This is a genomic window from Isoptericola halotolerans, from assembly GCF_045689585.1.
GTDB lineage: Bacteria > Actinomycetota > Actinomycetes > Actinomycetales > Cellulomonadaceae > Isoptericola > Isoptericola halotolerans_B.
Genome location: NZ_CP140108.1, coordinates 1,641,749 through 1,699,419, shown reverse-complemented (window position 1 = coordinate 1,699,419; position 57,671 = coordinate 1,641,749). Strand labels below are relative to the sequence as shown.

At 71.3% G+C, this 57,671-nt stretch carries 51 protein-coding genes, 1 tRNA gene and 2 pseudogenes (1 of these 54 cut by a window edge); 32 read left to right on the top strand and 22 right to left on the bottom strand.

Annotation, left to right across the window (positions count from 1 at the left end):
• The 6 genes from UQW22_RS07915 to UQW22_RS07890 form a co-directional block, all read left to right on the top strand.
• On the top strand, positions 1–988 hold the 3' portion of the coding sequence (locus UQW22_RS07915) for a glycosyltransferase (RefSeq protein WP_407320361.1). The gene continues 308 nt to the left of window position 1, outside the view; the window shows 988 of its 1,296 coding nt (coding positions 309–1,296); the start codon falls outside the window, past its left edge; it ends in the stop codon at positions 986–988.
• The gene (locus tag UQW22_RS07910; protein WP_407320360.1) at positions 985–1,800 is read left to right on the top strand and encodes an SGNH/GDSL hydrolase family protein; all 816 of its coding nucleotides are present in this window, start codon (positions 985–987) and stop codon (positions 1,798–1,800) included. The genes UQW22_RS07915 and UQW22_RS07910 overlap by 4 nt, the downstream gene beginning before the upstream one ends.
• Before the next feature lie 61 nt (positions 1,801–1,861).
• Positions 1,862–2,317 carry a hypothetical protein gene (locus tag UQW22_RS07905; RefSeq protein ID WP_407320359.1) on the top strand — a complete coding sequence of 152 codons (456 nt, stop codon included), beginning with the start codon at positions 1,862–1,864 and terminating at the stop codon, positions 2,315–2,317.
• On the top strand, positions 2,275–3,597 hold the full coding sequence (locus UQW22_RS07900) for an ABC transporter substrate-binding protein (RefSeq protein ID WP_407320358.1): 1,323 nt from the start codon (positions 2,275–2,277) through the stop codon (positions 3,595–3,597). Before UQW22_RS07905 ends, UQW22_RS07900 begins: the two co-directional genes overlap by 43 nt.
• 77 nt (positions 3,598–3,674) lie before the next feature.
• Positions 3,675–4,571, top strand: a complete 897-nt coding sequence (locus UQW22_RS07895) for a carbohydrate ABC transporter permease (protein WP_407320357.1) — start codon at positions 3,675–3,677, stop codon at positions 4,569–4,571.
• Entirely contained in the window at positions 4,565–5,428 is an 864-nt protein-coding gene (locus UQW22_RS07890) for a carbohydrate ABC transporter permease (RefSeq protein ID WP_407320356.1), read from the top strand. The genes UQW22_RS07895 and UQW22_RS07890 overlap by 7 nt, the downstream gene beginning before the upstream one ends.
• 4 nt (positions 5,429–5,432) lie before the next feature.
• On the opposite strand, the gene UQW22_RS07885 is transcribed toward UQW22_RS07890, so the two are convergent.
• Positions 5,433–6,296, bottom strand: a complete 864-nt coding sequence (locus UQW22_RS07885) for a helix-turn-helix domain-containing protein (protein WP_407320355.1) — start codon at positions 6,294–6,296, stop codon at positions 5,433–5,435.
• Positions 6,297–6,390: 94 nt separating this feature from the next.
• Between UQW22_RS07885 and UQW22_RS07880 the strand changes: the two genes are divergently transcribed.
• From UQW22_RS07880 to UQW22_RS07860, 5 genes and pseudogenes are all read left to right on the top strand, one after another.
• A complete protein-coding gene (locus tag UQW22_RS07880; protein WP_407320354.1) occupies positions 6,391–9,633 on the top strand; it encodes a DUF5107 domain-containing protein in 3,243 nt (1,080 codons plus the stop codon).
• Positions 9,630–10,943, top strand: coding sequence for a cellulase-like family protein (locus UQW22_RS07875; protein WP_407320353.1), 1,314 nt, complete (start codon positions 9,630–9,632; stop codon positions 10,941–10,943). Before UQW22_RS07880 ends, UQW22_RS07875 begins: the two co-directional genes overlap by 4 nt.
• 124 nt (positions 10,944–11,067) lie before the next feature.
• A pseudogene (locus UQW22_RS07870) lies at positions 11,068–12,123 on the top strand (DUF2332 domain-containing protein).
• Between the two features lie 88 nt (positions 12,124–12,211).
• Positions 12,212–12,838, top strand: coding sequence for a DUF305 domain-containing protein (locus UQW22_RS07865; protein ID WP_407320352.1), 627 nt, complete (start codon positions 12,212–12,214; stop codon positions 12,836–12,838).
• Positions 12,839–12,931: 93 nt separating this feature from the next.
• Positions 12,932–13,213, top strand: a complete 282-nt coding sequence (locus UQW22_RS07860; RefSeq protein ID WP_407320351.1) for a DUF1905 domain-containing protein — start codon at positions 12,932–12,934, stop codon at positions 13,211–13,213.
• A 15-nt stretch (positions 13,214–13,228) separates the two neighbouring features.
• On the opposite strand, the gene mgtE is transcribed toward UQW22_RS07860, so the two are convergent.
• Entirely contained in the window at positions 13,229–14,566 is a 1,338-nt protein-coding gene (mgtE, locus tag UQW22_RS07855) for a magnesium transporter (RefSeq protein WP_407320350.1), read from the bottom strand.
• A gap of 105 nt (positions 14,567–14,671) precedes the next feature.
• Here mgtE and UQW22_RS07850 point away from each other — a divergent pair, with 105 nt between their 5' ends.
• The 5 genes from UQW22_RS07850 (at position 14,672) to UQW22_RS07830 (ending at position 18,633) form a co-directional block, all read left to right on the top strand.
• Positions 14,672–15,490, top strand: a complete 819-nt coding sequence (locus UQW22_RS07850) for an SDR family oxidoreductase (protein ID WP_407320349.1) — start codon at positions 14,672–14,674, stop codon at positions 15,488–15,490.
• A 53-nt stretch (positions 15,491–15,543) separates the two neighbouring features.
• Positions 15,544–16,320 (top strand): CPBP family intramembrane glutamic endopeptidase, encoded by a 777-nt coding sequence (locus UQW22_RS07845; protein WP_407320348.1) that lies wholly within the window; start codon positions 15,544–15,546, stop codon positions 16,318–16,320.
• Between the two features lie 159 nt (positions 16,321–16,479).
• Positions 16,480–16,971, top strand: coding sequence for a GyrI-like domain-containing protein (locus tag UQW22_RS07840; RefSeq protein ID WP_407320347.1), 492 nt, complete (start codon positions 16,480–16,482; stop codon positions 16,969–16,971).
• Positions 16,968–17,768 carry a MerR family transcriptional regulator gene (locus UQW22_RS07835; protein WP_407320346.1) on the top strand — a complete coding sequence of 267 codons (801 nt, stop codon included), beginning with the start codon at positions 16,968–16,970 and terminating at the stop codon, positions 17,766–17,768. The genes UQW22_RS07840 and UQW22_RS07835 overlap by 4 nt, the downstream gene beginning before the upstream one ends.
• A gap of 292 nt (positions 17,769–18,060) precedes the next feature.
• A complete protein-coding gene (locus UQW22_RS07830) occupies positions 18,061–18,633 on the top strand; it encodes a hypothetical protein (protein WP_407320345.1) in 573 nt (190 codons plus the stop codon).
• A gap of 411 nt (positions 18,634–19,044) precedes the next feature.
• On the opposite strand, the gene UQW22_RS07825 is transcribed toward UQW22_RS07830, so the two are convergent.
• Positions 19,045–19,488, bottom strand: a complete 444-nt coding sequence (locus UQW22_RS07825; RefSeq protein ID WP_407320344.1) for a hypothetical protein — start codon at positions 19,486–19,488, stop codon at positions 19,045–19,047.
• Between the two features lie 332 nt (positions 19,489–19,820).
• On the opposite strand from UQW22_RS07825, the gene UQW22_RS07820 reads away from it, so the two are divergent.
• Entirely contained in the window at positions 19,821–20,333 is a 513-nt protein-coding gene (locus UQW22_RS07820) for a GNAT family N-acetyltransferase (protein WP_407320343.1), read from the top strand.
• A 55-nt stretch (positions 20,334–20,388) separates the two neighbouring features.
• Complete coding sequence (locus UQW22_RS07815; protein ID WP_407320342.1) at positions 20,389–20,697, top strand: DUF1778 domain-containing protein; 309 nt, start codon at positions 20,389–20,391, stop codon at positions 20,695–20,697.
• Between the two features lie 205 nt (positions 20,698–20,902).
• On the opposite strand, the gene UQW22_RS07810 is transcribed toward UQW22_RS07815, so the two are convergent.
• The 5 genes from UQW22_RS07810 to UQW22_RS07790 all read right to left on the bottom strand — a co-directional run bounded on the left by UQW22_RS07810 (position 20,903) and on the right by UQW22_RS07790 (position 25,313).
• Positions 20,903–22,573 (bottom strand): DUF2326 domain-containing protein, encoded by a 1,671-nt coding sequence (locus UQW22_RS07810; protein ID WP_407320341.1) that lies wholly within the window; start codon positions 22,571–22,573, stop codon positions 20,903–20,905.
• A 65-nt stretch (positions 22,574–22,638) separates the two neighbouring features.
• Positions 22,639–22,872, bottom strand: coding sequence for an ABC-three component system middle component 6 (locus UQW22_RS07805; RefSeq protein ID WP_407320340.1), 234 nt, complete (start codon positions 22,870–22,872; stop codon positions 22,639–22,641).
• Positions 22,869–23,642, bottom strand: a complete 774-nt coding sequence (locus UQW22_RS07800; RefSeq protein ID WP_407320339.1) for a hypothetical protein — start codon at positions 23,640–23,642, stop codon at positions 22,869–22,871. Before UQW22_RS07800 ends, UQW22_RS07805 begins: the two co-directional genes overlap by 4 nt.
• Positions 23,643–23,652: 10 nt before the next feature.
• Complete coding sequence (locus UQW22_RS07795; protein ID WP_407320338.1) at positions 23,653–24,483, bottom strand: hypothetical protein; 831 nt, start codon at positions 24,481–24,483, stop codon at positions 23,653–23,655.
• Positions 24,484–24,485: 2 nt separating this feature from the next.
• The gene (locus UQW22_RS07790) at positions 24,486–25,313 is read right to left on the bottom strand and encodes a hypothetical protein (protein WP_407320337.1); all 828 of its coding nucleotides are present in this window, start codon (positions 25,311–25,313) and stop codon (positions 24,486–24,488) included.
• A gap of 147 nt (positions 25,314–25,460) precedes the next feature.
• On the opposite strand from UQW22_RS07790, the gene UQW22_RS07785 reads away from it, so the two are divergent.
• The 3 genes from UQW22_RS07785 to UQW22_RS07775 are packed head-to-tail and all read left to right on the top strand — an operon-like array spanning position 25,461 to position 28,976.
• The gene (locus UQW22_RS07785; RefSeq protein WP_407320336.1) at positions 25,461–25,892 is read left to right on the top strand and encodes a plasmid replication, integration and excision activator; all 432 of its coding nucleotides are present in this window, start codon (positions 25,461–25,463) and stop codon (positions 25,890–25,892) included.
• Complete coding sequence (locus UQW22_RS07780) at positions 25,889–27,433, top strand: FtsK/SpoIIIE domain-containing protein (protein WP_407320335.1); 1,545 nt, start codon at positions 25,889–25,891, stop codon at positions 27,431–27,433. Before UQW22_RS07785 ends, UQW22_RS07780 begins: the two co-directional genes overlap by 4 nt.
• On the top strand, positions 27,426–28,976 hold the full coding sequence (locus tag UQW22_RS07775) for a replication initiator (protein WP_407320334.1): 1,551 nt from the start codon (positions 27,426–27,428) through the stop codon (positions 28,974–28,976). The genes UQW22_RS07780 and UQW22_RS07775 overlap by 8 nt, the downstream gene beginning before the upstream one ends.
• Here the strand turns inward: UQW22_RS07775 and UQW22_RS07770 are convergent.
• Entirely contained in the window at positions 28,973–29,317 is a 345-nt protein-coding gene (locus UQW22_RS07770; RefSeq protein WP_407320333.1) for a hypothetical protein, read from the bottom strand. The two genes, UQW22_RS07775 and UQW22_RS07770, sit on opposite strands and share 4 nt — an antisense overlap.
• 105 nt (positions 29,318–29,422) lie before the next feature.
• Between UQW22_RS07770 and UQW22_RS07765 the strand changes: the two genes are divergently transcribed.
• The gene (locus tag UQW22_RS07765; protein ID WP_407320332.1) at positions 29,423–29,644 is read left to right on the top strand and encodes a helix-turn-helix domain-containing protein; all 222 of its coding nucleotides are present in this window, start codon (positions 29,423–29,425) and stop codon (positions 29,642–29,644) included.
• Positions 29,645–29,881: 237 nt separating this feature from the next.
• A complete protein-coding gene (locus tag UQW22_RS07760; protein ID WP_407320331.1) occupies positions 29,882–30,865 on the top strand; it encodes a tyrosine-type recombinase/integrase in 984 nt (327 codons plus the stop codon).
• Between the two features lie 68 nt (positions 30,866–30,933).
• Here the strand turns inward: UQW22_RS07760 and UQW22_RS07755 are convergent.
• Both UQW22_RS07755 and UQW22_RS07750 read right to left on the bottom strand, forming a co-directional pair.
• Positions 30,934–31,022 (bottom strand) — tRNA-Ser (locus UQW22_RS07755).
• A gap of 101 nt (positions 31,023–31,123) precedes the next feature.
• A pseudogene (locus UQW22_RS07750) lies at positions 31,124–31,967 on the bottom strand (SDR family oxidoreductase).
• Between the two features lie 234 nt (positions 31,968–32,201).
• On the opposite strand from UQW22_RS07750, the gene UQW22_RS07745 reads away from it, so the two are divergent.
• From UQW22_RS07745 to UQW22_RS07720, 6 genes are all read left to right on the top strand, one after another.
• Positions 32,202–32,804, top strand: coding sequence for a DUF4956 domain-containing protein (locus UQW22_RS07745; protein ID WP_407320330.1), 603 nt, complete (start codon positions 32,202–32,204; stop codon positions 32,802–32,804).
• Positions 32,801–33,613 (top strand): polyphosphate polymerase domain-containing protein, encoded by an 813-nt coding sequence (locus UQW22_RS07740; RefSeq protein WP_407320329.1) that lies wholly within the window; start codon positions 32,801–32,803, stop codon positions 33,611–33,613. Before UQW22_RS07745 ends, UQW22_RS07740 begins: the two co-directional genes overlap by 4 nt.
• 23 nt (positions 33,614–33,636) lie before the next feature.
• Positions 33,637–35,439, top strand: coding sequence for a carbohydrate-binding domain-containing protein (locus UQW22_RS07735; protein ID WP_407320328.1), 1,803 nt, complete (start codon positions 33,637–33,639; stop codon positions 35,437–35,439).
• Between the two features lie 92 nt (positions 35,440–35,531).
• On the top strand, positions 35,532–36,440 hold the full coding sequence (locus UQW22_RS07730) for an NAD-dependent protein deacetylase (protein ID WP_407320327.1): 909 nt from the start codon (positions 35,532–35,534) through the stop codon (positions 36,438–36,440).
• 3 nt (positions 36,441–36,443) lie between these two features.
• Positions 36,444–38,555: an acyltransferase family protein gene (locus UQW22_RS07725; RefSeq protein WP_407320326.1), complete on the top strand. Its 2,112-nt coding sequence runs from the start codon at positions 36,444–36,446 to the stop codon at positions 38,553–38,555.
• A 9-nt stretch (positions 38,556–38,564) separates the two neighbouring features.
• A complete protein-coding gene (locus tag UQW22_RS07720) occupies positions 38,565–40,079 on the top strand; it encodes a phytoene desaturase family protein (RefSeq protein WP_407320325.1) in 1,515 nt (504 codons plus the stop codon).
• A 75-nt stretch (positions 40,080–40,154) separates the two neighbouring features.
• On the opposite strand, the gene UQW22_RS07715 is transcribed toward UQW22_RS07720, so the two are convergent.
• From UQW22_RS07715 to UQW22_RS07700, 4 genes are all read right to left on the bottom strand, one after another.
• Positions 40,155–41,171 (bottom strand): DUF4097 family beta strand repeat-containing protein, encoded by a 1,017-nt coding sequence (locus UQW22_RS07715; RefSeq protein WP_407320324.1) that lies wholly within the window; start codon positions 41,169–41,171, stop codon positions 40,155–40,157.
• Entirely contained in the window at positions 41,168–41,827 is a 660-nt protein-coding gene (locus UQW22_RS07710) for a LuxR C-terminal-related transcriptional regulator (protein ID WP_407320323.1), read from the bottom strand. The genes UQW22_RS07715 and UQW22_RS07710 overlap by 4 nt, the downstream gene beginning before the upstream one ends.
• The gene (locus UQW22_RS07705) at positions 41,815–43,209 is read right to left on the bottom strand and encodes a histidine kinase (RefSeq protein WP_407320322.1); all 1,395 of its coding nucleotides are present in this window, start codon (positions 43,207–43,209) and stop codon (positions 41,815–41,817) included. Before UQW22_RS07705 ends, UQW22_RS07710 begins: the two co-directional genes overlap by 13 nt.
• Before the next feature lie 91 nt (positions 43,210–43,300).
• On the bottom strand, positions 43,301–43,732 hold the full coding sequence (locus UQW22_RS07700; RefSeq protein ID WP_407320748.1) for a nucleoside deaminase: 432 nt from the start codon (positions 43,730–43,732) through the stop codon (positions 43,301–43,303).
• A gap of 274 nt (positions 43,733–44,006) precedes the next feature.
• On the opposite strand from UQW22_RS07700, the gene UQW22_RS07695 reads away from it, so the two are divergent.
• Together UQW22_RS07695 and upp are read left to right on the top strand one after the other, a co-directional pair.
• Entirely contained in the window at positions 44,007–45,860 is a 1,854-nt protein-coding gene (locus UQW22_RS07695) for a hypothetical protein (protein WP_407320321.1), read from the top strand.
• 111 nt (positions 45,861–45,971) lie between these two features.
• A complete protein-coding gene (gene upp / locus UQW22_RS07690; RefSeq protein ID WP_407320320.1) occupies positions 45,972–46,607 on the top strand; it encodes a uracil phosphoribosyltransferase in 636 nt (211 codons plus the stop codon).
• Positions 46,608–46,674: 67 nt separating this feature from the next.
• Here the strand turns inward: upp and UQW22_RS07685 are convergent, their stop codons facing one another.
• Complete coding sequence (locus tag UQW22_RS07685) at positions 46,675–50,577, bottom strand: sigma-70 family RNA polymerase sigma factor (protein ID WP_407320319.1); 3,903 nt, start codon at positions 50,575–50,577, stop codon at positions 46,675–46,677.
• A gap of 188 nt (positions 50,578–50,765) precedes the next feature.
• On the opposite strand from UQW22_RS07685, the gene UQW22_RS07680 reads away from it, so the two are divergent.
• Positions 50,766–51,527 (top strand): hypothetical protein, encoded by a 762-nt coding sequence (locus tag UQW22_RS07680; protein ID WP_407320318.1) that lies wholly within the window; start codon positions 50,766–50,768, stop codon positions 51,525–51,527.
• Positions 51,528–51,632: 105 nt separating this feature from the next.
• Here the strand turns inward: UQW22_RS07680 and UQW22_RS07675 are convergent, their stop codons facing one another.
• From UQW22_RS07675 to UQW22_RS07650, 6 genes are all read right to left on the bottom strand, one after another.
• Positions 51,633–51,941 (bottom strand): DUF1540 domain-containing protein, encoded by a 309-nt coding sequence (locus UQW22_RS07675; protein ID WP_407320317.1) that lies wholly within the window; start codon positions 51,939–51,941, stop codon positions 51,633–51,635.
• A 181-nt stretch (positions 51,942–52,122) separates the two neighbouring features.
• A complete protein-coding gene (locus tag UQW22_RS07670; protein WP_407320316.1) occupies positions 52,123–52,575 on the bottom strand; it encodes a heat shock protein transcriptional repressor HspR in 453 nt (150 codons plus the stop codon).
• A gap of 43 nt (positions 52,576–52,618) precedes the next feature.
• Positions 52,619–53,617 carry a DnaJ C-terminal domain-containing protein gene (locus UQW22_RS07665; RefSeq protein ID WP_407320315.1) on the bottom strand — a complete coding sequence of 333 codons (999 nt, stop codon included), beginning with the start codon at positions 53,615–53,617 and terminating at the stop codon, positions 52,619–52,621.
• Between the two features lie 73 nt (positions 53,618–53,690).
• Complete coding sequence (gene grpE / locus UQW22_RS07660) at positions 53,691–54,344, bottom strand: nucleotide exchange factor GrpE (protein ID WP_407320314.1); 654 nt, start codon at positions 54,342–54,344, stop codon at positions 53,691–53,693.
• Positions 54,341–56,221 (bottom strand): molecular chaperone DnaK, encoded by a 1,881-nt coding sequence (gene dnaK / locus UQW22_RS07655; protein WP_407320313.1) that lies wholly within the window; start codon positions 56,219–56,221, stop codon positions 54,341–54,343. The genes grpE and dnaK overlap by 4 nt, the downstream gene beginning before the upstream one ends.
• A 429-nt stretch (positions 56,222–56,650) precedes the next feature.
• Positions 56,651–57,586: a cold-shock protein gene (locus UQW22_RS07650; RefSeq protein WP_407320312.1), complete on the bottom strand. Its 936-nt coding sequence runs from the start codon at positions 57,584–57,586 to the stop codon at positions 56,651–56,653.
• Positions 57,587–57,671: the final 85 nt, after the last annotated feature.

Sequence of the window (57,671 nt, the reverse complement as noted above, 5' to 3'; positions counted from 1 at the left end):
GGCGCGCGAGGCCGAGGTGCCCTCGCTGCTCATGCTGCACGAGCGTCTCGACGGCGTGCTGTCGGCGTTCTGGCCCGGGGCGGGCAGCGGGGCGCGCCCGGGCGGCGTCGGGCACCGGCTGGCACCGGTGGTGGCGGACCGGTGGAACCTCACGACGCTCGGCCGGTTCGACCGGCTGGTCGCCACGACGCAGTTCGCCGCCGGGGAGGTGGAGCGCCTCGCCGGGCGACGCGCCGGACGCTCCGCGGCGGCCGACGGCGGCACGCGGCCCGGGCGGGCGGGCACGGCGACGCTGCCCCCGCTGCACCGGGTACCGCTGGGCGTCGACCTCGACCGGTTCAGCCCGGACCGGTTCGACGCCGCGCTGCGGCGACAGGTGGCTCCGCACGGCGAGGCGGTCGTGCTGGTGATGAGCCGGCTGTCCCGGGAGAAGCGTGTCGACCTCGCCGTCGAGGCCGTGGGGCGCCTGGCCGCCGACGGTGTGCCGGTGCGGCTGGTGGTGGCCGGCAGCGGGCCGCGGCTCGCCGGCCTGCGGGAACGTGCCGAGCGGCTCGGCGTGCCGCACCGGTTCCTCGGGTTCGTGCCCGACCGCGACCAGGTGGCCGCACTGCTGGCGAGCGCCGACGTCGTCGTCGCCCCCGGGCCGATCGAGACGTTCGGGCTGGCGGCGCTGGAGGCGCTCGCCTCCGGGACGCCGGTGGTGTGCTCGGCGACGAGCGCGCTGCCCGAGGTGGTCGCGACGGCCGGCGCGAGCGCTGCCCCCGAGCCGGCCGCCCTCGCCGTGGCGATCCGCGACGTGCTCACCCGGCCGGCGGGGCACCGGCGGACAGTGGCTCGCGCGCGGGCCGAGCTGTTCCCCTGGTCGGCCACGGGTTCGGCGATGCTGGCCCTCCACGCCACCCCGCCGTCCGTTGTGGGTATGAAATCTCCAGCTCTGGACCGGCCCCGACCGGTAGATTTCATGCCCACAGCGGGGGGTGCGTGGTGAGCGGGCCCGCCGTCGTCGCGCTCGGCGACTCGATCACCGCGGGTGTCGGCGACGCCGTCGGACCCGACGCCGAACACGGCCCCGGCTGGGCGGCGCACCTCGCGCTGCTGGCGAGGACGGACCGGTTCGAGAACCTGGCGCGCAACGGGGCTCGCACCCGGACCGTCGTCGAGGAGCAGCTCGACCTCGCCCTGACGGCACGGGCCGACCTCGCGACGCTCGTGATCGGCGGCAACGACGCGCTGCGCAGCGACTTCGCCCCCGCGGACGTCGCCCGGCGGCTCACCACCTGCGTCGGCGCCCTGCGAGGCCAGGGCGCCGCCGTCGTCCTCGCGACCCTGCCGCCCATCGGCCTGTTCGAGCTGTGCGGAGGCCGGGTCCGCCGGGTCATGCGGGCACGGATCGATGCCGTCAACGCCGTCGTCCGCACCGTGGCGGCGAGCCACGGGCCCGGCGTCGTGGTGTTCGACGTCGCCGCGGCCGTGCAGCCCCTCGGGCACGGTGCCTGGTACGTCGACCGGGTGCATCCCTCTCCCCTGGGCCACCGACACCTCGCGGTGACCGCCGGCCGTGCGCTGCACGTGGCCCTGCCCGAGCTCTCGCGGCTGCCCGCTCCGCCGCCCCCGCCACCGGCGTGGGAGCGGGCCGCGTGGCTCGCCGTCGCCGGCGTCCCGTGGGCGCTGCGCCGAGGCCGCGACTTCCTGCCCGGGCTGGTGCGCGCGGTCGTCGACGACCTGCGGGGCTCCGGCGTCGGGCGGCTCGACCTGGAGCTGTCGCAGGTCGACGCCGAGCCGCTGGCGCGGGCCACGTAGCCCGAGAGGCCGCCGCGAGCCGCACCCCGACCCCCACCGGACGCTCCTCGAGGAGCGCGACGTGACGGCCGCCTGGCACGCGGCGGAGGCCAGCTGTTCCGCGCAGGTGCTCGGCCCGCACTTCGAGCACCTCGCCCGCGTCTGGGCCGCACGGTTCTCCGGCGACCGGTGGGGAACACCCGTCGGCGAGGTCGGCCCGGCCGTCGTCAACGACAGCAAGGGTCGCTCCCAGCACGAGCTGGACGTCGTCGCGCTCCCGCGCGGGCGACGGCGCCACGACGGCAAGGCGCCGATCGTCGTGATCGGCGAGGCGAAGGCGACGACCAAGCGGCGAGAGCCTGGGGGCGATGCAGAGCGTCCGATCATCCAGGTGACGCGTCGCATCACCCATGTACCGGCGCGCCGGGACATACATATCGTCGGGCCTGCACCACCTCTGACGAAGGTGTCCCGCCTGCACGCAAAGGAGCTTGTATGTCCATCTATGCCGCGCGCCGCGCGAGGTTCACCACGCTGATCGCCGGTGGGGCCGCAGCCGCCGTGACGCTGGTCGGGTGCTCCGCCGGGTCCGACGGCGGGAGTGCCGACGAGCCCGTCGACCTCACCTTCCAGTCCTGGGTACCGAACATCGACCAGGCCGTCGACGCTTTCAACGCCTCGCACGACGACATCCAGGTGACCCTCGAGACCATCACCGCCGGACCCGACGGCGGGTACGCGAAGATGCTCTCCGCCGTGCAGGCCGGCGACCCCGCCGACGTCGTCCAGCTCGGCTACGACGCGATCCCCGACTTCCTGGTCAACGACGCGCTCGAGGACATCACCGACCACGTCGCGCACGCCGAGGACACGTTCGTGCCCTGGCAGTGGCAGTCCGGCGTCTTCGGCGACCGCGTCTACGCCGTGCCCCAGGCCTCCGGTCCGCTCGGGCAGTTCTACCGGCAGGACATCTTCGAGGACCTCGGGATCGAGTACCCCGAGACGTGGGAGGAGTACTACGAGGCGGCCAAGGTCATCCGCGAGTCGGACCCCGACCGCTACATCACGGCCTTCGCGTTCAACCAGGCGCCGTGGCTCATCGGTCTGTCGCAGCAGGGCGGTGCCGAGTGGTTCACCGCGGAGGACGACGCCTGGACGGTGTCGATCGACGACGAGACGACGCTGACCGTCGCCGAGTTCTGGCAGAAGCTCATCGACGAGGACCTGGTCAAGGTCGAGGCGGACTTCTCCAACGAGTGGAACGCGGACCTCCAGAACGGCAACATCGTCACGTGGATCTCCGGGTCGTGGGCCGACGCGATCCTGCGCGGGACGGCACCTGACACGGCGGGGAACTGGGCCGTCGGTGCGGTGCCGCAGTGGTCCGCCGGCGAGGACGTCTCGGCGACGTGGGCGGGCGGATCGGCCAGCGCCGTGCTGAAGGGGTCGGAGCACCCGGAGGCCGCCGCGGAGTTCGCCCTCTGGCTGAACTCCGACCCGGAGAGCGTCGACATCCTCACCAACGTCGGCGCCGGCTGGCCGGCCGTCGCCGACACCAGCGAGATCGCGTCCCTCCAGGACGACCCGGAGGTGTTCGCGTTCTACGGCGGCCAGGACATCTGGGACGTCTTCGCGGAGTCCGACGCCGCGGTGGACACGTCGTGGACGTGGCCGCCGCTCTCGTCGACGCTCTTCGCCTCGCTCACGGACAACGTCAAGAACGCCGTGGACACGGGCACGCCGCTCGTCGACGCCTACCGACAGACGCAGACCGACATGGTGGCAGCGCTCGAGGAGCGCGGCATCTCGGTCAACTGACGCCACGCGGCGGGGACCGGGGCCGGACGCTCCGGTCCCCGCCGTCGGGAAGGGCCCTCGTGACTACCACCTCGCCTGTGCGACGTCGACCGCAGCGCCGGCCCGCCCTCTGGGTGCTCCTGCTGCCGTTCGTCGTCATGTTCCTGCTGTTCTTCGTCGCGCCGATCGTCTACGCGATCGTCCAGAGCCTGCTGTCGACGCGCAGCTCCGGGCTCGGGCTCGGCGCCCCCGAGACCACGTTCGTCCTTCTCGACAACTACGGGCGTGCACTGACCGACCCGGACTTCGTCGCCAGCCTCGGGCGCCTCCTCGCGTTCGCGGCGATCGAGGTGCCGCTCATGGTCGTCACCGCCCTCGGGCTCGCGCTGCTCCTGGACAGCGGACGCGCCCGAGCACCGCGCTTCTTCCGCGTGCTGGCGTTCGCGCCGTACGGCGTGCCCGGCGTGATCGCCACGCTGCTGTGGGGGTTCCTCTACATCCCGGCGACCAGCCCGGTCCTGCAGGTGCTCGCGAGCGTCGGCCTCGACGTCCAGCCGCTCGCCAGCGGCAACGTCCTGTTCGCGATAGCCAACATCGCGCTCTGGGGCTTCGCGGGATACAACATGGTCATCCTCATGGCCGCGCTCGACGCCATCCCCGCGGAGCTCGGCGAGGCGGCCCGCATGGACGGGGCCTCGATGTGGGCCATCACCTGGCACATCAAGCTGCCGCTCGTGCGCCCCTCTGTGATCCTCGTGACCGTCTTCACGATCATCGGCACGCTCCAGCTCTTCGTCGAGCCGCTCGTGCTGCAACCGCTGACGACGGCGATCAGCTCGACCTACACGCCGAACCTCGCGGCGTACAACCAGGCGTTCTCGCAGGGCAACCCCAACCTCGCCGCCGCGATGGCCGTGATCGTCGCGGTGCTCGGGTTCATGTTCTCCTTCGGTTTTCTTCGCCTCGTCAACAGGAAGGGGAACCGCGCATGGTGACCGCCCCGCGCCGATCGACCCCCACGGTCAGCACCCTGGCGGTCAACGGCGCCCTCGTCGTGGCCGCCGTCTACTTCCTCCTGCCGCTCGTATGGGTCCTGGTGGCCGCCACGAAGTCCCCCGGCGACCTGTTCTCCACGTTCGGGCTGTGGTTCTCCGACGGCCCCCAGGCGTGGTCGAACCTGGTCGGGCTCTTCACGGAGAGCGACGGCATCTTCTCCCGGTGGGTCGTCAACAGCATCGTCTACTCCGGGTTCGGCGCACTGGTGGCGACGATCATCTCGGCGGCGTGCGGCTACGCGATCGCGAAGTTCCTCTTCCCCGCCCGCGAGATGCTCTTCTCCCTGATCCTGGGAGGCGTCCTCGTCCCCGCCACCGTGATCGCGCTGCCGCTGTACTTCCTGCTCAACAGCGTCGGGCTCACCGGCACCTACTGGGCCGTCCTGCTGCCGAGCATGGTGAGCCCGTTCGGCGTCTACCTGGCCCGCATCCACGCGAACGCCAGCGTGCCCGACGAGGTGGTCGAGGCCGCACGGCTCGACGGCGCCGGCGACCTGCGCATCTTCGCCGCGATCGCCACCCGCATGATGAGCCCGGCGCTGGTCACCATCTTCCTGTTCCAGTTCGTCACGATCTGGAACAACTACCTCCTGCCCCTCGTGATGCTCAACGACACCCAGACCTTCCCCGTGACCCTGGGGCTGACCCTGTGGAACTCGCAGACCCAGCGAGACCCGATGTTCTACCAGCTCGTGGTCACGGGGTCGGCGGTGTCGGCGGTCCTCCTGGTGGTCCTGATGATCGCCCTGCAGCGGTTCTGGCGAGCCGATCTGACGTCGGGCGCGTCGAAGGGCTGACGCCTCACCCCTTGCGCGTCTCGCGATATCCCCGCGGGCTCACGCCGTGCATCCTGCGGAACTGGCGCGAGAAGTAGAACGGGTCGTCCATGCCGACCTGCCGGCCGACATCGGCGACCGGCAGGTCGGTGGTGTCCAGGAGGACCCGTGCCCGCGCCATCTTCAGCGCGGTGTGGTGCGCGAGCACCCCTCCCCCGGTCGCCTCCCGGAACAACGAGGCCAGGTGCGAGGGGGAGATCCCCACCATCGCGGCGAGCTCGGGAACCTGGATGCGCCCGTCGATCCGCTCCTCCAGGTACCGCATCGCCCGCTGCAGGGGCGTGCCCTGCTCGGCCAGCGTCCGGTCGACGGCCAGCTGCGTGAGCAGGCGCCAGGCGATGCCCGCGGTCGTGAGCAGGCGTGCCGGCGTCGTGTCGCGTGCGAGGGTGACGGCGATCTCGTCCAGGAGCGCGGTGACGGTCTCGACCGCGCGCAACGAGACCACGGGGGCATCGGGGCGCGCACCGATGGCCCCGACCAGCTCCGGCACATCGGTGCCGCGCACATGACACCACCAGATCGTCCAGGGATCGTCGGGCGACGCACCGTAGGCATGCGGCGAGCCGCCGGGCAGGACGATCGCCGTCGACGTCCCGACCCGGGTCCGCACGCCGCCCGACTCGACCCAGCCGGACCCGGCCACGCACACGATGACGATCGTCTCCGGCGCCCCCTGGGGGCGATGCCGGCCGTGGTCCCGGGCCCGCGGGAAGTACCCGGCGTCCGTCACCAGCATGCGGCGCGTCCCGGGGCGCGCCAGTGCGGCGTCGACCAGTGGCCTCGGCACGACGCTCAGGCGTTGGTGCTCGAACCCGTCCGCTTTCTCCATGCCGGCATGATGCCACGGGTCCATCAGCGAAACGTCCAGGCCTCCTGGTTGATCCACCATGGTTCCCGCTGCCCGGGCACCGTAGGTTCGTCGGGTGCCGACCTACGACGACGCCACCAGCCGTCTCCAGCTCCCGGACCCCCCTGCCGACCAGGCCGCTCTCCTCGCCGACGGCGGAGTCGCCTGCTGGAGCGAGCCGGTCGAGATCGACACCTACCGCCCGGGCGAGCCGGACGGCTACCCGCTCTTCCTGGACCGGCGGGTGTACCAGGGATCGAGCGGCAAGGTCTACCCGCTGCCGCTGATCGACAGCGTCGCCGCGACCAAGGCGTCGCGACGCTGGCAGGCCGTCCACCTCGAGAACGCCTCCGTCCGCCTGATGCTGCTGCCCGAGATCGGTGGTCGGATCCACGTCGGCTACGACAAGGTCGCCGACTACGACTTCTTCTACCGCAACAACGTCATCAAGCCGGCCCTCGTCGGGCTCGCCGGGCCGTGGATCTCCGGCGGGGTCGAGTTCAACTGGCCGCAGCACCACCGGCCCGCGACCTTCCTGCCCGTGGAGACCCGCATCGAGCGCGAGGCCGACGGCGCCGTCGTCGTCTGGCACAGCGAACTCGACCCGTTGCAGCGCATGCGCGGCACGCACGGCGTCCGGCTGCGTCCGGACAGCTCAGTCATCGAGGCGGAGGTGGTGCTGCACAACCGCACCGACCTGCCGCAGACGTTCCTGTGGTGGGCGAACGTGGCCGCCCGGGCGCACGAGGGGTACCAGTCGTTCTTCCCCGACGACGTGGCGATGGTCGCCGACCACGCGCGGCGGGCGATCACCACGTTCCCGCGCGCGGACCGCCCCTACTACGGGGTCGACTACCCTTCGCTGACCGCCGGGCGGCCCGACGCGGACCGCATCGACCTCTACTCCAACATCCCCGTGCCGACGTCGTACATGGTCACGGACACCGAGCAGGAGTTCTTCGGCGGCTACGACCACCGCGCCGAGGCCGGGTTCGTCCACTGGGCCGACCGGTCGATCTCTCCCGGCAAGAAGCAGTGGACCTGGGGGAACGGTCCCCTCGGTCAGGCGTGGGACGACCAGCTCACCGACACCGACGGCCCGTACGTCGAGATGATGGCCGGCGTCTACACCGACAACCAGCCCGACTTCGCCTGGCTGCTGCCCGGCGAGACCAAGACCTTCAGCCAGTACTGGTACCCCATCCATCGCATCGGGCCGGCCCGGCAGGCGAGCACGGAGGCGGCCCTGTCGGTCGCGGCCCGCGACGGTGCGGTGCAGGTCGGGGTGCTGGCGACCCGTGCGCACGAGGGCGCGACGGTACGGGCCCACGGAACCGACGGCGTCGTCGGCGAGTGGACCGTCGACCTGGGCCCCGACCTCCCCGTCGTGCGGACGGTGGATGCCGACGACGTCGAGCGGGTCGAGGTCCTCGCCGCCGGCCGCGCCCTGGTCACCTGGACCGCCGTCGCGGCACCCGACGACGAGCCGTGGGTCGCGACCGCGCCCGACGCTCCCGCGGAGATCGCGTCGAACGACGAGCTGTACCTCACGGCCGTGCACCTGCACCAGTACCGCCACCCCACCCGCTCGCCGCTTCCCTACCTGCGCGAGGCGCTGCGCCGCGACCCCGCGGACTCCCGTGCCGCGACCGCGCTCGGGTCGTGGCACCTCGTCCGCGGCGAGTACGCGGCGGCCCGCACCGTGCTCGAGACCGCACGGGCACGCCTCACCCGCCGCAACCTCAACCCGCGCGACGGCGAGACGGCCTACCTGCTGGGTCTGGCGTGCGAGCGTCTCGGGGACGTCGTCGCCGCCGACCGCGCCTTCGGCCGGGCGGCCTGGAACGCCGCCTGGGCCGCTCCCGCACGGCTCGCGCGCGCCCGCCTGGCCCTGCGTCGCGGCGACGCCGAGGGCGCCCGCCGGCTGGCGGACGCGGCCGGCACGATCCCGGAGGCGCGTCGCGTCGCGGCCCTCGCGCGGCGGGCGCTCGGCGACGCCGAGGGGGCCCGCGGGCTGCTGGAGCGCGAGCACGCCGTCGACCCCCTCGACCTGGCCACGGCCGCCCTGCTCGGCCAGCGCGCGTTCGGGGACGCCCGGACCCCGCTCGACGTCGGCGCCGAGCTGGCTCGTGCCGGGGCGTACGACGCCGCGCTCGACGCCACCGCCGACGACGTCACCGCGGTCCCGGCGCGCGGCCTCGCCGGGCCGATCCGGCACTACCTGCGCGCCCACTGGCTCGGCCGTGCGGGACGCGCCGCACGGGCCGCGGACGAGCGACGGCAGGCCCGGACGGCGGCGGTCGCGCTCGCCTTCCCGGCCGGCCTCGACCAGCGGGACGCACTCGAGGCAGCCCTCGTCGCCGACCCGGACGACGACGTCGCGGCGGGCCTGCTGGGCATGTGGCTGCTCGACGCCGGACGCGCCACCGACGCGCTGCACCACCTGCTGCACGCGACGGCCTGCGGGTCGACCGACCCCGTCGTGTGGCGCAACCTCGCGATCGCGGCCGTCACGGTCGACGACGACGAGGACCTCGCCGACCGCGCCCTGCAGCAGGCGCTCGCCCTGCGCGCGGACGCACGCCTCGTGCTGGAGCGTGACGTGCTCGCGCAACGCCGCGGGCTCGACCCGGCCGCCCGCCTCGACCTGCTACGTGCCCACGGCGAGGTCCTCGACGAGCGGGACGACCTCGCGCTGCGGCACGTCGAGCTGCTGCTCGACGTCGGCGACGTGGACGCGGCCTGGACGATCCTCACGAGCCGCACGTTCCGTCCCTTCGAAGGTGGTGAGGGGCGGGCGATCGCCGCCTTCGACCGCGCGTCCTGCGCACGGGCCCGGCGTACGGCCGAGGCGGACCCGGCCGAGGCGGCGGCGTTCCTGGAGGCCGGGCTCACGCCTCCCGGCACCCTGGGCGAGGGACGCCACCCCGCGCAGCGCCCGGCGGAGCGGTGGGTGCTGCTCGGCGACTGCCGCGCCGCGGCCGGGGACGACGACGGTGCTCGCGCGGCGTGGGAGCAGGCGCGCGCCACGACCCCGCTCGCCGTCGACCCTCGCCCCGCGGACGAGCAGACGTACTGGACCGGTGTGGCGCACGCACGCCTGGGCGACCGGGGGGCCGCCGTCGCCGTGTGGCGCGAGCTCGAGGAACGGGCCGCCGCCCTCGTCGAGGCCGCGGACGACGTCGACTACTTCGCGACGTCGCTGCCCGAGCTGGACCTGTTCGACACCGGGACCGGCGCCTCCCGGGCACGCACGGCCGCCACCCTCCGGCGGCTCGCGGCCACCGGACGCACGCTCACCGAAGGGACCCGACCATGACCGAGCGCTACCTGGGCTCCGGCCACCTCACCGCCGACGAGAGCAGCCTCACCGGCCCCGTGCCCGCGCACCTGCCGCAGCGGCTCACCATCACCCTGTGGGACTTCTCCTGGTACACCCAGGCCGGGCCCGGCGACCCCTACGAGGACCTGGACGCCGCCGTCGCCGACGCCGCCGCCCTCGGGTACAACGCGATCCGGATCTGCGCCGCGCCGCTGCTGCTCTGCGGCGACCTCGGCCTGGACGACCAGGCCGGCGCCCTCGAGGTCCAGGGGCTCGGCCCCTCCCCCGACGGCGGGTACTTCGGGCGCCGCACCCGCTGGTACGACGCACCGGGCGGCTATACGACCGACCTGCGCGAGCGCCTGCTCGCCCTGTTCGAGGCGGCCCGGCGGCACGGCATCGTCGTGGTGCTGGCGAGCTGGGAGTACCAGCAGTCGCCGGCGTTCGCGGCGTCGTCGGCCTGGTACGAAGCGATCGACGCGGTGCCGCTCGACCAGCGGTACGCGGCGCTCGCCGGCGCGTGGGACCGCATGATCGGATGGCTCACCGCGCACGGGTTCCGCGAGCAGATCGCCCTCGTCGAGCTCCACAACGAGGTCGACTTCTCGATCCTGCCGGCGCTCGACCAGGGCGTCCCGGCACTGCGGTGGCTCCGCGAGCGCCACCCGGACCTGGTGATCACCGCGAGCTACGGCAAGCCGCCGCACCTGGCGATGCACCAGGTGCCGGACTGGCTCGGTGCGGCCCAGTTCCACGTGTACAGCTACGGGGTGCTGGATGCGTTGCAGCAGAGGCTCGACATCCGGTCCGAGGGCAGCGCGGACTTCCCCGACGCGGAGCTGGCCCGGATGCTGCGCGACGACGCCCCCGACGTCGCCGACTACGGGCGCGCCGCGGACTGGAAGTACCGCGCCACCGTCGTCACCGACCAGATGATCTACGGGTACGACTGGATCGACCCGGAGGCCTGGGACGCCTGGCTGACCGAGCACTACCCGCCGTACGAGGCGGTCATGCTGCGCGAGATCGAGTCCCGCACGATCGCGATCGCCCGGTGGGCGCGCTGGCAGGGTGTCCCCGCCGTCGTCGGCGAGGGTTGGGTGGGGTACACGCCGCTGCACGGCACCTTCGAGGAGAGCGCGACAGGCCGGGCGCTCGCCGAGCACGGCATCGACACGGCGCTGGAGCACGGCATGTGGGGCGTGGTGCTGTGCTCGAACGCCGCACCGCACCATCCGATGTGGGAGCAGCGCGACTGGCAGGCGCGGGTGAACGCCCGCATCCTCGACCACGGGACGGTCTACTGAACCCGCTGTCGTCGTGGCCCGGGTCCAGGGACCAACCGGCGGTACCGTTGCACATCGTGGAAGGTCGGTCCGGGCAGATGGCCGTGGTGAGATCTCCGGGGAAGCTGGTGTCAGGCTCGACGTGATGTCGCCACCTCCAGCGGAAGAGACGTACCGACGCTTCGCGACGGCCGAGTGCACCGGTGGCTCGCCCCTGTCCGCGCGGATCGCGGTCACGCTGAGCGAGTCGCCCGGTGCCCTGCGCGCTCTGGAGACGGCACCGCCCCGGACGCGCCGACCCGCACTCGTCCTCGCCGCCCTGCACGATCTCGCGCTGTCCGGCCGGGCGCCGGCGATCGCCGCGGCCTTCGCCGCAGGGGACGACGACGCGGCAGCGCACGCGGCGGTGGCCGTGCTGCGCGACTCGCCCGAGGCGGTCGTCGAGGTGGCGTCGAGCCGGCGCCTCCCGCCCGACCAGAGCGGACGGGGCACCGTGCTGTACCCGGCCGTCGCCGAGGCCGCGTCGAGGGCGGGTGCGCAGTCCGTCGGCCTGGTCGACGTGGGGCGTCCGGCCGGGTTCAACCTTCAGGTCGACCGCGTCGGCATCACGTAGGACGACGGGCGGTCGCTGGGCGACCTGCGATCCCCGGTGCAGCTCGCGGCATCGGTCGTGGGAGACCGAGCGGTTCCGACGACGGCGATCCCCGCCGTCGTCGGACGCGTCGTCGTCGACAGCTCCCCCGTCGACGTCACCGACGCCGACGACGCCCGGTGGCTGCGCGCCTGCGTCCCGCCGGACGACGCCGAGCGTGCCGCGCGGCTCGACGCGCAGATCGAGCTGGCGGCGTCGGCACCGCCGCGCCTCCTGCAGGGCGAACCGGTCGAGGTGCTCGCCGACGCGATCGGGGACTTCCCTGCCGACGCCCTGCCGGTCGTCACCACCACGTGGACGCTGTCCCGGTTCTCCCCCGCGAGACGGTTGCGCCTTCTCGAACGACTCGCCGAGGCGGCCTCGGGCCGACCGGTGGCGTGGGTGTCGGTGGAAGGCGTGGGCGTCGCGCCGCAGGTGCCGACGCTCGGCGACCGGCCCGCCTCCGGGCACAGCATCGTCGGGCTGACCCTGCTCGACGGACGGTCGGTGCTGTCCGACGCCGTGGCCCGGTGCTGGTCGCGGGGCCGGATGCTCGCATGGCTGGCGTGACCGGCGTGGGCTCCGGTGCGAGCTCCCGGGCCCGCTTGTAGCGTCCCGGACAGGGCCGGGATCCTGTGCCGACAGAAGGGACGAAGCCATGCCGGCGGAGAATCAGCACGACGGCGGCGCTCAGCGCGCCGAGACCCAGCACTCGGACGACCAGCACCGGCACGGCTCCGACGGGCACCAGACCGGCATGTACCTGCGCTTCGCCGCGATGATCCTCACGGCCATGGTCGTCATGTACTGGGTGATGTTCGTCGGTTCCTGGGAGTGGAGCCACGTGCGCTTCAGCCAGAGCCGCGTCTTCATGGCGATCACCATGGGCGGCACCATGGGCCTGATCATGCTCGCCTGGATGCTGAACATGTACAAGAGCACCAAGGCGAACGCGGTGATCGTCGTCGCGAGCCTGGTCCTCCTCGCCGGTGGTACCGCCCTGGACCGGAGCCAGGCGACGGTCGACGACACGGCGTTCATGAGCGCGACGATCCCGCACCACTCCCTGGCCATCACGCGGTCCGAGCGCGCACAGATCTCCGACGTGCGGGTGTGCGAGCTCGCGGTCGAGATCATCGAGGCGCAGAACCGCGAGATCGCCGAGATGGACTGGCTCATCGAGGACATCCAGCGCAACGGGCTCGCCCTGACGCCCGAGGAGGCGGACGCCCGACCCGTCCCGGCGGTCCCCGGTACCGCGATCCGCGACTGCCCGGCCGGCTGAGGGCACGACGGCGGCACTCTCCGCGACCGATGAGTTCGGCGGGTCCACCCGGTCCACACGACGAACACCCGCTCCAGCCACCGGAGGACACCCGTGCCCCACGCTCTCGACCACACGTTCACCGCGCCGATCGGCGTCGACGTCAAGGGGGAGGTCTGGCCGTGCGTCGAGCTCTCCGGGGCGGCCGAGCTCCTCGGGACGGGGCGCTCGGTCCGGGTCGACGCCACCGTCGACGACGTCCCCCTCGAGAACGTCGGCCTCATGCCGACGGGACGCGGTGAGCTGATGCTGTCCCTCAACGCCAAGCTGCGCAAGCGGCTGGCCAAGGACGTCGGGGACACCGTCGTCGTGCACCTGGGACGTCGCCTGAGCTGAGGTCGCCGTCCGGGCTCAGATGCCGAGCACGACCTTGGCGATGGAGAAGTACAGGACGAGCCCCGTCGTGTCGACGAACGTCGAGATGAACGGCGCGGAGACGATCGCCGGGTCGATGCCGATCTTGCGGGCCAGCAGCGGGACACCCGACCCGACGGTAGTGGCGAGCGTACAGACGCACACCACCGTCAACGCGAGGACGAGTCCGATCTGCGGCCCGGCGACCAGGATCGCCGGGCCGACGCCGACGAGCGCGAGCGCCACACCGAGCAGCGCCCCGGTCAGCACCTCACGGCCGACGACGCGCAGGACGTCGGCAGGGCGGACGTCACCCACGGCCATGGCACGCACCACCGTCGTCGCCGCCTGGGACCCGGCGTTTCCTCCGGTGCCGATCAGCAGCGGGATGAAGAGGGCGAGGGCGACCACCGCGTCCAGCTCGGCCTCGAAGTAGGACTGCACGCCGACCGTGAGGGTCGCTGCCACGATGAGGGCGAACAGCCACACGATCCGTGAGCGCACGATCGCCAGGACGGACGTCGACAGGTAGGGCCGGCGCAACGGCTCGGCGCCACCGGTGCGGGCGGAGTCCTCGTCGTCCGAGGCCTCGAGGACCCGCATCGCGTCGTCGACGGTGAGGATCCCGAGCAGCCGGTCCTCGGCGTCGACGACCGGGACGGCGACGTACCCTCCGTCGCGGACGACGTTCGCGGCGTGGACCGAGTCGTCCGTCGCGCGGACCGTCGTCGGGCGGGACATGACGACGTCGACGAGCGCCTCGGACGGGCTCACGAGCAGCCGTCGCAGGGACACGACGCCCTCGACACGGCGTCCCTGACCGAGCACGGGGACCGTGTAGATGGTCTCGACCTGGTCGGCGACGTCACGGAGCCGCGACAGGGCGTCGGACACGGTCGTGCCCGACGGCAGGCTCGCCGCCTCCGGCGACATGCGCCGCCCGGCACTGTCCTCCGGGTAGCCCAGCAGTGCGATCGTCTTGAGACGCTCGTGCGGCGACAACCCGTGGAGCAGCTGCGACGCGACCCCCGCCGGCAGCTCGTCGAGGAGCGGCGCACGGTCGTCCGGGTCGAGGGCTCCGAAGAGCTCCTGGGTGGCGTCCTCGCGCAGCCCCTCGACGATCTCGCGCTGCAGCGAGGGGTCGAGGTCTTCGAGGACGTCGACGGCGCGCCCCTTCGACAGCAGGCGGAACGCCACGGCTCGGTCGGACCTGTCGAGCCGTCCCAGCTCTGCCACCACGTCGGCGACGCTCGAGACGGCGAGGCGGTCGCGCAGCTCGCGCAGGCGTGGCGTGCCGTCCTCACCCGCGCCAGGCGGCGGTCCCGCGTTGCTCACTCGTCGGCCTCGTCTCGAAGCGGTCGATGGGGCAGTCACAGACTCTCACGCGGCTCGTGCCCCGTCGCCGCGAGGGCCGCTTCCAGCGCGCGAGGTGCCGACGCCGTGGCTAGCGTCGACGGCGTCGACCACGGAAGGAGCACCATGACGATGGAAGGCAAGGTCGCGCTCGTCACGGGCGCCGGGTCCGGTATCGGTCGGGCGACCGCGGTGCGCCTGGCACGCGAGGGTGCCACGGTCGTCCCGCTGGGACACCGGCAGGCGAGCGCGGAGGACGTGGCGTCGGAGATCCGGCGCGACGGCGGCACGGCGTTCCCGGTCGCGGCGGACGTCGAGGACGCAGCCATGGTGCGCGACGTGCTCGACCGGGTCGAGCAGGAGCTCGGCCGGCTCGACGTCGTCGTCGCGAACGCCGGGGTCAACGGCGTCTGGGCCCCGCTCGAGGAGCTGGAGCCCGAGGAGTGGGCGAGCACCATCGCCACGAACCTCACCGGCACGTTCCACACCGTGCGGTACGCGGTGCCGCTGCTCGTGCGGCAGGGAGGTGCCGTCGTCGTGGTCGCGTCCATCAACGGGACGCGCACGTTCAGCAACTCCGGCGCCTCGGCCTACGCGACGAGCAAGGCCGGCCAGGTCGCGTTCGCGCGCATGGCCGCCGTCGAGCTCGGGCCGCGCGGCGTGCGGGTCAACTCCGTGTGCCCCGGCGCGATCGACACCGAGATCGACGACAACACCGAGCAGCGTGGCACCGAAGATCTCGGCGTGCGGGCCGAGTACCCGGAGGGGCAGATCCCGACGACGGGTCAGGAATCGGGCGAGGCCGCGCAGGTGGCCGACGCCATCGCCTACCTCGTGTCGGACGAGGCGAGCCACGTCACCGGTACCGAGGTGTTCGTCGACGGCGGCCAGTCGCTCATCGCCTGACGGCGTGCCGGCACGCTTGACCGTGTTCGGACAACATGGTTTCCACTGCCGTCATGCACACCACGTCCGGCACGACAGCGTTGCGCGTCCGTCCTCGGGTCTGGCTGGGCCTCGGTCTCTTCGTGGCCTACCTGGCGGTCTTCTACGCCATCTGGATCGTCAACGGCATCGACTACACCCGCGTCGGGGAGAGCGAAGAGACGCTGCTGAGGTGGTACGTCGCACCCCTCGGCGGTGGCCTCGTCGTGATCCTGGTCGGCCTCTCGCTCCTCGGTTGGTGGCGGCCGACACTGCGCGACACGAAGCGGCTCCCGAGAAGCGGCGCCGTCGTGCCGGTGATCATGACCGTCGTCGCGGTCCTCAACCTGGTGTTCGGTGAGTTCTCCAGGGTGACGACGACGATGTGGATCCTCCTCGTGATCGGCAGCATCCTGGTGGGGTTCAACGAGGAGGTCGTCGCGCGCGGTCAGCTCTTCGTCGCGCTGCGCAGCCGGTTCGGTGAGATGGGCGTCTGGTTCCTCTCCACCGCCCTGTTCTCGCTGCTGCACCTGCCCAACTTCTTCTTCGGCATCGGATCGCTCGCGTTCCTCCAGGTCGTCATCCAGTTCGGACTCGGATCCGTGTACTACCTGGCGTTCCGCTCGACGGGGTCGCTGGTCCCCGCCATGCTCCTCCACGGCCTGTGGGACTTCTCGACGTTCTCGTCGGGCCTGCCCTGGGCCGGACTCACCGCCCCGTTCCTCGGGATCGCGGGCGTCGTCGTGGCCGTCGTCCTCCTGGTGAAGGAACGACGGCGGGACGCGGACGCGAGGAGTCAGCCGATCCGTTGATCGGCGCTCAGCCACCGGCGCGCAACGCGTCCGCGATCGACTCGAAGCCGGCTCCCGAGAGCACCACGCCGAGCCACGGTTGACTCTGCCCCTGGGACAACCCGTCTGATCGGTACCGGCCCACCCGAGAGCCGGGTGGCGACCGGAAGGAAAAGACCCATGACCGCATTCACCGTCGAAGAGCGCCCTGAGCGCCCGTGGGTCGGCGTGTCGACCGTCGGCGAGCTCGCTCACTGGGATCAGGTGAACGCACTCGTCCCGCAGATCTACGCCGCGCTCGCCGCGGCAGGTGGGATTCCGGAGGGCGGCCCGATCTACCAGTACCACCGGATGCAGACGGTCGCCGACCCGATGGACGTCACCGTCGCGGTCCCGGTGTCCGCACGCCTCGAGATCGGCGAGGGCTTCGAGACCGGCGCCCTCCCCGCCGGCCGCTACCTCGTCGCGCGCCCGGAAGGCGGGCCTGACGTGTTGGGTCGCGTGCACGGCGAGATGTGGCAGTGGGCCAACGCCCAGGGGCTGGACCTGGCGGTCGATGAACGAGCTGACGGGATCCACTGGGAGGCGCGGACCGAGCAGTTCCTCACCGACCCGCAGACCGAACCCGATCGCAGCAGGTGGGTGGTCGACGTCGCATACTTGCTGAGGTGAGCGAGACCGCCAGGCTGTCGATCGGGGAGTTCAGCCGTCTGACGTGGCTGTCGCCGAAGGCGCTCCGCCTGTACGAGCGGCGTGGTCTCCTCCTGCCGGATCTCGTGGACGAGTTCACCGGCTACCGCTACTACAGCCGTTCCCAGGCCGAGCGTGCGCGGACGATCGCTCTGCTCCGCCGCGTCGGGATGCCGCTGGAACGGATCGGGGCGGTGCTCGACTCCACGGGCGAACAGCGACGCGAAGCCATCGAGGCATACCGGGTGGAGACGACTCGTGCCCATCAACGCGCCGTCGCCCTGCTGGACAGCATGGCCGGCAACCTCGCGGACGGGGTCCCGCCCGAGACGATGCCGCGGGCGTTGAGCCGCGTGGTGAGCTCCTGGGCGTTCGTCTCACGCACCCTGCGGACGACTGCCGCCGATCTTCCCTCGCACATCGAGCGAACCGCCGCCGCGCTCGTCCACCGCGCCGGGGCGAACGTCGACCGGTCTCAGCCGCTCGTGGTCCTGTACCACGGTGAGGTGAGCTGGGAGTCGGACGGGCCGATCGAGGTCCGCGTGCCGGTGGTCGACAGCACCACGGCCGACGGCGTCGAGCCGGAGGGAACGGAGCTTTACCTCGACGTCCCGCTCGGCGAGGTGCAGTTCCCCACGATCCTCCGCTTCTTCGACGCGGCACGAGAGGCCGCCGCCAGCGACCCGTACCGTCCGCTCGGGTCGCCGCGTGAGATCTACCTCGGCGGCGACCCGTTCCGATGCCAGGTCGCACAACGCGTTCTCGTCACCTCGAGCTGAGCTCGCCCGACAGCCGGGGGGTGTCGCAACGGACCTGCGAAGCGGCCAGAATCGGGCGACCCGCCGCGGATGATGGAACCCTCTTGCGCACCATCACCGTCGGTGTCGCCCTCGGCCGACTCGATGGGAGACGATCAGGTTGCCTGCCAGCGACCACACGACCGTTCCCCAGAGCAGGCACGAGGCCGCCTCGAGGGGAGGTAGGCCGGCAGCGGACAACCCGGTCCTGAGACCGAGGGGCGCGAGGTCGCCCGCGTTGCCCCCGCCTACCACGGCCGATACGTTCGACGGCGTGTCTTCGCGTGCATGGAAGGGGCAGGATCGGGTGACAAATTCGGAGCGCAGCAGTACTGCGGCGGTGGCCCTCGGCCTGAAAGCACTCGTCCCTGTGATCGTGGTGGTGGCCTACCTCGTCGTGGTGGGCTATCTGAATCTGCACGCCAAGACCATCGTCACGGGCGCGGCGCTCGACTGGAGCGCCTCCGTCGTCGCCATCGCGCCGCCGGCACCACCCCTGGGGTCCGCGGTAGGTGTCGCGATCGTGTCGGCGCTCGCCTTCTTCCTCGCCTGGCGCGCTCACACCTCTGCAACCCGTCGACGGCACCAACTGCCGATCTGGATGGCCACCGTTGCGCTGATCGCGCTCTCGACCTACGCGATGGTCTCTGCCGACTTCCCGTACAGCGCGCTCGCTTCGACTTTCGACAACCGTGTCGGGTTGATGGAAGGGGCGAGCCCCGAGCCGCTGCCACTGGCGTTCGTCCGCGAGGGAGCGTTGAGCCCCGCGGCGCACGCCCTCGCCGGCGTCATGGTGGTGCTGTCGCTCCTCCGGCCGAAGCAACCGGCTTGCTCCACTGGAGCCTGACCCGCCTGCAGAAAAAGTATGCGGGTCGAGAGGATCTGTCTAGCAACTCGCATAGCCCCCCCGCCGCGCTTCACGTCCGCCCCGTACCGTGGACGACAACGCGATCCTCACGTGGAGACGAGCCGAAAGACGCTATGGCGGCCAGCCGCACTGGCTGTACAGACAGCCCAACGACGAAGGGCCCCACAGCCGCAGAATCGTGCGGGTGGGGCCCTTCGGGTGGCGGTAGCGGTGGGCTTCAGTCGCAGGCTTCGGACGTGGTTGGCAGGGCGGGACAATCTTGCCCCTGACCTGGGTCGACGCCTCGTCGGGGCGTGTAGCGCGTTGCACCTGTTCGCGCTGGTTTCGCTGGCAAAACAGAGTGAAAATGGTGACTTGCGGGCTGGAGGTAGACCCGGGAGCTTTGCCAGGTCACTGCTGGTCGGCCGACGGGGCTCCCCGCGCTACATCGCGGAGGTACTCGAAGGCCTCTTCGGTCGGGCGCCAGCACATCCACTGACCATCAGCGAAGCCGTTGAGCGTCGCGATCTCGGGATTAACGACCTCGTCCGCACTCGGCCGGAGTCGGACTGCGCCAGTCTCGAACTCGATGCTGATGCCCGCGCCGAACCCCTCGTGCGTTGCCGTGATGCTCTGCCCGGCCAGCGCGACGAGAGCGTCAGCCCAGCCGTGTTGACCTGGCGCGGTCACGCGATCGCTCACGATGACGGTCGGGCTCACGTCGCAGGTCAGCATGGGCATGTCCGCTGTCGGGAAGACGTCGAAGTGCAGTTGCACGAAGTCCAGGACGAATTCGACCGAGTACAGCCGATAGCCCACAAGCCGGCCAAGAAGCGAGTTGAAGACGTAGCTCACGGCGCGAGTCTACGGATCGGCACCCGACCACGGCCGCGAACTGTGGCCGAGTCATCGGCGGGGACACTCGGAGGCGCCGTGCCGATAGCGGAGCACTGGAGGCCGGCGGAGGTCCGGGTCAAGGGTGGCCGCAGGCCATCGCGCAGCGACGCCGCAGGCGCCCTGGACGCGGGCCGGAGCCGGCCGGATGCTCGGCTGTCGGTGCGGGGCCGGAACGCAAGAGAGCAGCGCTACCCGACCACGGCGGCTCCCACCTGCACACATCCCTGTCGCCGCCTCGCCGTAGGGTGGCGACCGCTCGAGTCCTGGCGATCGGAAAGGCACCAACGACGATGCTCATCGCGCGGCCGTTCACCTCAGCGGCCATCAAGCTCCATCCGTTCGACTGCGGCGAGCCGGAGCTCAACGAGTGGCTCGCCCGGTACGCCAGCCAGAGCGAGAAGAAGGACAACGTCCGCACCACGTTGCTCCTCGACGAGGAGGCGCAGCGCGTCGCCGGCTACTTCTCCCTGCGCACGTTCGAGCTGTCAGCGGCCGACGGCGAGTCAGCCATGGGACGCAAGCGCCGCTATCCAGTGCCGGCGATGCTCCTTGCACGGCTCGCGGTCGACAACGACTACAAGGGTCACGGCGTCGGCAAGCTGCTGCTCTTCGACGCCCTCCAACGGCTGGTGGCAGCGGCCGACGACATCGGCTTCGAGATCGTCGTCGTGCACGCGCTCCACGAGGACGCTGCCTGCTTCTACCTCAAGCACGGGTTCCGCCGGTTCCTCGACCACGAGCTCAGCCTGTTCCTCACGACCAAGGACCTGCGCGCGACGTTCGCTGCAGCAGAACCAAGTTGAGACGTACGCACCACGTGCGTACAGTAGACGTACACCATAGATACGAGGAGTCGCCATGCCCACCGCCAACGCGCGGTCAGAACGCCTCAACATGCGACTGTCGCCGGATGCTCTCGCGACCATCCGCGAGGCCGCTGCCGCCCAGCAGCAGGACGTATCCGCGTTCGTGCTCGGGGCCGCCATGGAGCACGCCCGCGAGGTCCTGCTCCGGGACCGCGTCCTCCAGCTCACCCCTCCCGAACTTGACCAGGTCGACAGCGCACTCGACGCCGAGCCTCGCGAGGTCCCGGAACTCGCCGCGCTCATCGCTGCGGTCCGACGGGACACGCCGCAGCACGGCAAGCAGGAGCTGACCTCGCACTGAGCGACCAGCCCGAGCGCGAACGAAGGGCGGCCCCGGAATTGATCCGGGGCCGCCCTTCGTCGTCTCGGGACGGGATGTCGGGTGGGGTGCGCGCAGCGAGCGGAGCGAGCGAAGCGCGGGGCCCCGCGCGACGCCCCGGCCAGCGCGGCGGAGCCGCGCCTTGAGTCAGTAAGGAAAGTCCTCACGGCATCTCGGCGCCCTACGGCTACTCCGAAGTATCGAGCCGCAGCCCAAGAAGACTGCCACTCGGACTACCGTCGTCCAGCGTCAAGACCATCGAGCGACGGAACTCATCCTGATTCCTGAACTCCGACCACGGAACTTTATCGCTATTCATTGTCAGTAGATACTGATAACCATACTGGACGGCGGACCTGCTTGCGATGTCGATGGCCATAGCAGTTTGTCGCTCATCGACGTCAGCAAAAATCAGGCTGTCATGAACTAGGAAGCCCAGCCCACGACCTTCAGCCTGCAGGTTCTCGGTCAATGCGATATCGTATGCAAAAATTGCCATCAGGTTAACGCCCGATGAACCCGTACGCGGCAACCTTGTTTCGAACATGAAACCAGTTCTACCTCGCCTCACACGGATGTCAGCTGATTCGCCAAGCAACATCTCCATAATCTCACCGAACCGCGCAATAATCGGCTCGCGGCGCGAGAACCGCTCCTGCAAGTCCAGATCGGTCCTGGACGCAATATCCAGTTCGTCACGCTTCACCTGAGCCTCATTTTCGCTAAGGTTGCGTAACGTCGCAAGCCGGGCTCGCGCCTCAGCCAATTCCGTCAGCGCTTCCGCCAAACTCTTCTGCAACTCAGCAAAATCCTCAAGCGCACCGCCGGAATCTAGCAATCGCAAATCCTCTGCATGTTGACCAGCGAGCTGCTCTTGCTCAGCTTCGCGAAGCAGAACTCTCTCGCGGATTCGTCGGATCTCAGTCTGAAGGTACGATTCACGATTTCGCTCGACCTCTCGACGGAAATCAGACGCTTCCTCGAGACTCCGCACAACGGCTTCGCCAAGGTGCACGTTCGCATCATCGAAGAGTTCTGCAATCCAGTCCTCGCTATTCGACCTCTCCTCGTCAATCTGCCGTTCATACATCTGCAGAAGCTGCCGGTCCGCGACATTCGAATTTGAAAGTTGTTTCAACTTTCGCGAACCTGAGTTAACACGGTTCTCGACATCCCGGAACTCAGGAAGGACTTCGAAGTGCGCCGCATCCTGCTGCATTCTTTCCGCCCTCCGACCAAGGCGTACGCATTGCGCCTCCAGGTCGGCTATCTGAGCACCAACATCCAGATCGCCCGATTGAGCGAGCGCTAGCCGATTCTTCCTGTCCTTCAGGCTGCCCCATTCCTCCACCAACGACCAATCAAGGTCAAGAAGGAAGGCATTCTCCAACTGGACGTCAGCCGCTGCTTGATTTGCAACCGGCCGGAAGGGATCAATGAATGAGTCACCCCGAAACCGAATAAGGTGTTTCGCTAGACTACGGAATGATGGGCCTTGTTCTGCATCGCGCCCACGGTAGAACGTTACCCGCCCAAGCCAACTCGTCCACTTCCGTACGCCAAGTACTACCTCCCCCGCGATACTCATCTGGTCCAGGTCTGGAAAACGCGCCCGCGCCAGATCCCCAGCCAGCACGACGTCACGCGGGGAGTCGGGACTGCGACTTGCCGAGATCTCAGCGCCACCAGGCGCGACAAGGTCCAGCTTGAAAGTCCAACCGCGCCCCACCATCTGGCGCAAGTGCTCTCCCATATTTGCGCCAAGGCAGAAATCAATAAGCGCGACGGCAGTCGTCTTTCCCAGCCCGTTCCGCGATTCAGTAACCGCAGCGCCTTGAGTGCGCTCGGCGAGTACCACGCTCAGGTCGTGGTTGAATCTAAGGGAGTGAAATTCATCGAAGTTTGCCGACAGTTCTACAAGTCTCATTTATTCACGTCCCATACTAGCTTGCCCCGGTCCAAGTCCACTGCGCCGACGAGGAACAAGAGCACTAGCCCTTCTGAGAATTCCCCGAAGTTGATCGAGTCACGCTCATGTCGAACATTCGTCCATAATTCGCTAACCGTTTGGTTGGGACGCCGACACTCAAGTATAATCGCAGATCTTCCCAGGACGCTGCGCCTTGCGTCGACATACTTTGTTGGAAGTACGCTCATGATGCCTCGAATAGGTCGCAGACCTGAAATAGATGGCAAACAACTGATGTGACTGCCGCCTGAAACACCCATCGATCGGCATCAGGAACCCTTGGCGATATTGCCAACGTGCCGTAATCGATCAAGCCTAGAAATAGCGCGTCGCCCTGAACTCCAACTTCTTTCAGTGAGTCGTACTTCGCTGTGAATCCTTGAAGCAAGCGGCCAGGAAACTTGCTCGATAGCTGGGCTTGGCGCGCAATATACTCGGCGGCTTGGGGTGCTTGGGCAAGTCCAATTGTCATCTGTGACCGGATAGCAGACGTAAGACCATTTACTCGCATCTTCTCGTCCGGTGGCGCCGCAAACATTGGCGTCGATGGATATTCCAAGTCCCCATCAACGAAGGCGTTGCACACCATCTCAAGTTCGGCAAACGAAATCTGCGTGGCGCCAACGGCCAACTTTTCGCGAGTTTCTTGCTCCGCCTGACGTTTCCACTGGCGGAGTTCATCGACTGGATACTCTGAATCCAGCCGATCAACGAGCCGATGGTGGTGCGCACATAGAACGAGCAAGTTCGCATATCCATCTCGCTCTGTACGCCCAAGCGAGGGATTGCTTCGGGGCCCATTGTCCGACGATGCTTCGATATGCGCGATATCGCCCAGTATTTCAGGACCCTCGCTGGTGTACTCGACCGTTCTGGTCGAGCATTCAGGATGGGCGCAGTGATGTCCGGACATAATAAAAAGTTGTTTGAGCGTCCTGTCACTGTAGCTCCGCGGCATCGCAGTCTTCCTAACTGCCCGGAAGTTCGGTCGTCGGACTGGGATAGTGTACCTTATCGAGGTCGCGCATCAATACTATCGTCTTGTCATCATGCCTCTTAGCTCTGGGATTAATTGACCCTCTGGGATCTGTGCTGTGTTCCCAGTTCTGCGCCTCTTCTAGCAGCTGGCCGAGATCGGCAACGGTCAATGCACTATGATGCCAATCTCCTGCGAACAGGTCGAGCGGCCTGTATGCGCCATCTGTCGCGATCACACACCAAGGAGTTTCCTGAACGTTGTACCGAGCCGTTACCGATTTCTTCGCGGCTGCTGGTTCAGTTTCGGCTATCCAGTAGCCGTACCGTCGGTTTCTGTAGCGCGCCTGTTCTTTCTGTAGTGCTCGGAGCAATGCACGATGCTCTTCGTCGTAGCCTTTGCCGAGTCGCAAACGGTTCTGGTACGCACGTCGCTCATCCGTTGCGACCTTGCCGATTCGATCGTCACAGAGCACTCCATGGTTCGTTCTGACCTGCGTGTCGCCCAGGACGAGCAGGTCGACAGCACCACCGTATTGACGTGCGATCGCCACGGTGCTGCTTGGCGAGGCGCCCGGGTGAAGGTCGAGTTCGGTTGCGGCGAACTCGATCGCGTCGCCCAGGGCGGCGGCAAGGTCTGTGGTCGGATCGTCAAGCAGTCGCGACCGTAGGCACCCACCTAAGGTGTCGACGTACAGTCCGGTGGACACCTCCACGGGAACGAACGCCGACGCGCCATCGAGCACGATCGCCGCGCTGGGCGTGGTAAAGACTCGATCCTGTGACTCAGGCGGTTCCGGCAGCATCTCGGAGACGATCTGCATTCTCACTCCCATGTGTATGGGCCGGCTACGGTTTCGGTGCTCGTGATCTCGATCCCTTCGTAGGAGCAGCCAAGGACGAGCGAGAAGGACCCGTAGCTCGCTTCGGCGAAGAGGGATGCTGCATCACTTTCAAATCGTCGAACGGCTCCGAGGGATCCGATCGCATGGATGCCCGCTACGTGGGTGATCACCCGACCGTCGACCTCGCGCCTGCTCACGTACGCGACGTCGCCGTCACTCGGCTCAGCATCGTCCGAGCTGGACCCGAAGCGGCCCCCCGAGGCGCGGTCGACCACCCACCAGCGCCCGCCTTCCTTGACGACGTCGAGCACTGGGTCCTGATCAATCAGCGCCCGTGACACCTGCGAGGACTTTGGACCACAGATCAGGAACACGTCGCCGCCGGGTACACGCTCATCCGTCGCTAGGACTTCATGCTCCGTGGTCATGAACCCCAGGGACTTGAGCATCGCTTCGGCCTGCCGGCGTGCCTCCAGGTCCTCGGCACTTACCAGTGGGTGCGCTCGGCTCTCCACCTGCCGATAGGGCACGGCGACGGTCACAGGCCCCTTGCCGAACAGTGCGCGGTGTGCCGGTGGAGCACTCGAGCGGAGTTGGGTGACGCGCCCCTTGGTGATCCCCAGAGCCTTGGCGACGTCGGTGTACGACATGCCCTGCTCGAGGTGGGCGCGCTCCATGCCGGCGCGACGCAGCCTTCCCAGCTCGGTCGAGTGCTGCTGGTAGACGGCTTGGAGCGTCGCGGCGCGCTGAGCCTGCCGGATGGGGTCAGGCTCCCGCCGGATCGCTTCGATGTCGTCTGGAAGTACCACCCGTCGAGTTTAGGCATCCTCGACTGTGCTTGACGAGTGCGGCGTCGCGGTCTAGCGTGTTTAGCACCCATCAACCCCGGCCTCGCTTCGACCGGACAGCCTCCGGCCGCCTCGGTTTAGGGGATATCAACTGAAAGGTAGCAACTCATGGCACTGAAGCAGCGCTTCCAGATCGAGCACACCACGGCGTTCCCCAAGGGCGCGTTCCTGCGCGGGGAGGTCGAGCCCGTGGGGGACTTCAACGCGACGGCCGGTCCTGACGGCTCGCGTCCCCAGCAGCTCGACAAGGAGACCGGTCTGCCGATGTGGCAGTGCGTGGTCATCGACGCCGACGTGGATGCCGGCCGTAAGGACATCGGCGTCACGGTGAAGTTCGTTGCCAAGCACCAGCCCGTCCCGCCGGAGAACAAGTCCGGTCTTCCGTGGACGCCCGTGGAGTTCGTCGGCTTGCTGGCGTTGCCGTACGTGGACACCAACGGCATGCGGCCACGCATCGCCTGGTCGTTCCGCGCGTCGGAGATGGTGACGCCGGGTCAGCCGGGGCAGGGCGTCAAGGCCTCCGCGAAGGCTGCGGCGTGATCATCGCCCGTGCATGGCAGGCGGTCCGCCGGGTGTTCTCAGCCCTGTGGCTGGCACTCCGGTGGACCGCCCGCGGGTGGTGGTGGCTCACCGCGTCGGTGTTCTTCTACGGCGTGCTGAGCCTCATGGGACACGACCTCCTGAGCGTCGTGATCCTCTTCTCCGTTCCGGCTTGGAACCTTACTCGGGCGTTCTGGGCGGTGTTCAGCCCGATGTCGTACGAGCCGTTGCTCGGTGGTCCGCTACGACGCTTCGCCTGGCGCCGCCACGTGCGCCGCAACTGGGTGGAGCTCGCCGTCGCGTGCGGGCTGGCTAGCGCCGTCGTACTCGACCGTCGGGTCGTTCCGCGGCTGCTGCGCGTTCGGGCGCGGGGCAACACGCTGCGGATCCGAGTGCAGGCTCGCGCCGGGCAGACGCTCGAGGACATCCGCAACGCTGTCGCCGCGATCGAGACCGCGTTGGAGGCCGAGAGCTCCACCAGTCAGAGGGTGCGGCCTCGCGTACTCGACATCGTGCTGACGATGGCCGATCTGCTCGACCAGCCGCTCCATGCGAGCATCCCTCAGGTCGTGGACCCGCGCGGCGTGGACCTCGGCCGCAACCAGGACGGTTCGCGGTGGCGACTCACGCTGCGGGGTCGGCAGACGCTCGTGGTCGGCTGTTCCGGATCCGGCAAGGGCTCGGTGTTCTGGGGCATCGCCGGCAACCTCGCCCCGGCGGTGGAGGCGCGGCTCGTCCGGCTGTGGGGCGTCGACCTCAAGGGCGGGATCGAGATCGGGATGGGTGACGGCGTCTTCCACCGGGTCGCCACCGACGAAGACCAGGCCGTCGAGGCCCTGCGCGACCTGCTCGCCGTCGTCGACCGCCGCCAGCGGCAGATGTATGGCCACACGCGGGACTTCGAGCCCACGCCGGGCGACCCGGTGCACATGCTGATGATCGACGAGCTCGCGGTGCTGACGGCCTACGCCTCCAAGAAGGTCCAGGGCGAGGCATCGGACCTGCTACGGCGCATCCTCACCCAGGGGCGTGCGCTCGGCGTGGTCGTGGCCGCGTTCGTGCAGGATCCCCGCAAGGAGACGGTGGGCATGCGTGGGCTGTTCACGCAGACGGTCGCGCTGCGGCTGCGGTCGGCGTCCGAGACGACGATGGTGCTCGGCGAGGGGATGGCCGACGTCGCGCCGGCCCACCAGATCAGCCCGGCCCACCCGGGTACTGGGTACGTGGTGTCCGACGACGGTCACGTACAGCGGGTGCGGGCCGACTTCTGGGAGGACACCTTCATCCGGATGGTGGCCGACACCTATCCAGCGCCCGACCGGTACCTGCCTGAGCTGGCATCACCGCAGGTGGACGAGGCTCCGACCTCTGCCCCGGCGGACGACGAGAACGTGGCCCCGGTCGAGGCTGCGTCCGGTGCGGCGTCCGCCAACACTGGCTCTGCGACCTCGGCGGGCAACGACCCCGCACCGCGACCCCGGAAGCCGCGCACGCCCCGCGCTGCCCGTCAGCCTGCCGGGTCAGGGGCTCGCGGTGAGTAACGTGCACGCCGCAACTGGAGGGTTCCCGGGGTTCGGGCAGGACGCCCCGCTCGACCTCGGGGACCTCTCCCCCGCTGCCGTCGCCGGCATCACCGCCCGGCTGCGTGACCGCACCGTCGGCGCCTTCTCAGATGCCGCGGCTCGCGTGGGGTTCTGCTCGCACCCCGTCCGGCTCAAGGGCTCGTCAGCCACCATCGACGCCTCGACAGGCGAGGTCCTGGCTGAGTTCAACTCCGCCGATGCACCGCTCGGCGTCCTGTACCGGGCGTGCGGCAACCGGCGAGAGTCCGTGTGCCCGGCCTGCTCCCGGGTCTACGCCCGCGACACGTTCGAGATGATCCGCGCCGGACTCCTGGGCGGCAAGACCGTCCCCGCCGAGGTCGCGGACAACCCGCTCGTCTTCGCGACGCTCACCGCGCCGTCGTTCGGGCACGTCCACGGCACCCGCTCCAAGAACGGTGGAGCCGGGCGCTGCCGCCCCCACGGTCGAGGCACCTGCCCGCACGGCGTCCCGCGGTCCTGCAGCGCGCAGCACTCCGAGCACGACCCTGCCGTCGGCGGACCGCTGTGCGACGCCTGCTACGACTGGAAGTCCGCCGTCGTGTGGCAGTGGCACGCCCCCGAGCTGTGGCGGAGGTTCACCATCGCGATGCGTCGCCAGGTCGCCGAAGCCCTGGGCGTGCGCGAGTCGGCGCTGCGCGACGTCGCCTCGGTGCAGTTCGCCAAGGTCGCCGAGTACCAGGTGCGCGGTCTCGTGCACTTCCACGCCCTCATCCGCCTCGACGGACCCGACGGCCCCGGCTCACCGGCTCCGCTTCCCGGCGCGATGCTCTCCGAGGCGGTCCGGGGGGCTGCACGGGCGGTCTCGGTCACGGCCCCTCCGGTCGACGGTGCGGACGTCCCGCGCGTGCTGCGCTTCGGTCAGCAGCTCGACGTGCGGTGCGTGCGCTCTGGCGTGCCGGAGAACGACGAGGGCTCCGACGACCTGCGCCCCGAACAGGTAGCCGGCTACCTCGCGAAGTACTCGACCAAGGGCACCGGCACCGATCCGTCGGCCCCGCGGCCACACCATCGCCGTCTCATCCGCACCTGCCGGTGGTTCGCCGAGCGTGCTGCCACTGCCTGCCGCGGCCTTGCCGGCCCGGACCCCGAGGACGACGCCGGTTGCGTCTGCGGGAAGTGCGTCGACAGCCCGTACCGGCTTCTGGCGAAGTGGGCCCACATGCTTGGCTTCCGCGGCCACTTCTCGAGCAAGTCGCGCCGCTACTCGATCCCGCTCGGACGCCTACGCCGGGCACGGATGCGGTTCCAGCGGCTCAAGGCCGACGCTGACCGCGACGGCTCCCCGATGGACACCGCGGATCTTGAGAACCGCCTGCTGTCCGAGGATGAGGAGACCACGCTCGTCGTCGGCTCCTGGACCTACCAGGGCACCGGCTGGACCAACCCTGGCGACAAGGCTCTGGCCGATGCCGCAGCCGCGCGTGCCCGCGAGTATGCCCAGTGGAGGGCGCAGTGTCGCACCGCTGAGTTGGCTTCCTAGAAGTCCAGGAACGACTCGCAGAGCATCGCGAGCTGAGTCGCGGCCATCCCCATGAGGGCCACCTGGACTGGGTCACGACGTCGCCGCACGAACATCACCAGCTCGACGATCACGACCGTGGCGACGAGGCCCAGTGTCGCCACGCTCACCCAGGCCGGCACCCCGGCAGTGCCGGCGAACCGAGGCCCGAGGTTCGCCTGCCAGTACCCCGAGAAAAGCCAGACGAATCCGCACTGAAGCAGGAGAAGGAAGATGACGCCCATCGTCCGGAAGACCGCGGGTGCAGGCCTCCCGGGCTTGTCGGCCGTCGCGGCACTCGACTCGCCGGGGTTCGCGTCCATGCGTTTGCTCCTGGATCGGTGACTCGGGCCACCGTACCGGCGTCGATCAGTCTCCAACAGGCCACCGATCAACAACCACACCACAACGACGTAGGAGGAACCGAGATGAGCAACAACGGAACCATGCAGACCACCACCCGCCGTCGGCGCCTGATGACACCGGACGAGCTCGCCGACTACCTGGGGGTGACCCTGCACTGTGTGTACGCGTGGTCCAGCCGCGGCGGCGGGCCGAACGTGCTGAGGGTGGGAGCCCGGCTGCGCTACCGCCCCGACGACGTCGAGGCGTGGCTGGACCGGGTCACCGACAGCCGCGTGGCGGGCTGAGCCGTGCCGCGCAAACCTATCGAGCCGGGGCGCTGGGGGAACATCAGCCGGACCGAGATCGCACCGGGCTCCTGGCGGGCCCGTGCACGGTACCGGGAGCTCACTGGCCAGTTGCGGACCGTTGAGGCGCGGGGTCGGTCAGGTGCCGCCGCGCAACGCGAACTCGAGGACAAACTGCACCGGCTGAACCGTGACGGCACGACGGCGGGCGGCGCTGCTATCGACGGTGACACCCGCATGGCGTCGGTGTTCGACCAGTGGCTTGCGGAGAAGCGGGCCGAGGGTCAGATCACCCCGCAGTCACTGACGATCTACCTCGGCACGCTCGACCGTCAGCTCCGGCCGGCCTTCGGGGCACTACGGGTGCGTGAGGTGACACCCGTGGCCGTGAACCGGATGCTCATGGCCCTGGTCAACTCCCGGAAGTTCGACACCGCCCGGCAGGCGCGCAACGTCATGTCGCAGGTCATGATGATGTGTGTCCGCTACGGGGCGGCGTCGTTCAACCCTGTCCGCGACGCCGTCACAGTACGCAAACCCCAGCGCGCCGAGGTCCGCACCCTCGGGCTCGAGGACATCGCTTTGCTGCGCAAGGCCGTCCAGGAGTGGGAGGACCGCCCGCCCGCCATCCGCGGGCGCCGCAACATCACGCTGCTGCCGCAGATCGTCGACACCATGCTCGGCACCGGCCTGCGGATCGGCGAGTGCCTGGCGCTGCGCGAGGCCGACCTCGACCTGGGCGCCGACGTCCCGACGCTCACCGTCACCGGAACCGTCGTCCGGGTCGAGGGCCGGCTGATGCGCCAGAGCAAGCCCAAGTCGGACTCGTCGCGGCGGACCATCACGCTGCCGGCGTTCGTCGTGACGGCGATCAACGACTCGCTGGGCCTCGGTCTCGACGGCGGGCACGACGACCTGGTCTTCCCGTCGACGAGTGGCACTCCGCGCTCCCCCAGCCGCATCCGCGACCAGCTTCACGATGCCCAGGCCGCCATCGGCACCAAGGTCACGCCGCACGACTTCCGCCGCACCATCGCCACCCAGGTGGCCAACTCGACCTCGGTCGGCAACGCGACGGCGCTGCTCGGGCATGCCGACGAGGGCACCACGGTGCGGCACTACGTGAAGCGGACCCACGTGGCGCCGGACCTGCGCGTCGTCATCGATCAGCTGATCGAACAGGCCACCGCAGCCACCGACGTCGTTCCCGGAAAGCGGTGAGTTTCCGATGACCTGGGAACGACGAAGGGCCCCACAGCCGCAGAATCTCGCGGGTGGGGCCCTTCGGGTGGCGGTAGCGGTGGGATTTGAACCCACGGTGGCTATGAACCACACAGCATTTCGAGTGCTGCACCTTCGGCCGCTCGGACACGCTACCTCGCCGGACGAACCGGCCACCCGAGAATACCGGACGTCACGGCATCCACGAAATCCACCGCGTCGTGCGGCAGGCGCCACCGTGCCCAGGATGCCGCCCGGTCAGAACACCGGCTTGCCGCCCGTCACGCCGAGCACCGTCCCCGAGACGTAGCTCGCGTCCGCCGGCGCGGCGAGGAACACGAACGCCGGAGCCACCTCGGCCGGCTGCCCGGCCCGCCCGAGCGGGGTGTCCTGGCCGAAGCTCGCCAGCTTCTCCGTGGGCTGCGTCGCGGGTTGCAGCGGCGTCCAGATAGGCCCGGGCGCGACGGCGTTGACCCGGATGCCCCGCGGCCCGAGCTCGGCCGCCAGGTTCACGGTGAGGTTGTCGATGGCGGCCTTGGTCGAGGCGTAGTCCAACAACGAGGTGGACGGCTGGAACGAGGAGTTGTTGATGATGCTCGCCCCGTCGCGCAGGTGCGGCAGCACCGACTGCGTGATCCACAGCGAGGCGTAGAGGTTGGTCTTGAGCACCCGGTCGATCTCGTCCGTCGTGACGTCCTCGATCGAGTCGCGCCATCTGGAACCCGGCGTTGTTCACCAGGACGTCGAGCCCACCGAGCTCGTCGGCGGCCCGGCCCGGCAGCGCGCGGGCCGTGGCCTCGTCGGTGATGTCGCCCGGCAGGAGGACGGCGGTGCGCCCGGTCTCGCGGACCCACCGGGCGGTCTCCTCGGCGTCGTCCTGCTCGGCGGGCAGGTAGCCGATGGCCACGTCCGCCCCCTCGCGGGCGTAGGCGATCGCCACCGCCCGGCCGATGCCGGAGTCGCCGCCGGTCACCAGCGCCCGCAGCCCGGTCATCCGCCCGGAACCCCGGTAGGTGTCCTCGCCGTGGTCCGGGACCGGGTCCATCGCCCCGGTGTGCCCCGGGGGCTCCTGCTGCTGGGCGGGAAAGGCCTGGTCGTTCATGACGGTCCTCCTCGGTGACGGGACTGCGGGCGACCCACGTTAGGACGGGACCCCACCGGGCCAGCGGAGCACCGCGTCCGGCCCGATCACGGGTCGGGGTCGGAGCGTTCCCAGGTAACCCCCAGCCCTCCCAGGAAGACACCAGGTCAAACCCAGGACCTGCATGAACTCAAGGTGTCCACTAGGTGACGTACCGATCCACGGACCGCACCGGTCCCCCGACCCGGGAGCACCATGACACCCGCACTCCTCTACGGCATCGACCTCGTGGCCGTCTCGATCCTGGTCTTCGGGATCTACTTCCCCCGCCACCGCCGCCGCGACCTCGTGGTCGCCTACCTCGGTGTCAACGTCGGTGTGCTGGCCGTGTCCGCCGTCCTCGCCAACAGCGCGGTCGCCGCCGGCCTCGGGCTCGGCCTGTTCGGAGTGCTGTCGATCATCCGGCTCCGCTCCGACGAGCTCTCGCAGCGAGAGGTCGCCTACTACTTCGCGGCGCTCGCGCTCGGACTGCTCGGCGGCCTCGGGTCGTCCGTCGGTCTGCTCGGCGTCGCCGGGTCGGCCCTGATCCTCCTCGTCATGGCGGTGGCCGACCACCCGCGGCTCTACGCCCGCCACGGCAGCCAGACCATCGTGCTCGACCGCGCCGTCTCCGACCCCGCCGAGCTCACCGCGATCCTCGAACGGTTGCTCGTCGCCACGGTGCACTCGGCCCGCGTCCAGAAGCTCGACCTCGCCAACGACACCACGCTCGTCGAGGTCCGCTACGAGACCCCGCGCGGTACCCGGGCCGGCCGACGCACCTCCACCTCCGACAGCGACCTGGCGGTGACCCGATGAACACCACCATCGCCCCGACCGACCGCGCCACCGCCGTCGTCAGCACCCACGTGGACCGCCTCGACCCCATCACCCTCGACGAGCTCGACGAGCTGGCCGCCCTGCAGACCCGCGTGGACCGCAAGTACGTGCTCACGCCGGACGAGGTCCACGAGCTGCTGTCCGCCGTGGCCCGCCAGCCGGTGGCGGCCCGCGTGCTCGAGATCGGCGGTGCCCGGACCTTCACCTACGACTCCACCTACTTCGACACCCCCGAGCTGACGACGTTCCACCAGGCGGCCCGACGCCGTCGTCGCCGGTTCAAGGTCCGCACCCGCACCTACGTCGACACCGGAGGCACGTTCCTCGAGGTCAAGACGCGCGCGGCGCGCGGCGTCACCGTCAAGGTGCGCCGACCCACCGACCCGGAGCTGCGCACCCTGCAGGCCGACGACCACGACTTCGTCGACGACCGGCTCGCCGCCGCACGCGTGGCCGCGCCGCCGTCGTCGGACCTCGTGCCGGTACTGAGCTCCCGCTACCGCCGCACCACGCTGCTGCTGCCCGACGTCCGGATGACGCTCGACACGTCCCTGGCGTGGCGCCTCGCCCCCGGGTACGACGGCGGCACGCACCACGCCGACGTCGGCGACCTCGTCGTCGTCGAGACCAAGGCCGGCACCGCGCCGTCGTCCGTCGACCGCCTCCTGTGGCGCTCGGGGCACCGCCCCGACCGCATCTCCAAGTACGCGACCGGGCTCACGGTGCTGCGACCCGACCTGCCCGACCACCCCTGGCGCCGGCTCCGCCGCGAGCGCCTCGCCGCCTGATCGACTGACCGAAGGGAATCATCATGTCCAAGAAGACTCTGCCCCGCTGGGCCGGGACGGCCCGCACCAAGACCGTCGCGCTGCTCGCCTCCGGTGCGCTCGCCGTCGGGGCCCTGGGCGCCTGCAGCGTCCTGACCGAGGACGCGGCGGCCGAGTCCGCGCAGACGACCTCGACGTCGACCACGAGCGAGGGGGCCGTCACCACCAGCTCCAGCGTCGGCATGACCGCCGCCGAGGTGCTCGCCGAGAACCTCGACGCCTCCGAGACCGTCGCGATCGCCGACGAGACCTGGGACGCGGCTGACGAGGTCGCGATCGACCTCGACACCCCGTCCGCCGCCGACGGGGTGGAGGTCGACGGCGACACCGTGACCATCACCGCCCCCGGCACCTACCGCCTGTCAGGCACGCTCGCCGGCCAGGTCATCGTGGAGTCACCGGACGACGGGGTGGTGCGGCTCGTGCTCGACGGCGCCGACATCACCTCGTCCACGGGCGCCGCGATCGACGTCCAGGACGCCGACCAGGTCTCGGTGGTGCTCGCCGACTCCTCGACGAACCGCCTGGAGGACGCCGCCGAGTACGAGGACACCACCAGCGACAACGCCGCCAACGCCGCGCTCTACTCGACCGCCGACATGGCGATCTCTGGCGAGGGGTCGCTGGAGGTCGTCGGCAACTCGAACGACGGCATCACCAGCAAGGACGGCCTGGCGATCATCAGCGGCGACATCACCGTGGACGCGGCCGACGACGGGATCCGGGGCAAGGACTACCTGGTGATCTCCGATGGCACGGTCGACGTGACCGCGGGCGACGACGGCCTCAAGTCGGACTACGACTCCGACACGACGGCCGGCTACATCGCACTGCTGGGCGGAGACGTGACGGTCGACGCCGAGGACGACGGTGTCCAGGGATTCACCGACGTCGCGATCGCCGGCGGTTCCCTGACGGTGACGAACTCCTACGAGGGCATCGAGGCGGCAGTCATCGCGATCTCCGACGGTGTCGTGGACATCACGGCCTCCGACGACGGCATGAACGCGACCGTCAAGGAGGCCGAGGACGACTCGGAGGACACGACCGACACCGACGACTCCACCGAGGAGCCGGCCGAGGACGCCGCGGAGACAGCCACCGAGGGCGCCCCCGCAGACCCGCCCACCGACCTGCCCGCGGACGCGGTCGCTCCTGAGGACGACGCCGCCGGCGCCCGTCCCGGCCCGGGCGGTGGGGGCGGCCCCGGGGCCGGCGGAGGCGGAGAGGCCGCGGAGGCCGGCGCCTCGCTGACCGTCACGGGCGGCACGGTGAACATCGTCGCCGGGCTCGACGGCACCGACTCCAACGGAGCCACCGAGATCAGCGGCGGGTCGCTGGTGATCGAGACGGCTCCCGGGGTGGGCGGCGACGGTGCGCTGGACGCCAGCGGCACCGCGACCGTCACCGGCGGCACGATCGTGACGGTCGGCAACGTCGCCACGGGGACTCTCGAGTCCACGAACGGCTGGGTGACCCTCGAGGAGTCGGCCGCGGCCGGCAGCACGGTCGAGGTCACGGCCGAGGACGGCACGGTGCTCGCCACCGCCGTGCTCGCCACCGACGCGACCGCGCTCGGCGCGACCGCGGAGGGCATCGTGGCCGGCGAGAGCTACACGGTCTCGGTCGACGGCGAGGAGGTCGGCACGATGACCGCCACCGAGACGGTCGAGTCGAGCATGGAGCAGGGCGGGCCCGGAGCCGGGCAGGCGCCCGAGGGCGTTGCGCCCGAGGACGGCCAGCTGCCCGAGGACGCCGCTCCCCCGGCCGAGGCCGACGGCGCCTGACGCCGACGCGCGACGAACGGCCCGCGATCGGGGCCGACCGGCAGAACGTGCCGGTCGGCCCCGATCGCGGGCCGTCGTCGTACGCTCGAACCGTGCAACCCGCCGCGCGCCCGCTCGCCCCGACGTACCAGCAACGCCGCTGGGAGCTGCCGCCGGACGCCGTCATCCACCACGGCACGGTGGACGACGCCGCCCGGGTGCTCGCCGACCGCACCCTGACCGTCCTGACCGGCGCCGGGATCTCCACCGACTCCGGCATCCCCGACTACCGCAGCCCCGACTCGCCGCCGCGCAACCCCATGACGTTCCAGCAGTTCGTCGGCGACGCGGACTTCCGGCGCCACTACTGGGCCCGCAACCACGTCGGCTGGCGGCACGTGGACCGCACGCACCCGAACGCCGGGCACCGGGCGCTCGCCGAGCTGGAGGAGCGCGGCATCGTGCGCGGCGTCATCACCCAGAACGTCGACCTGCTGCACGAGGAGGCGGGCTCGCGCACCGTCATCGACCTGCACGGGCGCTACGACTCCGTCGTCTGCTTGCAGTGCGGCCGCACGATCTCGCGCACCCACCTGGCCGAGCGCCTCGACGCGCTCAACCCGGGCTTCGTGGAGTCGGTGCTCGACGGCGGCACCACCGTCGCGGACATCGAGGTCGCCCCGGACGCGGACGCCGTCATCGCCAAGACCTCCCACTTCCGCCCGGCGGACTGCGAGTTCTGCGGCGGGGTCCTCAAGCCGGAGATCGTCTACTTCGGCGAGAACGTGCCGCGGGCGCGCGTGGACGAGGCGTACGCGCTGGTCGACTCCGCCGACGCCCTGCTCGTCGCGGGCACCAGCCTGACCGTCATGAGCGGCCTGAGGTTCGTGCGGCGGGCCGCCAAGGCCGAGCAGCCGGTCGTCATCGTCAACCGGGGCGAGACCCGTGGCGACCCGCTCGCCACGGTCAAGGTCGAGGCCGGCGTCACCGAAACCCTCCTCGCCCTGGGTGAGATGCTCTGACGCGTGCCCGCCCCCTCGTCACCGCGGACCGACATCCAGGGTCTGCGCGCCGTCGCCGTCGCGGCCGTGCTCGGCTTCCACCTGTGGCCCGCCTGGGTCACCGGCGGCTACGTGGGCGTCGACGTGTTCTTCGTGGTGTCCGGGTTCCTCATCACGAGCCACCTGCTGCGCCGCCCGGTCCGCAGCGGGCGTGACCTGCTCGGCTTCTGGGCACGCCGGGTACGGCGACTGATCCCCGCGGCGAGCCTCGTGCTGCTGGCCACGCTCGTCGCGTCGGCCGTCTGGCTGCCCACGACCACGCTGGTGCAGGTGGGACGCGAGGTGCTCGCCTCGGCGCTGTACGTGGAGAACTGGGCGCTGGCGAGGACGGAGACGGACTACCTGGCGGCCGACAAGCTCCACTCCCCCGTGCAGCACTACTGGTCGCTGTCCATCGAGGAGCAGTTCTACCTCGTGTGGCCGCTGCTGCTCGCGGCCGTCGCCTGGCTGGGGCTGCGATCCCGGCGGCGCCACCACGAGGAGCGCACGACGGCGGTGCTGGCGGTCGCGCTGACCGGTGCGGTCGTGGTCGCCTCGCTCGGCTGGTCGGTGTGGATGACACGGGCGGAACCGGCGGCGGCGTACTTCGTGTCGACGACGCGGTTCTGGGAGCTCGCCCTGGGCGGCCTGCTCGCCGCTGTCCTCGCGCTGCGGGCGTCGCGTCCGGCGCCGGCCCTCGTCGGAGCCGGGGCGGCGCCCGTCCCGTGGCTGCGCGCCGCCGCGGCCTGGGCGGGTCTGGCGATGATCGTCGTCGCGGTCCTGACGTTCGACGCCGCCACCCCGTTCCCGGGGTACACCGCCCTGCTGCCCACGGTCGGGGCGCTGCTCGTCATCCTCGCGGACGCCGACCGTCTGCGCGGCGGACCGGGCGCCGCGCTGCGGTGGCGACCGGTCCAGTGGCTCGGCGACACGTCCTACTCCGTGTACCTGTGGCACTGGCCGCTCGTCGTCATCGCCCCGTTCGCGCTGGGCCGCGACCTCGGAGCCGTCGGCATGCTGGGTATCCTCGCCGCGACGCTCCTCCTGGCGTGGTTCTCCCAGCGGCACGTCGAGGACCGCCTGCGCTTCCACCCGCTGCTCACCCGCCGTCTCGGCGCGACCTTCGCGATGCTCGGGCTCTGCGTGGTGGTCGTCGGCGGCGCCGCCGTCGGCGTCTGGGTCACGGCGAGCGCCGCGGAGCGGGAGGCCCTGGGCGACGCGCGTGCCGCCGTCGCGCGTGCGCAACCGTGCGTCGGCGCGGAGGTGGTGCGCGACGACGGCTGCGAGGACCCCGGCCTGCTGCTCGGGCCGACGGCGGCCGCCCAGGACAAGCCGGTCGTGTACGCCGACGACTGCTGGAACGACGCACCGTTCACCACCCGGAGCACGTGCACGTACGGCGCGGAGGCATCCGGGGGGACCGAGGAACCGTCCGCGCGGATCGCCCTGCTGGGCAACTCGCACGCCGGGCACTGGGTTCCGGCGCTGGAGGAGGCGATCGCCACGGAGGGCTGGCAGCTCGACACGTACCTGCAGTCCGTCTGCTACCCGGTGGACGTACCGATCTCGTTCCCCGCTGAGGGCGTCTCGGAGGCTTGCCGGGCCACGAACCGATGGGCCGTCGACAGCATCGTGGCGGGCGGCTACGACCTGGTGATCATGTCGGCCCGCACCGACCAGCACCTGGCCGGTGTCCCCCTGGAGGACCAGGACGCGGTGGCGGAGGACGCCTACCGGGAGACGCTCGCGGCGTTCACGGACGCCGGCGTGCCGGTGCTGGTGCTGCGCGACACGCCCGCGATGCCCGAGGACGTGCCCGACTGCCTCGCCCGGCACTCCGGCGACCCCGACGCCTGCGGCGCCCCGCCCGCGACCGCGCTCGAGCCCGACCCGCTCGCCGCGGCCGCACGCGCCGACACCAGCGGCGACGTCTCGGTGACGAGCGTGGACCACCTGATGTGCGACCAGATCTGCCACCCGGTGATCGGCGGCCTCACGGCCTACTTCGACCACGGGCACCTCACGGCGACGTTCGCCCGGACGCTGGCGCCGGAGGTCACCGGCGCAGTCCGCGCGGCGGTCGGTGGCGCGCCGTAGGCTGCTGGCATGCTGGACGCCGTCGTCGTGGGATCCGGTCCCAACGGGCTCGTCGCCGCGGTGACGCTCGCCCGCGCGGGCCTGGAGGTCACGGTCCTGGAGGCGCAGCCGACCGTCGGCGGGGGTTCACGCACGCTCGACCTCGGGCTGGCGGACGGGATCGTCCACGACGTCTGCTCGGCCGTGCACCCGATGGCCTGGGCCTCGCCGGTGCTGCGCGCGTTCGACCTGCCCGCGCACGGGGTCGAGCTGCTCACGCCGGAGGTGTCGTACGCCCAGCCGCTGCCGGACGGCCGCGCCGGCGTCGCGTACCACGACGTCGACCGCACCGCCGCCCGCCTCGGGGCCGACGGCGACGCCTGGCGGTCGCTGCTCGGCCCGCTCGCCGAGCGCTGGGAGGCGGTGGTGGCGGTCGGGATGAGCGACAAGCGGTCGCTGCCCCCAGGGCTGGCCGACGACGGCGGTCTCCTCGCGGCCGCCCGCTTCGGGCTCGCCGTGGCCGAGCAGGGCACCGGGCTGTGGGGGCGGCGGTTCCGCACCGAGGAGGCGGCTGCCCTGCTGACCGGGGTCGCGGCGCACGCCATCGCCCCGATGCCGTCGCTCGGTGCGGCCGGCACGGCGCTGCTGCTGGGTTCGCTGGCCCACGCGACGCCCGGCGAGGGGGCCGCCGCACCGGCGCTCGCCGGGAGTTCCGGCGCAGCGCTCGCCGGGGGCTGGCCGATCCCGCGCGGGGGGTCCGGGGCGATCACGGCTGCGCTGCGGGCGGAGCTGGAGGCGCACGGCGGGACCGTCGTCACGGACCACCCGGTGCGGTCGCGGGCCGACCTGCCGCACGCCGCGACCTACGTGTTCGACACCTCGCCGGCCACCCTGCTCGACGTGCTCGGCGACGACCTGCCGCCCTCGCGGCGGCGCGCCCTCTCCGGCCTCCCTGCCGGCGACGCGGCCGCCAAGGTGGACCTGGTGCTGTCGGGCCCGGTGCCCTGGACGGCCCCGGAGGTGGGCCGCGCGGGCACGGTGCACGTCGGCGGCACCCGGGCCGAGATGGCCCGGGCCGAGGCCGCCGTCGCCGCGGGCGGGCACGCGGAGCGGCCGATGTGCCTCGTCAGCGACCCGACCGTCGTGGATCCCTCGCGGGAGGCCGGCGGCCTGCGACCGCTGTGGGCGTACGCGCACGTCCCCGCCGGGTCCACCCGGGACGTCACCGACGACGTGCTGGACCAGCTCGACCGCTTCGCACCCGGGGTGCGTGACGTCGTCGTCGCCTCGCGCTGCACACCCGCCGACCGGCTGGCGGGCCACAACGCGAACCTGGCCGACGGCGACATCGCGGGCGGGCGCGTGACCCTGTGGCGGATGATCGCCCGGCCCAGCCTGCACCCGAACCCGTACCGGCAGGGCGTCGGCGTCTACCTGTGCTCGGCCTCCACGCCGCCCGGCCCGGGGGTGCACGGGATGGGCGGCTGGTACGCCGCACGGCACGCGCTGCGCGAGGTGTACGACGTGCGTGTCCCGCGGCTGTGAGCCCGTTCGGCACGTCCTGCTCTGTTCGGCAGCTTGAACTACCGAACGGAGCAGAAAGTGCCGAACAGCCCCGGGTCACGGGGCGAGGTAGGCCACGTCCCCGTTCGACGACCCGATCTCCACCGTGCGCGGCGCGCCCGGGTCGGTCGGCCCCTCGATCGTCTCGTCGCCGTTCGACGTGCTGATCGTCAGGTCCACCGGCTCCCCGTCCCCGACCACCGTCACCGCACCGTTGCTCGTCCGGGCCAGCACGTCACCGGCCGCCCCGACCACCTCGACGCTGCCGTTCGTGGACCGCGCCTCGACGTCGCCGCCCGCCGTGGACACCTCGACCGCCCCGTTGCTCGACCGTGCCACGACCGCACCCCCGGCGTCGGAGACCTCGACGTCGCCGTTGCTCGACCGCGCCGTCACCCGGCCCTCGACACGAGCCAGGTCCAGCGACCCGTTGGCGGTCCGGGCCTCCACGTCGCCCCGGACGTCGTCGACGACCACGTCGCCGTTGCTGGAGGTGGCCAGCACGTCGCCGCCCATCACCCCGGCGACGACGTCGCCGTTCGCCGACCGCAGCTCGACCCCGCCGTCGAGCCCGGAGGCGGAGACGTCACCGTTGCCCGTGCCCGCCACCACCGCGGTACCGGCCGGGACCGTGGCGTGCAGCTCGCCCGAGCAGACCCAGGAGAACCACGCCCACGCAGGGCACTCGTTCGTCAGCACCAGCCGCCCGTCGACCGTCTCCACGGAGTACTCCGGGCCTACCAGCCCGCTCCGGGAGACGACCTCGACGTCGATGCCGGTGGCGTCCTCGTCGGCCCGGACGTCGACGTCGCCGGTCGTCGAGAGCCCGAGGTCCGCGACGGCGTCGTAGCCCTCGCGCGTCGTGGTGATCTCGGACAACGCCCAGTCGACGAGATGCAGGGCGCCCCAGGCGAACAGCAGCCCGCCGAGGGCGAGGCCGGCGACGAGCAGGACGCGACCGGCCGGGCCGCGGCGCGGGTCCGACGGCGGTGCGGGCGGCACGCCGGCACCCGCGGCTCCCGCTGCAGGTGCCGGAACGGGTGCCTCGGCAGGGTACGCGCTCGGTGTGGTCATCGCAGGTCTCCGTTCAGGTCGAGCCAGCGCAGCACCGCGAGGACGCGACGGTGCGCGTCCGCGTCGGGCGGTAACCCCAGCTTCGTGAGGATGTTGGTCACGTGCTTCTCCACGGCCGCGGGACCGACGACGAGCCGGTCGGCGATCGCGGCGTTGGAGCGGCCCTCGGCCATCAGGGCGAGCACCTCGCGCTCGCGCGGGGTGAGGTCGGCGAGGTCGTGGCGGGACCGGGCGAGCACCTGCGAGACGACCTCCGGGTCCAGCACCGTGCCCCCGCCGGCGACACGGTCGACGGCGTCGAGGAACTCGTCGACGTCGGCGACCCGGTCCTTGAGCACGTAGCCCAGGCCGCGGGTGCCGCGGGCGAACAGCTCGGCGGCGTAGCGCTGCTCGACGTACTGCGAGAGCACCAGCACCGGCAGGTCCGGGTGCAGGCTGCGCAGGTGCACGGCCGCGCGCAGCCCCTCGTCGGTGTGCGACGGCGGCATGCGCACGTCGGTGACGAGCAGGTCAGGCAGCACGGCGTGCGGCGCGGTGAGCGCGGCGACCGTCTCCAGGGCCGTGCGGTGGCCCGCCACCTCGTGGTCCTCCGCGGCCAGCAGCCGGGTGAGGCCGTCGAGCAGGAGGACGGAGTCCTCGGCGATCACGATGCGCACGGGAGCTCCACGGTGAGTCGGGTGCCGGCGTCGGCCGGGCTGGTCAGCTCGAAGGTTCCGTCCAGGGCGGCGACCCGCCCGCGCAGCCCGGCGAGCCCGCCGCCGGGCGCGGGGTCGGCACCGCCCCGGCCGTCGTCGGTCACCTCGACACGCAGGACAGGTGCGCCGGTGCCCTCGGACGCCTCCGGTTCGGTCACCTCCGGAACCACGACGACGGCGCGCACCACGGCGCGGGACGCCCCGGCGTGCTTCACGACGTTCGTCAGCGCCTCCGCGACGACGAAGTACGCCGCGGCCTGCGCCGTCGTCCCCGCGGCGTCCAGGCGGGACGTCTCGACCCGGACCGGGACGGTGCTGCGGGCGGCGAGCGCCGACAGGGCGGCGTCCAGGCCGCGGTCGGAGAGCACGGCCGGGTGGATGCCGCGCACGAGGTCGCGCAGCTCGGCGAGCGTCTCCTTGATCTCGCCGTGCGCGTGGTCGAGCGCCGCGACGGCGGTGCCGGGGTCGCGCTCGGCGGCCCGGCGGGCGGTGCCCAGCGCGACGCCGAGGGCGACCAGACGCTGCTGGGCGCCGTCGTGCAGGTCGCGCTCGATGCGGCGGCGCTCGGAGTCGGCGGCCTCCAGGGCGGCGGTGCGCGTCTCGGTCAGGACGTCGGCCCGCTCGGCCGCCGCGGCGGCTGCCGACTCGGCGGCGCGCGCGTCGGACTCCGCGGCCCGCTGCGCGGCGCGCGCCTCGGCCGTGGCGGACGGCCCGAGCAGCGCGCGGGCCAGGCGGACGGTCGTCAGGGTGCCGGCCTGGGCGCTGCACGCCGCGAACCACAGCGCGACGACGACGGCGAGGCCGACGAGCGCGGCCACCACGGCGGACGCCGGCCACGTGCGGCCGTCGGTCGTCAGGAGCCGAGCCGCCAGCACGACACCACCGACGGCAGCGGCGACGAGGCCGGCCACGAACGCCAGGTAGAGGCTCTGCAGCAGGAGCGTCACGATCGCGTAGCCGGTGGCCTTCCATCCGACGGGCTCGGTGGCGGCCGCCCACTGGCGGGCCACCAGGCGTCGGTCGGCGGCGGGCGGCCGGACGGGGGCGGCGACGACGACGCCGGTCTGCGCGGCGAGCCGTGCGCGCTCCACGGCGCCGTAGGCCCGCGCGAGGGCGAGGCTGAGGGGCAGCAGGAGCAGGCCGAGGCCCAGGACGGGGACGAGCGCCGCGGACACGACGACGCCGACCACCACGAGGAGGCCCGCGGTGATCGACCACAACCAGCCGACGGCGAGCTCGGCCACGCCGCGATAGGTGGCCTCCGCGACCGGGGCCCGGAAGAACCCCCGGTGCGTGGTCAGCGCGGGCGCTATCCGCGGAGCGGCCGTCCAGGTGCTGGTCATGCCACCGACACTACGGAGGTGGTGCGCCGGACGGAATGCGGGTCACCCACCGGTGGGAGGTAGGGGTCGCCCTACCCTCACCGGGTCGGGCTCAGCGACGCTCCTCGAAGAAGGCGCGCAGGACCCCGGCGCACTCGTCGGCGCGGACGCCGGCGACCACCTCGACCTCGTGCAGGGCCCGCTGGTCGCGGACCATGTCCCAGACCGACCCGGTGGCCCCCGCCTTCGGGTCCCACGCGCCGAGCACCAGGCGGTCGACCCGCGCCGCGACGAGCGCACCGGCGCACATCACGCACGGCTCGAGGGTGACGACCAGGGTGCAGCCGTCCAGCCGCCAGCCGCCCCGGGCGGCGGCCGCCTCGCGCAGGGCGAGCACCTCGGCGTGCGCGATCGGGTCGGCCGTCTCCTCGCGACGGTTGCGGCCGGACCCGAGCACCCGCCCGTCGGGGCCGACGACGACGGCGCCCACCGGGACGTCGTCCGCCGCGGCGGCCTGGCGCGCCTCGCCGAGAGCGACGCCCATCAGCTCGTCCCACGCGGCGCGGCGCTCCGGGAGCGTGGCCGGGGGGAACGGGTCGGCCGGGCGCTGGTCGGGGTGCTGCACCCGGCCAGGCTACCGATGCCGCACGCGCCACACCGCCCGGAGCGCGGCTGCGGAGCGTTGCCCTAGACAATTCACCCGCATCCGCATCTTCCGTCCAGGGCAGGCATGATGCTCTAATAGCATCCATCTCCGTTTTCCGCCTGGTGAGTGCGTCGCGCGCACTCACACCCACCCGTGAAGGGACCACACAGCCGTGAAGAGAATGCTCGCGAGCATCGCCACCGCGACGCTCGCCCTCGGAGGGCTCGTCGCCACCGCGACACCCGCCTCCGCCCACACGCCGGACATCGATGTCGACTGCGAGAACCTCACCGTCGAGCTCTGGGCCTACGCCGACGCCGGCCAGCACAGCTGGTGGCACAGCGAGAAGCACGGCAAGAAGCACGGGTCGGACGACAAGAAGAACACCGTCACGGTCACGGTGAACGGCGAGGTGGAGATCGACGAGACCTTCGGCAAGTCGTTCAAGCGATCCGTCGAGCTGGACCCGACGAAGGCCAACGACTGGACCGTCGAGGTCGACGCCTGGGACAACGACGCCTACGACCTCGACAAGTCGGGCACGACCGAGCCCTGCGCAGCGCCCTCGCCGACTCCGACGCCGGATCCGGAGCCGGAGCGTGAGATCGAGACCGCGTTCTACGTGTACCCGAAGCTGGACCCGGAAGAGCTTGCCGCCTGGGACAACTCCGGCAAGCAGTGGCTGGTCACTACGCGGGACGGTTCAGAGTTCTGGGAGACGCTCCCGGACCTTCCGGGCTCGTACTTCGACGCGGAGGAGTTCCCCTTCGACCCCGAGAACGTGCCGCAGGAGGTCTGCGAGGGCTGGGGCGTGCAGCAGGACACCGTGGGCATCCACGAAGGTTTCGACTGGTCCGACTTCCTGCACATCACGTACCACCCCGATCGCAAGCAGGGCGGCCCCTACTTCCAGGACCTCAAGAAGGCGCGTCACGACGAGCTGAGCAAGTACCTCCCCGCGTGCGCGGAGGAGCCGCCCGGAACACCGGAGGCGCCTGAGCCCGTCACCCCGCCGACGCCGTCTTTCATCGATGAGTGCTTCGCCGAGAGCTCCGTCGTGCACCCCGAGACCGAGCTGGCGACGTACACCGACGAGTGGAACGCGGACAAGACCGAGGTGACGGTCACCGCCTCGGCGGCCGAGGGTGTCCAGTTCGCCGAGGGAGCCGAGACGTCGTGGACCTTCACGTTCAGCGACAAGATCTGCGACGAGCCCGTCACGCCGGAGCTGCCGAAGGTCGAGGACCTGTGCGGCACGGAGAACGACGACGTCCGCGTGCCGAAGAACACTGACGAGGTCACCTACGAGACGACCTCCACAGGCATCGTCGCCACGCCGGCCGAGGGCTACGTCTTCGACGAGCTGCCGACCGAGTACACCGCGCACGAGAACGGGACCGCCCTCTACACGGTCCCCGAGGGCACCTTCACCGACGAGCCGTGCGCGACCGAGGAGCCGGCCGCCGAGCTGATCCCCGGTGAGATCGGCGCCGTCTGCGACGCCGAGTCGCCGTACCTCGTCTACGAGGTCTCGCTGCCGGAGGGCGTCGAGGCCGAGGGCGACAACCCGCTGACGGTCACGTTCATCAACCCGGACGGCGACGACCACGTCACCGCGAACCTCCCGCTCGAGGGCCGTCTGCTGTGGCCGGGCGCCTCCGCCGAGGAGCCGCTGCAGTGGCCGGGCTGGGAGCAGCTCGACGACGGCTCGTACGTCGAGACCGACGGCAACTTCGCGTGGACCCGTGACGGCGTCCAGGTCGAGTTCCGGGTCAACCCGGACTACTCGACGGTCGTGAACTACCCGCCGGCCTCCGAGGACTGCGCCGACGCGCCCAGCGACGTGCGTCAGGCCGCCGCCCAGACCGTCGTCGACGTCCCCGAGGACGGTGCCGAGGTCGCCGCGGAGGAGGACGAGCTCGCCGTGACCGGCGCGACCGTGGGAGTCGCCACCGCGGTGGCGCTCCTGCTCATCGCCGGTGGTGTGACGCTGTTCATCGTGCGTCGCCGCCTGCAGCAGAGCTGAGGCGCTGACGCAGCGCTGATCCGCTGAGACGAAGGGCCCGACCGGACACCGGTCGGGCCCTTCGTCGTCCCGGCGACCAGCCACGTCGGCCGGCCCCGGTACGGTGTGACCATGCGCCTGCACGTCACCGACCACCCGCTGGTCGCCCACAAGCTCAGCGTCCTGCGCGACGAGTCGACGCCGTCGCCCATCTTCCGGCTGCTCGTCGACGAGCTGGTGACGCTGCTCGCCTACGAGGCGACGCGGCACGTGCGCACCGAGCCTCGCGAGGTGCGCACCCCGGTGACGACCACGACCGGCGTCGCGCTGAGCGACCCGAGCCCGATCGTCATCCCGATCCTGCGCGCCGGGCTGGGCATGCTCGAGGGGATGACCCGCCTGCTGCCGACCGCCGAGGTCGGGTTCCTCGGTCTCCAGCGCGACGAGGAGACGTTCGAGGCCGTCACGTACGCCAACCGGCTGCCCGACGACCTCACGAACCGCCAGGTCTTCCTCCTCGACCCGATGCTCGCCACGGGCGCCACCCTCGTCGCCGCGATCGACTACGTGCTCGAGCGCGGCGCGCACGACGTCACCGCCGTGTGCCTCCTTGCCGCCCCTGAGGGCCTGCAGGTCGTGCAGGAGGCCGTGGGCGACCGGGTGGACGTGCAGGTCGTCGTCGCGGCCGTCGACGAACGGCTCAACGAGAAGAAGTACATCGTCCCGGGCCTCGGCGACGCCGGGGACCGCCTCTACGGCATCGTCTGAGCCGGCACGACGTCGGTCAGCACCGCGTCAGCCCGCACCGGACCAGCGGGGCCGGCCGCACGGAGCGTCACCGGTACTCGCAGAGGCCGATCTCGTCCCACTGCCTCCACTGGCCCATCCACACGCCGCGCCACTTCTCGTCGTCGTACCAGTGACGGCCCTGGTCGCCGCTCTTGCCGCGACCGTCGCTGTTCCCTCGCTCACCGCCGGGGCGGCTGCCGTCCCACCCGAGGTAGCGGTAGGCCTTGCCGTTCCACGACCGGACGTCACCCTCGACGTACTGCTCGCCCCAGGACACCCGTGCGGCGCACCAGCCCGCCTCGGTCGCGGTGAAGGTCTCGGCCTCGAGCCGCGTCGACCAGTCCCCCGACGACACGGTCCAGGTCCCGCCCTGCCGCCCGTCGACCCGTCGGGGGTCGACGGTCCGGGTCTCGCCCGCCGGGACGCGGACCTGCTCCTCCCCGCCGTGCGGACCGACCACCCGGAACCACGAGCGCACGGTGGACCCGGTGTTGTCGAGCACGATGCCGACCTCACGCCACGACGTCGCGTAGTCGCCGTAGCGGTCCATCTGCACCGCCCCCTGGTCGAGGCGCGCCTGCGGGTCCCGTACGACGCACCGGACCGCGTCGTGCGCGGCGGTACGTTCCACCGTGAAGGTCTGGTCCTCGACGGTGCGGGCGAGCAGGACGGTCACCTCGCCGGCCGGGACGCTCCACGACCCGGCGTCCACGACGAACCGCACCGCACCGCCGGCGTCGAGGCGCTGGGTGCCGACGGTCTCCCCGTGCCGCACCAGGGTGGCCGTCCAGGCCCGGCCGTCATCGCCCGCGACGTCCACGACGACCTGCGCGCTGCCGCCGTCGCACTGCGCCGTCGCGCTCACCTGGACGGTGGACGGCCAGGACGGGCTCTCGGCACAGCTCGTGAAACCGACGTCGAGGTCGCGCAGGTGGGCGCCGTCGGCCGACACGGTCCCTGTCGCCACTCCCCACGCGACCCGCAGCTCGATCGTGGCCTTCTCTCCGGCGGGGACCCGCAGCTCCTCGGCGCTGTCGCCGGCCCGTGCCACGAACACCACGGGCAGCGTCGAGGCGGTGTTGTCGACAGGGACGGCGAAGGTGCGCCACGACGTCTCGCTGCCGGGGTCGTACGTGCAGGCCTCCGCCGCTGCGGCGTCCGCGGCACGCGGCGCGATGGTGGCGGCGGCGTGGTCGGCGGTCGGGGGGCGGGCCGGCACGACGCCGGAGACCGGCTGGTCCCCGTCCGCGTCGGTGACCCACCGGTACAGCTCGAACGTGGCGGTACCGGCGCTCAGCTCGGTGCGGTCCGTGGTGCGGCCCAGGGTCGCGGTCTCGCCGGCACCGAGGCGCACGGCCTCGGTGCGGCCGCCCGCCGCCGTCATCGCCGCCTGCATCGGCTCGTCGGTCCGGTTCGTGATCGTGCCCTCGACGCGCACCTTGCCGCCGTCGTTGAGCACCTGGGACGTCGTCCGCACGTCCCAGCTCGGGTCGTAGCACTCGGCGGCGCCGTGCGTCCCCGCGTCGACCGTCCGGCTGTAGGTCAGCCCGTCCACGACCGTCGAGAGGGTCCAGGTACCGCCACCGGAGGGCACTCTCAGCCCGTCCCGCGCGGTCAGCGTGGTCGACTCCCCGGGCGCCAGCACGCCGTCGGCCGCGACGCTGGTGCCGGCGGCCTCGAACGCGACGCTGACCGGCAGACCGGTGCGGTTCTTGTAGGTCCCGACGACGGCCGCGTCGGCCTCGTCCAGCCCCCCGGTCGCACGACAGGTCGCCTGGGTGTCCACGGCGCCGGCGTTGGCACCCTGCCAGGCCCGGGGGGCCGTGACGACCGCGACGGAACGGAGGCCGGGGCCACCGTCCGGGAGGGCGGGGACCACGCGCAGCTCGTAGGAGCCCTCAGCCGTGTCGCCGTCCGCGACCACCGTGGCACGCCCCGTCGCCGACGCGCCGGGGGCGAGTCCGTCACCCGAGCACAGCCAGACCGCCGTGGCGGCTCCCGGCGACCCCTCGTCCCGGGCCTCGCAGTCGAGGTCGCCGTCGACGGCGCGCGGCACCAGCCCGGCGGGGACGCGCACCTCTGCCGTCCATGCGTCGGCGGGCCGGTCGCCGGTGTTCTCGATGCTGAAGGGCACCGCGGCGAACCCGGGGTTCGCCACGGCGACCTCGCCACCGGTCCGCGCGGTGAGCTCGGGCCCGAAGTACTCCACCCGCACCGGGTCCAGCTCGATGCTGCGCGGCTCCACGCCGTCGGCCCAGGTCTGCGCGGCGACGGTGTAGACGCCTCCGGCATGGGCGACGAGCGGGACGGCGACCGTCCTGGACTCCCCCGGCTCGAGCGTCCCGAGCACGCACACGACCTCCTGGGACCCCTCGGCCGGGGTGCACGGAAGGGACTCCGCCGTCGGGGCCGCGGCGGCCGCGGCCCCGGCCGGCGACGCCGGGGACACCGACCGCACCCCGGCCGGGAGGGTGAGGTGCACGTGGGCGCCGGTCGCCTCGACCTCGCCGGGGTTGTCGACCTGCAGCGTCAGCTGCTCGGTGACGCGCGGTCGCAGGTCCGGTCCCGGCTCGGCGACGGCGACACCGATCTCCGGAGGTTCCGGGATGTCCGCCGGGTCGATCACCTGGTCGAACGGGTCCTGCGGATCGTCGGAGGGCTCCGGGAAGACGGGGTCCTTCTCCTCCTCGGTCGGCCAGGGATCGCCCGCGACGGAGTAGGGAGGTTCCTGCGGGACAGCGGCCGGTTCCTCGCCGGACATGGCGCCGAGCACGCTGACGACGCCCACGGTCGCGACGGCGACCGCACCGGCCGACGCCGCCACGGTCGCGCCCGAGACTCCCGCCGTGGTGGCGGCGACCGCCGTCGTCGCCGTGGCGGTGGTCGTGGCTGCGGCACCGGCGGCGGCCGACGCCGCTCCCGTGCCGGCGGCCGTGCCCGCCGTCGCCGTCCCGGTGGCGGCCGCACCGGCTCCGGCTCCTGCCCCGGCGGAGAGCCCCGAGCCGGCAGCGGTCCCCACGCCCCCCGCGGCCGACCCCACGGCACCCGACGCCGCGGCACCCGACGCCGCGGCACCCGACGCCGCGGCACCCGAGGCGGACCCCGCGGCCACCCCGAGAGCGCTCCCGGTGAGGGCCCCGAGCGGCAGCGCACCGAGCACGGCCATCCCGGCCAGGCCGACCACGAGGGGCGCGACGACGGCCCGCATCCCGTGGGCGACGTCGGCAAGCTCGAGGACCAGGGCGCGGCAGTCGCCGCACCCGTCGAGGTGCCCGTCGACCTGGACGAACTCGCGGCGCGAGAGGCTGCCCCGCACGTAGCTGCCGAGCAGCGAGCTGACGGCCCGGCAGGAGTCCGCGGGCTCTGCCGTGAGGTGCTGCTGCAGGTAGCCCACGCGTAGGCCCTCCCGGGCCCGGTAAGCGAGCGCGGACACACCGTTGGGGGTGAGGCCGAGGATCGGCGCGACCTGCGCCGGCGTGAGCTGTTCGACCTCCGTGTACCAGAGGACGGCCTGCCACCGTTCGGGGAGCCGCTCGTAGGCGCGTGCAACGACGGAGTTCTCGAAACCCGCCAGTGCCGGGTCCTCGGGCGACGCCGACGGGCCGAGCGCCGACTCGAACGTCCCGTCGTCCGCCGTCGGACGCGTGCGCCGCGCCCGGCGCGAGAGGTCGGCGGCGAGGCGCCGCACGACGGTGAACAGGTAGGCGCGGAAGTGGGTGTCGGGGCCGTCGCCCTGCTGCAGCACGCCCAGCACCCGGTGGAAAGCCTCCGCGACGACGTCGTCCGCGTCGCTGGCCATGTTGACGTACTGCCGGGCCAGGAGCTGGGCCGCCGCGGCGTGCCGCTCGTAGAGGGCGCCATAGGCGTCGAGGCTGCCGCCGCGCACCTCGAGGATCAGCTCGCCGTCGCTGGGAGCTGTTCCGTCCGAGCCCACGTAGACGTCGGTCACGTCGCCATCCGCTTCTTCGCCCCAAGTCCCCCCGTCGCGCGCGCTCAGGAGAGCGCGGACGGCGCCACTCTACGCGCGTCGGCCCGACGGGGGGCGGTGGGGCGCGGGTGAATCCCTCGTGACGCGGTTCACCCGCGCCGATTCGCCAGAACTGCGTCATGATGATGACCTATGGATGTCCCACCATCATGAGCCTGACTCCCCACGGCGCACCGGCCGCCGACACCCGTGAACGCTGGCGTGCCGCCAGCCTGACGGAGGTGTGGCTGCGCCCCGGCGACTGGTACCACCCCGCGGTGGACGCCCTGGTCGAGGCGCTGGAGGCCGGTCGCTCGCCCGAGATGGCGGCGCACCGGCTGGGCACCGCCCGCAGCGCCGCCGGCATCGGCCTGGACGAGACGCTGGACGACCTGGCGTGCCTGTACCGGTCGGCGGGGGAACCGCTCGACGTCGACGCCGTACGCGGTGCGGCACAGGGGTGGGTCCAGGTCCGGGAGCGCGACCCGGCCCCCACGGGCGTGCGCGACCCCGCCACCGGCCTGCCGACGGCCGACTACCTCGGCGAGCGGCTGCGCGAGACCTACGGGCGAGCGGCGGCGAGCGGCGGCGACGTCACGACGTCGCACTGCCTGGTCGTGCTCGACGTCGCCGTGGACTCTCTCGGCGCCTGGCAACGGATGGCACGCGCGGCCTCGGTCGGCAGCACGCTCGACCAGGTCTTCGGCTCGGGTCACCCGATGGCGGCCCTCAGCGACGGCGTCTTCGCGGTGCTCTGCGAGCGCGACCCGGAGACCACTCGCCTCGCACAGTCGGTGCGCAGCATCGTGGAGCGCAACGCCGAGGTGCTGGGGGTCGCGGCGAGCATCCGGCGCCCGGTCCGCGTGTGGGTGGAGCGCCTGCCGGACTCGCACGGCAGCGCCGTCGACCTGATCACGCACCTGCGTCGCTGACCGGGAGGCCGCACCGACGGCGGCCCCGGTGGGATCACGTAGCGAGGCCCCGGACGGTGCGTCCGGGGCCTCGCTGCTGCACGCCGTCGGTCGGTGCGTGACGGGTCAGCGCGCCTCGAAGGTGAGGCAGTCGGCGTGGTGGGGGTCCTGCGGACCGGCACCGACCCGGATGGAGCTGGCCGCGCACTCGAGCTCCTCGTTGTGGACGCAGTCGACCCGCTGGCAGGCGCCGACGTGCGCGACGACCTTCTCCAGGCCGCCCTTGGTGCTGAGCGGGATGAACGTGGCGCAGGACGCGTCGCCGGGCACCCCGGCGATCGTCACGGCACCGGCGTGGCAGTCGTGGTCGTGGTTGTAGCTGCAGCCGTCGACGGTGCAGCTCGTGACCTCGGGCATCTCCATCAGGGTCGTCATGGTGCGCTCCTCGTGTCAGGTCTCGTCGTCGCCGTGATCTCGATCATAGGCACGAATTCGATTCCTGCACAGGAAGGAGAAACATTCCTATCAAAGTTAGGAAAGCCTTGCCAGAGATGAATTCAATAACGAAAGAATGACGTCCCGAAAATTGCCCGACGGCGGACGGGACGTCCGAGCGTCAGTCGCGGTACGGCGTCGGGCGCCACAGCACCAGGGCTCCGCCCTGCTCACGACGCGTCTCGACGTAGAGCTCGGTGCGTCGCACCCGCTGCCCGCGCGGCACCGCCACGACGTCTCCCCCGGTGCCGGCCGCGAAGACGCGGCCCTCGGCACGCTCACGCTCGGCCAGCACGCTCGCGAGCTCGTGCAGCCGGTGCTCGAGCACCGAGACGTGCTGCTCGAGGTCGAGGATGCGCTTCACGCCGGCGAGGTTGATCCCCTCGTCCTGCGCGAGGTGCTGGACCTCCAGCAGGCGCGCGACGTCGCGGCGGGAGTACCGCCGACCGCGGCCGCGGGTACGACGCGGCACCACGAGGCCGAGGCGGTCGTACTGGCGGAGGGTCTGCGGGTGCATGTCCGTCAGCTGTGCGGCCTGCGACACCGTGAGCACGGGTGCGTCGTCGGTGACCATGGCGACCTCCTTCGCTCCCTGACGTGACCCGGCGGACCCGACCCTACTGCGTGGCCTGAGCCGTCAGCTCCGCGCGCACGTCCTCGCCGTCGGCCTCCGCGGCGAAGTCCTCCAGCGCCTTCCTGGCGCCCTTGCTCAGCTTCTGCGGGACCACCACCTGCACGGTCACCATCAGGTCGCCCGTGCGCTTCGCCGTCGCGACGCCACGACCCTTGACGCGCAGCACCCGGCCCGACGGCGTCCCGGAGGGCACCTTCAGGCGCACCTTCTCGCCGGAGAGGGTCGGCACCTCCACCGTGGTGCCCAGCGTGGCCTCCGCGAACGTGACCGGCAGGGTCATCCGCAGGTTGGCGCCGTCGATCGAGAACACCGGGTGCTCGGTGACGTGCACCGCGATGAGCAGGTCACCGGCGGGACCGCCGGCCTGCCCGGGCCGGCCCTTGCCGCGCAGCCGGATCTTCTGCCCGTCGTGCACCCCGGCCGGGATGCGCGCGGTGATCTTCTTGCCGTCCACGGTCAGCTCCACCGTGGTGCCCTCCACCGCGGCACGGAACGGGAGCGTGGCGCGCGTCTCGACGTCGGCGCCCTTGCGCTGCTGCGGGCCGCCGAAGCCGGCCGGCCGGCCACCGCCCATGCCTCCGCCGAACATCGACCCGAGGATGTCCTCGAACCCCGCGCCGCCGGACTGGTACTGCTGGTACTGCGGGCCGGCGCCCGGACGGGCGCCGCCACCGAACATCGAGCTGAACACGTCCTCGAAGCCGCCGGCCGCACCGCCGGGACCGGCGTTGAAGCGTGCGCCGCCGCCCGCCATCGAGCGCACCGCGTCGTACTGCTGGCGCTGCTCGGTGTCCGAGAGCACGGCGTAGGCCTCGCCGATCTCCTTGAAGCGGGTCTCGGCGGAGGCGTCCCCCGGGTTCTGGTCCGGGTGGTACTGACGCGCCAGCTTGCGGTACGCCTTCTTGATGGCCGCCTGGTCGGCGTCCTTGGGGACGCCGAGCGCGGCGTAGAAGTCCTTCTCGATCCAGTCCTGACCGGTCACGACGTCCCTTCCTTGTCTCCTCGGACGCGGTGGGCGCGGCCCCTGGCGGCACCAGAGGCCGCGCCCACCACCGTCACTCGGGTCCGACGACGCCCACGCGGGCGGCGCGGACCACCTTGTCACCGATGCGGTAGCCGGGCTCGACGACCAGGTTGACCGTGGTCGCCTCGGCCTCGGCGTCCGTGTTGTGCATGAGTGCCTCGTGCACCGTCGGGTCGAACTCCTCGCCCACCTGGCCGAAGCGCTCGATGCCGAACCTGGCGAGCGACGCGTCGAGCTTCTCCGCGATGGCGGCCATCGGACCCGACAGCTCGGCGTGCTGCTTGGCACGCTCGATGTCGTCGAGCACCGGCAGCAACGCCGCGAGGACGTCCTGCGTGCCCTGGGTGCGCGCGGCCTCCTGGTCGCGCAGCGCCCGGTTGCGGTAGTTCGTGAAGCTCGCGCGCTCCCGCTGCAGGGCGTCGAGGTTCTCCGCCGCCTGGGCCTTGGCCTGCAGCAGCTCGGAGTCCTCGACCGCCTCGCCCGAGGGCTCGAAGTCGAGCGCCTCCAGCGGGTCGCCGGCGTCGGCCGCCGCGCCCGCGGCGTCGGACGTCTCCGACGCCGGCTCGGGACGCTTCTCGCCCGAGGTGGGGTCGACCTTGCGCTTGTCCCGGAACTGGAAGGGGGTGTCCCCCGAGCGGCCGTCCTCCGGCGGCTCGGGGGTGCCCTGCGTGTCGTCAGACGTCACTTGGCGTCCTTCTTCTCGTCCTCGTCGTCCACGATCTCGGCGTCGACGACGTCCTCGTCGGAGTCCTTCGACTCCGGCGTGGCGCCGTCGGCCGGTGCGCCCTCGGCGCCGTCACCCGCGGTCTGCTCGGCCGAGTACAGGGCCTCGCCGATCTTCTGCGAGGAGGCACCGAGCTTCTCGTAGGCGGTCTTGACGGCGTCGGCGTCCTCGCCCTCCAGGGCGGTCTTCACGCCGGCGATGTCCGCCTCGACCTCGGTGACGACGTCGGCGGGCAGCTTGTCGCGGTTGTCCGCGATCTGCTTCTCCATCGAGTAGGCGAAGGACTCCGCCTGGTTGCGGGTCTCGGCCTCCTCGCGACGCTTCTTGTCCTCCTCGGCGTGCTCCTCGGCCTCCTTGACCATCCGGTCGATGTCCTCCTGCGGGAGGGCGGACCCACCGGTGATCTTCATCGACTGCTCGGTACCCGTGCCGCGGTCCGTGGCGGACACGTGCACGATGCCGTTCGCGTCGATGTCGAAGGTGACCTCGATCTGCGGGACGCCGCGCGGCGCCGGCGCGATGCCGGTCAGCTCGAACGTGCCCAGCGGCTTGTTGTCCCGGGTGAACTCGCGCTCGCCCTGGAACACCTGGATCGCCACCGACGGCTGGTTGTCCTCGGCCGTGGAGAAGATCTCGCTGCGCTTGGTCGGGATGGCCGTGTTGCGCTCGATGAGCTTGGTCATCACGCCGCCCTTGGTCTCGATGCCGAGGGACAGCGGGGTGACGTCGATGAGCAGGATGTCCTTGCGCTCACCACCGATGACACCGGCCTGCAGGGCGGCGCCGACGGCGACGACCTCGTCAGGGTTGACGCCCTTGTTGGGCTCCTTGCCACCGGTGAGCTCGCGCACGACGTCGGCCACGGCCGGCATGCGGGTGGAACCACCGACGAGCACCACGTGGTCGATCTCCGAGATGGAGACGCCCGCGTCCCGGATGACCGCGTGGAACGGCTCCTTGGTGCGGTCGATGAGGTCCTGCGTCATCTGCTGGAACTGCGCGCGGGTGAGCTTCTCGTCCAGGTGGACGGGGCCGTTCTCGCTCATCGAGAGGTACTGCATCGAGATGTTGGTGCTCGTCGCGGAGGAGAGCTCCTTCTTGGCCTGCTCAGCCGCCTCGCGCAGACGCTGCAGGGCGATCTTGTCCTTGGACAGGTCGACGCCCGCGGAGTTCTTCACCTGCTTGATGAGGTGCTCGACGATGCGCTGGTCCCAGTCGTCACCACCGAGGCGGTTGTCACCGGAGGTGGCGCGGACCTGGATCGTGGAGAAGTCGTCCTCGTCCTTGCCCACCTCGAGCAGGGAGACGTCGAACGTGCCGCCACCGAGGTCGAAGACGAGGATGAGCTCGTCCTCCTTGCCGCGGTCGAGACCGTAGGCGAGCGCCGCGGCGGTCGGCTCGTTGACGATGCGCTGCACGTTGAGGCCGGCGATCTGGCCGGCGTCCTTCGTGGCCTGGCGCTCGGCGTCGTTGAAGTACGCCGGGACGGTGATGACGGCGTCGGTGACGGCCTCGCCCAGGTACTCCTCGGCGTCGCGCTTCAGCTTGCCCAGGATGCGGGCGCTGATCTCCTGCGCGCTGTACTTCTTGTCGTCGATCTCCTGCGACCACTCGGTGCCCATGTGGCGCTTGACCGAGCTGATGGTGCGGTCGACGTTGGTGACGGCCTGCCGCTTGGCGACCTCACCGACGAGGACCTCGCCGTTCTTGGAGAACGCGACGACCGACGGGGTGGTGCGGGCACCCTCGGCGTTCGCGATGACGGTGGGCTCGCCGCCCTCCAGGACGGCGACCACCGAGTTGGTGGTTCCGAGGTCGATGCCGACTGCACGAGCCATGGTGGTGCTCTCCTTCGTGACGGGGATTGAGTCGTCTGCACTCAACTTAGGACGCGGCGCCGGAGGTGTCCAGCCAGGGACGTCAAAGTTGAGTCTGCTTCACTCAACCTCCACCATGCGGCGACTATTCCGCCTGCTGGGAGCCGTGTTCGCCGTGAGCGAACTGCCGCTCCTCCGGCCTCGGTCGACCTAGCTCCCGACCCGGCCGCGGCCGCCGGACCGAGCGCGCCGACGTCCGCCGGAGCGAAAGGCGCAAGCGAGGTGAACGCACGGCGGGATTCGTGACGCCTGTGCGCATCTCGGATCCCGCCGTGCGTGAGACTCACGCGGCGCGTGATCGACGTGCGCTGCGCCGGAGCCGGTCACGCCGAGCGGACGACGTCGATCCGCACACCGCCCGGCCCCGAGGAGGCTGTGGAGCGCGTCGGCTCAGATCAGCTCGACGCCGTCGGCCTGAGGCCCCCGGTCGCTCTGACGCACCTTGAAGCGGACGCGGTCGCCCGCCTCGAGGACCTCGTCGCCCCGCACGACCGACACGTGCACGAACAGGTCCGCACCCTCGGAGTCCGGCGAGATGAACCCGAAGCCGCGGTCCGCGTCGTAGCGCGCGACCGTGCCCTCCCCGCCGCGCACCGGCGCGCCCGATCCCGCGGGACGGCTCGACCGACCGCGGTCCGCGCCCCCGCGAGCACCGCCGGCACCGCGCACGAGCCGCACGTTGCGGGCGTTCGGTCCCTTGTCGCCGTCGACGACGTCGTACGTCACGCGGGCACCCTCGGACAGCTCGGTCAGCCCTCCGGCGAGCGCCTTGGCGTGGACGAAGACGTCCTCGCCACCCTTGTCGGGGACGATGAACCCGAAGCCCTTGGTGCCGTCGTAGAAGGTCACCGTGCCGTCCGCGCCGTCAGAGGTCCCTGTGTCCGGGGCGCCCTGGGCCCCGAGCGGGAGCAGGTGGTCCGCCTGCGGCCCCTTCTCCCCGTCGACGACGAGGAACGCCACCCGCTGTCCCTCCACGACCACACCGCCGGTGACGATGGCCGAGCTGTGCATGAAGATCTCGCCGCGACCGCCGTCGGGCGTGACGAAGCCGTACCCCTTGGCGGGCTCGTACCAGTTGACGGTGCCGAGCACGCCCACGGGGGCGTCGGCGGCGAGGTCGCCCGTGACACGGACGCGGCGTGCCTGCGGGCCCCGGTCCCCCTCGCCCACCTCGAACTCGACGGCCTGCCCCTCGCGGAGCGCCTTGGGCCCTTCGTCGCCGACGATCTCGGACGCGTGGACGAACAGGTCCTCGGCCTCGTTCCCCCGGTCGATGAAGCCGAAACCTCGGTCGGCGTCGAACCATCGGACAGTTCCCTGGTGCACTGAGGACTCCTCGTCTTGGCAGATGTTGCTGCCTCCAGTGTCCCTGACGGAACCGCAGCCAGGCGGCTCCGGCCACCTCCCGGGG

Bases quoted from the DNA above. Each gene is read 5' to 3' on its own strand.
- UQW22_RS07900 (WP_407320358.1), top strand. From the start codon at position 2,275: ATGTCCATCTATGCCGCGCGCCGCGCGAGGTTCACCACGCTGATCGCC.
- UQW22_RS07890 (WP_407320356.1), top strand. From the start codon at position 4,565: ATGGTGACCGCCCCGCGCCGATCGACCCCCACGGTCAGCACCCTGGCG.
- UQW22_RS07885 (WP_407320355.1), bottom strand. From the start codon at position 6,296: ATGGAGAAAGCGGACGGGTTCGAGCACCAACGCCTGAGCGTCGTGCCG.
- UQW22_RS07875 (WP_407320353.1), top strand. From the start codon at position 9,630: ATGACCGAGCGCTACCTGGGCTCCGGCCACCTCACCGCCGACGAGAGC.
- UQW22_RS07865 (WP_407320352.1), top strand. From the start codon at position 12,212: ATGCCGGCGGAGAATCAGCACGACGGCGGCGCTCAGCGCGCCGAGACC.
- UQW22_RS07845 (WP_407320348.1), top strand. From the start codon at position 15,544: ATGCACACCACGTCCGGCACGACAGCGTTGCGCGTCCGTCCTCGGGTC.
- UQW22_RS07840 (WP_407320347.1), top strand. From the start codon at position 16,480: ATGACCGCATTCACCGTCGAAGAGCGCCCTGAGCGCCCGTGGGTCGGC.
- UQW22_RS07820 (WP_407320343.1), top strand. From the start codon at position 19,821: ATGCTCATCGCGCGGCCGTTCACCTCAGCGGCCATCAAGCTCCATCCG.
- UQW22_RS07815 (WP_407320342.1), top strand. From the start codon at position 20,389: ATGCCCACCGCCAACGCGCGGTCAGAACGCCTCAACATGCGACTGTCG.
- UQW22_RS07805 (WP_407320340.1), bottom strand. From the start codon at position 22,872: ATGAGCGTACTTCCAACAAAGTATGTCGACGCAAGGCGCAGCGTCCTG.
- UQW22_RS07800 (WP_407320339.1), bottom strand. From the start codon at position 23,642: ATGCCGCGGAGCTACAGTGACAGGACGCTCAAACAACTTTTTATTATG.
- UQW22_RS07795 (WP_407320338.1), bottom strand. From the start codon at position 24,483: ATGCAGATCGTCTCCGAGATGCTGCCGGAACCGCCTGAGTCACAGGAT.
- UQW22_RS07785 (WP_407320336.1), top strand. From the start codon at position 25,461: ATGGCACTGAAGCAGCGCTTCCAGATCGAGCACACCACGGCGTTCCCC.
- UQW22_RS07770 (WP_407320333.1), bottom strand. From the start codon at position 29,317: ATGGACGCGAACCCCGGCGAGTCGAGTGCCGCGACGGCCGACAAGCCC.
- UQW22_RS07765 (WP_407320332.1), top strand. From the start codon at position 29,423: ATGAGCAACAACGGAACCATGCAGACCACCACCCGCCGTCGGCGCCTG.
- UQW22_RS07760 (WP_407320331.1), top strand. From the start codon at position 29,882: ATGGCGTCGGTGTTCGACCAGTGGCTTGCGGAGAAGCGGGCCGAGGGT.
- UQW22_RS07745 (WP_407320330.1), top strand. From the start codon at position 32,202: ATGACACCCGCACTCCTCTACGGCATCGACCTCGTGGCCGTCTCGATC.
- UQW22_RS07740 (WP_407320329.1), top strand. From the start codon at position 32,801: ATGAACACCACCATCGCCCCGACCGACCGCGCCACCGCCGTCGTCAGC.
- UQW22_RS07735 (WP_407320328.1), top strand. From the start codon at position 33,637: ATGTCCAAGAAGACTCTGCCCCGCTGGGCCGGGACGGCCCGCACCAAG.
- UQW22_RS07720 (WP_407320325.1), top strand. From the start codon at position 38,565: ATGCTGGACGCCGTCGTCGTGGGATCCGGTCCCAACGGGCTCGTCGCC.
- UQW22_RS07715 (WP_407320324.1), bottom strand. From the start codon at position 41,171: ATGACCACACCGAGCGCGTACCCTGCCGAGGCACCCGTTCCGGCACCT.
- UQW22_RS07705 (WP_407320322.1), bottom strand. From the start codon at position 43,209: ATGACCAGCACCTGGACGGCCGCTCCGCGGATAGCGCCCGCGCTGACC.
- UQW22_RS07700 (WP_407320748.1), bottom strand. From the start codon at position 43,732: ATGGGCGTCGCTCTCGGCGAGGCGCGCCAGGCCGCCGCGGCGGACGAC.
- upp (WP_407320320.1), top strand. From the start codon at position 45,972: ATGCGCCTGCACGTCACCGACCACCCGCTGGTCGCCCACAAGCTCAGC.
- UQW22_RS07680 (WP_407320318.1), top strand. From the start codon at position 50,766: ATGAGCCTGACTCCCCACGGCGCACCGGCCGCCGACACCCGTGAACGC.
- UQW22_RS07675 (WP_407320317.1), bottom strand. From the start codon at position 51,941: ATGACGACCCTGATGGAGATGCCCGAGGTCACGAGCTGCACCGTCGAC.
- UQW22_RS07670 (WP_407320316.1), bottom strand. From the start codon at position 52,575: ATGGTCACCGACGACGCACCCGTGCTCACGGTGTCGCAGGCCGCACAG.
- dnaK (WP_407320313.1), bottom strand. From the start codon at position 56,221: ATGGCTCGTGCAGTCGGCATCGACCTCGGAACCACCAACTCGGTGGTC.